Genomic DNA, 56,253 nt, shown 5'->3' with positions numbered 1-56,253 from the left:
AACAGGTCAGCAAATACCGGGCACACGGCATCATCGTCGATGTCACCGCGATCGACGTGATGGATTCGTTCGCCGCGAGATCGTTGCGTACCATCGCGCACATGACGCAGCTGCGCGGCGCCGAAACGGTGATCGTCGGTCTGCAACCGGAAGTCGCGTTCGCCATGGTGCAGCTCGGTCTCACCTTCGAGGACATGCACACCGCCCTCGATCTGGAAGAGGGACTCGCCTGGTTGGACCGCAAGATCCCAGCCCGTCGCCAGCGAGACGGTCGTGACAGTGGCCGCTGAGAACGTGGTGATCGCGGTCAGGGTGTCCGGAGACATCGTGACCGCACGTCAAGCCGGACGCGAACTGGCAGCGAAACTCGGATTCACCCTCACCGACCGCACGATGATCTCCACGGCGATCTCCGAGATCGCCCGCAACATCACCAGTTACGCGGGCAGCGGCGAGATCCGTCTGCTCGTCGACGACCGGGAGGGCCGTCAGGCCCTGGTGGTGCAGGCCGAGGACCAGGGGCCCGGCATCATCGACATCGCCAGAGCATTGGAGGACGGCTACTCCACCGGACGCGGGCTCGGGCTCGGTCTGCCCGGCGCCCGGCGGTTGATGGACCGGCTGACCGTGGATTCCGCGCCGGGTCGCGGCACGCTGGTGGAGATGTGGAAGTGGGTACCGAACGGTGCATGAGGACGGGTTCATCGGCCGGATCGAGTGGGCGGTGGCCGGACGCGCACTGCCGGGTCAACAGGTCTCCGGTGACCGCGGTGTCGTCCTCGACGCCGGTGGCGGCACCGTCCTCTTCGCGGTCCTCGACGGGCTCGGACACGGCGCCGCCGCGGCGGACGCGGCCGATCGCGCCGCGCGGGTGCTGTCGGAGAACCGCGCCGAACCGCTGGACGTGCTGATGGTGTTGTGCCATCGGGCGATGGCCGACACCCGGGGGGCGGCGATCTCGCTGGCCCTGTTCGACGAGGGCGACACGGTGCGCTGGCTCGGCGTCGGCAATGTCGAATCGCAGGTGCTCACCGCGGGTCCGGCGGGCAGCCTGAAGGTGCACGCCACCGTCCTGCTGACCGCGGGCATCGTCGGCTATCGCCTTCCGGCCAACCTCCAGCCGCAGTCGGTCGCGGTCCGTCCCGGTGACCTGCTGTTGATGTCCACCGACGGTATCGTCACCGAATCCGCCTCGGCCATCGACCTTTCCAAGTCCACCGCCGACATCACCGCCGACATGCTCGCCCGGCACGCCAAGGACACCGACGACGCGCTGGTGCTCGCGGCGCGGCACCGCGGTGCGGGGGGGACGGCCAAATGAGCGCCCTGCTGGCCGACTTCCTGGACGACTATGGCGATGCGCTACGGCGGCACATGGATTCGCCGACCCAGGCCGGTCTCGCCGAGGGCTACGAGCTGGGCAGGCGGGCCCTGGTCGAAGGCATCAGCCTGCTCGACCTCACGGAGAACCACTTCCGCGTGGTCCAGGAAGCGGAGGAACAGCGACAGAAGGACGCGGCCACCGAGGGCCGCGAACTCGCGGCACGCCTACCGGAAACCGCGCTGGAATTCCTGTTGCAGACCCTGGTTCCGCTGGACATCGCGACCCGCGGCTATCTGGACGGCACCCGCCGCTACGAGCAGCAGCGCACCCGCGCCGACGATCTGGCCGGACGCGACGCGTTCCGCACGGCGCTGGTGGAATCGCTGCAGGACGGCTTCTTCGTCGCCGACGCGCAGGGCACCATCATCGAGGTCAACACCGCCTTCGGCGCCTTGACCGGCTACGGCGCCGCGGGCATCCCCTATCCGCTGCCGCATCCGTGGTCGAGCCCGGACGGTCCGCGCTATCCCGACCTCGGTACCGAGGCACAGCGCTTCGTCATCCCGATCCGGCACCGCGACGGGCGCAATGTATGGCTCGCGGTGAGCACCAGCGCCCTGATCAAGCCGGAGGACAACGAGCGGATCTTCGTCGGCACGCTCCGCGACATCACCGCCGAACACGACGCGCAGGCGCGCGACCAGGCCGCGTCCCGGCTCGCCACGGCTGTCGGCGCGGCCACCAGTGTGGTCGAAGTGCTCGCCGTCGGGCTCGACGAGCTGCGCCGTACCGTGGGCGCGGAAACGGCGGTGGTGGCGGTGTGGCCCAGCCGCAACGCCGTGCCGGAGGTGTACGTCTCGGGCACGGGCGCCGACCGCACTTCGCACGACGGCGCCGCGTCCCTCGACGACGGGTCGCGCGCCCTGCTGGAGCGGGCCAGACGCAGGCCGCCACGCAGCCTGCTGGCCATTCCGGATGGAGCCGAGAGCTCCGAGGGCATCGTCGCTCCGCTCGGCGAGACCGGCGACGCGGCGGTGTGGTTGCGCTTCGCCGCACCCCGGGCGATCAGTGCCGCGGACTGGACGCTGTTCTCCCTGTTGATCGGTCATCTCAGTCTCGCCGTGCAGCGGGCGCGCAACTTCGACCAGGCCCGCGCCACCTCGCTGACCCTCCAGCGCGCCATGCTCGGCCCGATCGATCTGCCGCCGCGTTTCTCGGTGCACTACGAGCCGGCGCTGCCGCCGCTGGAGATCGGCGGCGACTGGTACGACGTGGTGCCGCTGCGCGACGGCACCATCGGCGTCGTGGTCGGCGACTGCGTCGGTCGTGGCTTGTCCGCCGCGGTCGTGATGGGACAGCTGCGAACCGCCGCCCGTGCGCTGCTGCTGCGCGGCGCGGGACCTGCGCAGCTGCTCGCCGAACTCGACACCGTCGCCGCTCGCATCCCCGGCGCCATGTGCACCACCGTCTGCGCCGCCGTGCTGGACCCGGTGCGCGGTCTGGTCCGCTACAGCAGCGCCGGTCACATGCCACCGATCCTCGCGGACGTCGCCAGGACCGGCAGGCTGCTGGAAGGCGGGCGCTCGGTGCCGCTGGCGACCTTCGATCCGCCGCGCAGGCCGGAGGCCACCACGGCGCTCACACCCGGTTCGACCCTGGTGCTGTTCACCGACGGTTTGGTCGAACAGCGCGGCGTCGACATCGACGAGGGGTTCGCCAAGATCGCCGCGGTCCTCGCCGACACCTCGGGACGGCTGCCGCGCGAAGTGGCCGACGCGGTGCTGTCGCGCCTGCGGCCGTCCGCGGGGTACGACGACGACGTCGCCATGGTGGTCTACCGCCAGCCGCCCGCGCCGCTGCGGCTGGACGTGCCCGCGCGCGCGGACGAGCTCGCGGCCCTGCGGCGCACGCTGAAGGGCTGGCTGGCCGCCGCGGCGGTGCCGCACGACCTGGCCGCCGACCTGGTCGCGGCGGCCAACGAGGCGTGTAGCAACAGCATCGAGCACGCCTACCGCAACGACGACACCGGCCGGGTGCGGATGTCGGCCACCTGCGACATCGACACCGTCGTCATCGTGGTCGCCGACGCGGGCGGCTGGAAGCCACGGGCATCCGATCCGGGGTATCGCGGCCGCGGTATCGACATGATGCGCGCCCTGACCGAGGAACTCGACATCGACCACTCGGAATCGGGGACGACCGTGCGGATGTCGGTGACGCTGCCCGCGATCACCTTCCCGGTGGCCAATCCGTTGCGCGGGACGAACCGGCGCGTTCCCGGCTGAGGACCCGCCTTGCGCTGAGCGCAGCGGCGGGCCGAACTCCGTAGATCCGGTATTGCATACCCCGATACGGGTTACCGGGTTCCGCCCATTCGCTGACGATCATGCAGAACGCGCCGTCGAACCTGCTGTCCGGGTGGACATAACAACCATAGAGGCGCGGCACGATATCGGGACCGCCCGGCGCCCAGAAAGATCCTTTCACCGGGCGGTAGGTCCAGGCTGTGCGCCAGTTGTCGGTGATCCTCCTGGCCACCTTGACGAAGGCACCGTAGGCCCCGGCGTCGAATCCCGACATCACCCAATTCCCTTGGATCCGCCGCAATCCGATCTCGCCCAGTTTCGTGTCGTCGGCCAGGATGCCGAAACGCGGATCGCCGCCCGGATCCCGGCCCCAGCCCCAATCCTGTCCGTTCCAGCCCCATCCTTGCCAGGCCGCCGGGTCGATGAGCGCGGCATGGCTCTCGCGTACTCGCCACAGCAGCATGTTCTTGTTCCTGGCCAGTCCGCCGGTGGAGATGACGTAGACGTAGCCGTCGCCACCGCGTTCCCACGAGATCATCGTGCGTTTACCGCCGTAGGCGCTGGTCGACCACCGCACGGCGGTATCGGTCCAGCTCTCGCCGTTGTCGTCGGAATACCGGATCTCGCACCACCGCTCGTTCGCCAATCCCTGGGTGACCATCACCCACAGATAGATCCGGCTGCCGATGGTGATGGCGTCGCAGGGCAGAACCGTGGAGTACTGGGGATTGTCGTGCGGGTAGTCCCAGAGTTGCCGGGCATCCCGCGCCGCCGATCGGAATTCTATCGGTGCGGACATGTCGTGGGTGCCGCTGCGCAACAGCATCGGGGAACGCCAATTCGGCCCTCCCACCGCGGGTTCGGCGCCGGAGAACGTGTCACCGAGCAGGTACCCGATCTCACCGCTCGGCATGCGGAAGGGGATGAACAGATCCGACCCTCCGATGTCGGCCATCGGCAGCGGGTTCAGGTTTGCGATCTTGGGCATCGCCGGATCCTGTCGATTCTCGGAGCGTCGCTGATGGATCGGCTCGTAGGGATCACCGCGAGTGTGCACGGGCTGTTCACCAGTATCGGCTGCCGATGGCTGCGACGTTGCTGATTCGGGCGGATGAGGGCACGCGAGAATGCGGAAACCGACTGTGCAGCTTGTATTCCGGCAGCTCGATGCGGTGACAGGCCGCGCTATAGCGGTGGCTTAGGCCGCTTTTCGGGTGCCGCTTCGGATGTGCACGGTGTTCGCCGACGGCTGGGAACGCGCGGGATCAGCTGGTGCCGATCGAACGACCCGACGGTGTCGATTCCATCGGGCCGCGGACCCCCGATGACGTGCGGGCGTGCCGTCGCCGCGGTGCGATTCCGCGCCGGTGCGACACCCTCGGCGCGTAGACCGGCCATCACCGCTCCGGACGCCGTGTTTGGGCGGCCGTACAGCGGGTAAATCGCGCACTGCCATACCGGGCCAGCACACCCACGGATCGGACGGAAGGTATGTCCGAAAGAGACACTCCCGACGAAGAACATCCCGCCCCCGATGCCGCGGACAGCGGACACAGCGGCGACATCGCACAACCCCACGGCACCGACGAATCCGGTCCGATCGTCGCCGCCGAGGCCGAAGCCGCCCGTGCGCGCAGTGCGGAGTTCCCCCTGGGCCGACCCGGGCGTCCCTTCGATCGGCGCTCGCCGTTCATGATCGGGATGACCGGAGCCGCCGGTGTCGCGGTGACCTACGCCGCCATTCGCACCGTGCTCGCGGCGGGCCAGACGCTGATCCTGATCGTGGTGGCGTTGTTCCTGGCCGTCGGGATGGAGCCGTTGGTGTCCCGGCTGGTACGGCCCCGGTTCCCGCGCTGGGCCGCGGTGACGACCGTCTACCTGGTCGGGCTCGGCCTGTTCGCCGGATTCCTCGCCGCGGCGATACCACCGCTGGTCACGCAGGGTGAGGCGCTCGCGCACAACGCGCCCGATTACGTCACTCATCTGGCCGACCGCTATCCCTACATCGGTAGCCTCGACCAGCGATTCCACCTGCAAGACCGGCTGCGGCGAACACTCGAATCGGACTCCTCCGGCTTGACCACCGGGGTGCTGGACGCCGGGCGCGCGGTGTTCTCGATTCTCAGCAGCACGGTCATCATCGCGGTGCTGACCGCCTACTTCATGGCGAACTTCACTCGCGTGCGCGCTTCGGTCTACCGGCTCTTCCCCCACTCGCGCCGCTCCCGCGCCATTCTGATCGGCGACGAGATCTTCGCCAAGGTCGGCGGCTACATCCTGGGCAACCTGGTCATCTCGCTGATCACCGCCGTCCTGACCGGCATCTGGCTGCTCATCTTCGACGTGCCGTACCCACTGCTGCTGGCGGTGCTGGTAGCTGTGCTCGACCTGATCCCGATCGTCGGTTCGACGCTCGCCGGGGTGATCGTCGCGCTGGTCGCGTTGACCGTCTCCCTGCCGGTCGCGGTGGCGACCGTCGCGTTCTTCATCGCGTTGCGCCTGTTCGAGGACTACGTTCTGGTGCCACGCATCATCGGCCGCGCGGTGCACGTACCCGCGCTCGTGACCGTGGTGGCGGTGCTGCTCGGTGGCGCGTTGCTCGGGATCATCGGGGCGTTGCTGGCCATCCCCGTCGCCGCGGCCGTCTTGTTGATCATGCGCGAGACCGTCCTGCCCTCACTCGACGAGCGATGAGCGAGACCGGGTGGCGGCCACATTCCCGGTACCTCGGTATCACCGTGTCCGGCGCAGCATGCGGATGACGGCGCTGTCGATGACCGCCCGCTCCGCGTCGGCGGATCCGGCCCGCTTCGCGCGCCGCAGCGCCGCGGCGACGGTCGTACCGTTCTCGAAGGCGGTCACCACCCGTGGATCGACATAGGACGCCTGGGCGACGGCCGGGGTATTGCCGAGTGCGGCTGCGACCTCGTCCATGACCTCCCGGACCGCACGCTTGCGCGCACGGAGGTTCGACGGCCGTTCCATCGAACCGAGCGCGGCCGCGGCCAGGACGGTCGCCTGCCAGGTGCGCAGGTCTTTGACGCTGCACTCGCAGGCGGCGAGTTCTTGGAAGCGCGCGTTGATGTCGTCGGCGCGCAGTTCGCCGTAGCGGTCGCCGTCCCGGTACACCAAGAGCCGATCGGATTCCGTCCTGCCGCGCTGCAGTGATCGAACGGCTTTGGCCAGCAATGGGTCTCGGACGCTCACTCGTCGCCGGATACCGCCCTTGGCGCGATAGTCGAAGAGCATCTGCTCCCCCGACACCCGGACCTGCTCGCGCAGCAATGTCGCGACTCCCCGGGTGCCGTGCTCCTCGGCGTACTCCTCGCCCCCGACCCGGAACACTCCGCGATCCACCAGATCGATGGCCACCGCTTCCACCCGCCGCCGGGCCGAGCCGCGCAGGGCCAGATCCTCCCGGACCTGCGCGCGGACCTCCGGCAGGCGGCCCGCCAAGGCCAGGACCCGGTCGAACTTCTCCTCGTCTCGCTCCTTGCGCCACTGCTCGTGGTACAGGTACTGGCGGCGGCCCGCGGCATCGACGCCGACGGCTTGGATGTGACCGTTCTCCTGCGCGCAGATCCACACCTTTCGCCAGGCCGGCGGAATCGCCAACCCGCGGACGCGCTCCAGTGTCGCGTCGTCCCGCACCGGTTCGCCGTGCACGGTGCGATAGCCGAACCCGCGTCCACGCCGGACGCGTCGGAGTCCGCCGTCGTACGGTCGGCTACGACGCAATCGCATGCTCACATCACATAGCTGCCCTGTCCTGGACGGGCGAAACAGTTCGAGGCGCCGGGACCCGGCAGGACGACCCGGCGCGGCACGTGTTCGGTGATCCAGCCGGAGAGTTACGGGGCCGACGGGACGAAGGGCTGGTTGACGGTGGTGAAGTACTGCACCAGAGCGGCGACGGCGATCGGCGCGGTGACGAAAAGCTGACCGGCGAGTGTGCCCAGAGCCCCCACGGCCAGGATTCCGCCCAGACAGCCGACGGCGGCGGCCGGGATGAACGGGCCGAACATGCCGACGATCGTCGCGGCCGCGACGGTCGCTCCCGCGATGCCGCCGAGCACGCAGCCGACCAGGCCGCCACCGAGGCCACCGGCGACGGTGCCGATCGCGGCGCCCGTCGCGATGGTGTCCTTCAGCCGGGTGAATGCCGCGACCTCCCGCTCATACGGCGTGCGCCAACGCGCCGAGTCCTCGAACGGCAGGGCGACCGGGCGGTACGCCGCGTGCTCGAGGTCGAACAACGGTGTGAGCGTGGCGGTCCGGCCGCCGATGTCGGCCGCGATCGGGAAAACGAAGTCGTCGACCCGGAATTGCAGCGGCGTGCCCGCGAGCACGGTGCCGTCGTTCGCCGCGATCGCGAACACTCCGTTCTCGGCCTGCAGCGAGCCGGAGTCGATCCGGACGACCACGCTCTCGGCGGAAGCGGTCGCGGTGTAGTTCACGGCTTGCCCACCGGCTTCCGGTGGTGCGGCGCCTACGTTTCCGGCCGGAACGCAGGCAATCGCGACAGCGAGCGTCGATATCGTGGCGATCTTGCGCACAACCATGTCCGTCAGTCCTGCCGCACCGTGCCCAGCACGGCCCCGCTGTTCGCGTCGACGGCGGCCGCGAGCAGCCCGCGCCGACCGGGAAGTACGCGGCGAATAGCGACTTTCATAGGAAAACCTACTGCGGGAATCGTCATCTCGAAGACGACGATCACCTTCGCAAGCGTTGGCTTAAGACAGCCTGAAGTCGCCTGAAAACCGTTTCAGGCAAGCGTTTCTCTGTCATTGTCGGGCCGACGGCGTTAAGGTCGGTGACGGGTCGGGGTTTCCGGGGGTTTTCGCATTCGTTTCCGTCGGTCAGTCCCGACGCTGCCCGCGTCGGCTGTGCCCGCTGCTCAGCTGTCGCCGAGGCGCGAGGGTGGGTGCGCTCGATCCCCTCCGAATGCACCCACCTTCCCCGAGCACATGCTCGCCGCTGCCAGTTGATCGAACCGGTGCACCAACGCCCGGTCACAAAGGTTCATTCGGCGACGAACTCCGCCTCGCGCTCCACCGCCTCGATGGTCCGGCGCGGCACCTGGATCGGACCGGGCGTGTAGGTGACAGCTCGCAGCGCGCCGGTGTAGCGGAAAGTGCCGCGGCGTTCGCGCAGTTCCCACGCCACCGGACCGCGAGCGTCGACGCCGACGGAAATCCCGGTCCACGGTGACATACCGACCAGCTGGACTCGATCCACCAGCCGCGCGACCTGGACGCCATCGAGCTCGATGACGAAATCCCACCGCAGCCGGGGCCGCACCGTGGCGCGCACGGTGATGTGCCGCGTTCCTTCCGCGAGGGTGCGCGTGGTGACGCTGTCGTAGCGGCCGTAGCTGTTGACACCGAACGTCACCCGGCCGTTCTCGAGGTAGAGCACATAGCCGCCCAGCGGGTCGCCGTGCGCGACGAGAACCCCTTCGTCGCCGGACGCGTACCCGGCGAGTTCCGCCTCGATGACGAAGTCCCGATAGGCGATCAGTCGCTGCGAGCGATACCGCTCCAGGGTCGGGGTGCCCGGCAGCAGCCGGACCGGCGCGGAGAATCGATCCTCCTCCGGCCGCCGCCGTGCCAGATCCTGGCGCGTGAGCAAGGGGAACACGGTATTCGCCCAGGCGGATTCGTCCCATGCGGCGGCCAGTTCCGCGACCTTCTCCGGGAACCGCTCGGAAAGATCGTGCAGCTCCGTCGGATCGGCGCGAACGTCGAACAGCTGCCATCTCGGCTCATCGATATCGGTCCCGGGCTCGTACAGCGACAGCAGTTTCCATCCGTCGCGATAGAAGCCGCGATTGCCGACCATCTCCGAGTACTGCTCGGTGTGCTCGGACACCGCATGGGGGTCACGCAGCGTCCGCACGGCCGAGACGCCGTCGAACTCCTTGGCGGGCAGCCCGTTGCGTACGCCCGGCCGCCGCAATCCGGCCAGTTCCAGCAAGGTCGGCGCGAGATCGGTGACGTAGGTGTACTCGTGCCGGATGCCGTTGTCGCCCGCGCCGCGCGGCAGCCCCTTGGGCCAGGAGATCACGAACGGCACGCGTACGCCGCCCGCGAAGGTCTGGCCCTTGTAGAAGCGGAACGGCGTATTGGACGCCTGGCCCCACCCGCGCGGATAGTGGACACCCAGCTTCGCGGTGCCGATCAGCTCCTCGTCGTGCGGGACGTCGCCGATCCAGTCCGGATCGGTGATGTGGGCGAACTCCGCGAAGTAGGTGCGGGTGCCTTCCGGCCCGCCCTCGGCGGTGCCGCCGTTGTCCGAGGTGAACACCACGATGGTGTTGTCGAGCTCGCCGAGTTGTTCGAGCGTGTCGACGAGGCGCCCCAGGCTCTGGTCGATGCTGTCGACCATGCCCGCGTACACCTCCATGTACCGCGCGAATCGCCGCTGCTGTGCGGGAGTCAGCGAATCCCACTCCGCCGCTTCGTAACCCGGCTCGGTGTTGCGGGGCTTCTGCTGCGTGCCCGCGGGAAAGAGGCCCTGGGCGAGTTGGGCGGCGAACCGGCTCCTGCGCAGATCGTCCCACCCCTTCGCGTAGCGGCCGCGGTATTTGGCCAGGTCCGCGGGCTTGGCCTGCAACGGACCGTGCATGGCGACGTGCGCGAAGTACAAGAAGAACGGCTTGGTGGCGTCGTGCGCGCGCAGATCCTTGATGTAGGCGATGGCCTTGTCGGTCAGATCGTCGGTGAGGTAGTACCCCTCCGGGTACTCCTCGATGTCGACGACCGAGGAGTCCGACACCAGCTGGTTCGGGTAGTAGAAGGAGTTGAGGCCCTCGAGCGAGCCGTAGTAGCGGTCGAAGCCGCGCTGGGTCGGCCAGGAATCCCGGTGCGCGGCCGGGTTCATCGTGGCGTCGCGCACCAGGTGCCATTTGCCGACGGCATAGGTGGCGTAACCGTTGCCGCGCAGGATCTCCGGCAGTGTCAGCACGTCGTCCGCCAGTTCCAGGCGCAGCCCCGGATATCCGGGATCGGCGTTGGCGACGAAGCCGAAGCCGGCGCGGTGGGCGTTGATGCCGGTCAGCAGCGACGCGCGCGACGGCGAGCACAGCGGAGTGGTGTGGTAGTTGGTCAGCCGGAGACCGTCGGCGGCCAGGCGGTCCAGCGTCGGCGTCTCGATCTCGGAGCCGAACGGGCCGATGTCGCTGTACCCCATGTCGTCGATCAGCACCACGACGATGTTCGGAGCTCCCTCGGGAGCGGTGGGCGGATAGCTCCACTCCGGTGTCGAATCTGCCGTGGTGCGGCCGACGGAGCCGCCGAAGTCGTCATAGCCGCGAGCATGGGGTGGAACAGGCATTCGTGCAGTCAAAGCCACCTTCGCCCGGGTCACCACTCTTTCGCGCATCGTGCGCCGAACGGATGACCCGGTGGTCCGCGGTTGCTAACTTCGCTGTCGGCCCTGGGCCGCGTCGAGCGACGGGCGCACCTCACCGCTCCGGTGCAATGCTTGCACCAAGTCTGCGACGTCCGCCGCATCCGGTGTGTAACCGGGGAAGTAGCAGCACACCTCTTCGATCCCGGCGCCGAAGCGGGCGCTGATCTGCGCCGCACACTCTTCCGGTGTGCCTGCCACCCCGATCGTGCGCACCATCTCGTCGGTGACCGCCGCCCGCATCTCGGCGAAATCGCCCGTCTTGGACAGCGCGTTGAGTTTGGGATGCAGCGCCGCCCATCCCTCGACTTCGAGGACCGGACGATACGCGGGCGTGGACCCGTAGAACGCGATCAGCGAGCCCACGCCGCCCATCGCGGCGGTCAGAGCTTCCTCGGTGCGCCCGAGCGCGACCATGACTTGAGCGATCACCGGGAATCCGTCCGCGGTCCGCCCGGCCCGGCGCAGGCCCTCGGCGACGGCGGGCAGTGTGCGCTCGGTGAAATGGCGACCGCTGTTGAACGGCATCACCAGCAGTCCGTCGGCGACCTCCGCGGCCTTGCGCGTCATCACCGGTCCGAGCGCGCCCATCAGCACCGGAGGCGGACCGAACGGGTTCGGCCCGGGATCGAAGGTGGGCGGCATCAGCGTGTGCGTGTAGTACTTGCCGCGAAAGTTCAACGGGCCCCGCCCTTCCCACGCGGCGAGGATCGCTTTCACCGCCGCCACGCTCTCCGCGGTGCGCTCCGCGGGCGCGCCCCAACTGCTGCCGTAGCGCTTCTCGATATGGGCGCGGATCTGCGAGCCCAACCCGAGCCGGAACCGTCCCTCGCTGTAGAGTCGCAGATCGTAGGCAGCGTGGGCCAGATGCATCGGGCTACGCGGCCCGGCGATCGCCACGTTCGTCATCAGTTCCAGGGATGTCACTCCGGCTGCGACGACGAGGGGAAAGAACACGTCGTGCGGGCCCTCGAAGGTGAACAGGCCGTCGGCCCCGGTCTCGGCCAGCGCTCGCGCGTCGGCCGCGACGTGCGGTGGCGCTCCGGTGACCTGCACATGAACCTTCACGCCGACCTCCGCCGGTCTCGGTGCGTCACGCTTTCCGCGACACGACGACCCCATCGTATGGACAGCGCTCTGTGCACGTGTCCAGTTCGAGCGAACCGCTCTCGGATCGGCTTCGCGCGATGTCACCGCCGGACCGCGGAACTCCCGAGGGGTGAGGTCACGTACCGAGCAGCGAGTTCTCGCTCACGGTGACGACGACCACGATGTCGCCGTAGGGCGCCGCGCCCATGGCCAGTCTGTGGCCCAGACGCGCCAGACCGAGCCATCGTCCGTATTTGGTCTGCATACCGGTCCGCACCTGGTGGAACAGTGGCCCGGTACGAAGCAATTCGGCCGTGCCCTGATGCTGCCGCGACCCGAGAGCCGGCGCACCTCGCCAGTCCGCGGCCTGCACGATGACCCGAGGTTCGCGGGCCAGATGCCGAGCCTCGCTGGAATGCGACGAGATACAGAAGGCCAGACGCCCGTGGTCGACCGGTAACACGAGGTGCGGCACGGTGTTCCAACGCCCCGTGGCCTCCGGCCGTGGGTACGTCACGCGCACTGTGCTCGCATCCCACCACAGCATCCCCGGATGCCATTCGCTGGGACGATTCGGGACGGCGAGAACGCGATGCGCCGCCGGGAGCCGGTTGTACCGCCGCGGGGTGTAGCCGCGGAGTCTGCTGCGGAGCGAGGAGCCGCCGTGCACTGGATAAGTCATCGCGTGGAACCTCCGGGACAGGGGCGAGTTCAGGGGGTACCGATCCGAATCTCCGTACTGCGATCGGCGCTGTGGCGCCGTGAAGAAGTACCACCGGGCGCATCCAGGTGCAACGACCTGTCCGTGTCGCCGCGCAATGGAGAGCGAATCGTCATGCGCCGCGCCCGGCCGAGAAAGCGTTATGGCCGTCCGGCTGGGACCGATGCGCGCGAACCGCGTTCACGGCGGCGAACAGCAATCCGATGCCGATCAGAATGCAACCCCGCAACCACACGACCCCGTCGATCCGGGTGAACAGGAACAGACAGGAGGCCAGTCCCAGCCAAGGCACGACGCGTGGCACGCGAAAATGCTCGGCCACGTCGGGCTCCCGCCGCAGGATCAGCACCGACGCATTGACCGCCGCGAAAACGACCAGCAGCAACAACACCAATGTCTCGGCGAGGGAGGCCACCTCGCCGGTCAGCGAGAGCGACAACGACGCCGCCGCGGTCACGGCGATCGCCACCCACGGCGTCCGGCGGCCCGGCAGAATCCGGCCCAGCGCGCGCGGAAGCAGCTCCTCGCGAGCCATGCCGTAGGCCAGCCGCGAGGACATGATGCCGGTCAGCAGCGCCCCGTTCGCGACGGCCACCAGGGCGACCACGGCGAACAACTCGTCCGGGACGCCACCGGCCAGGCGCACCACCTCCAGCAGCGGACCGCTCGAATTCGCCAGCCGATCGGTGGGCACCGCCGCGCCGGCCACGAAGCCGATCAGCAGGTACACGCCACCGGCGGTAAGCAGCGCCCCGAACAGCGCGCGCGGATAGGACCTGCGCGGCTCGGCGACTTCCTCCGCCAGATTCACCGAGGTCTCGAACCCGACGAAAGAGTAGAAGGCCAGCACCGCGCCCGCCAGGGTCGCGCCGACGACGCCGTGCTGTTCGGTCCCCACCTCGGCGAGCCGGGCCGGTTCGGCGTCTCCCCGAACGATCACCCACGCGCCGAGCCCGATGACCACGACGAGCCCGCCGAGTTCGACCACGGTCGCGGCCACGTTGGCGCCGAGCGACTCCTTGATGCCATAGATGTTGAGCAGCGCCAACGCGCCGATGAACACCACCACGACCAGCGCGGTCGGCAATGTGACCAAGGCGCGGAGGTAGTCCGCGGCGAACGCCCTGCTCAGCGCGGCCACCGACACCACACCGGCCGCGAGCATGCAGAAGCCGACGAGCGATCCCGCGGCCGACCCGAGCGCACGGCGAGCGTAGTGGGCCGAGCCGCCCGCCTTGGGATACTTCGTCGCCAACTCGGCATAGGAACCGGCAGTGAGGCAGGACATACCGAGGGCCACCAGAAGCGGTAACCAGATCGCACCACCGGACTCCCGCGCTATGTTGCCGACCAGCACGTAGACGCCCGCGCCCAGGATGTCACCGAGAATGAAGAAGTACAGCAGAGGCGTGCTCACCGCCCGTCGCAGAGTATCCACCACAGGGCGGCGGATACCCGCGTCATCGACGCCGAAGCTCGCGCCGTGTCACGCCGGCGTCGCCGCGATCATCCGGGTGGGGGCCGCCTGCACGGCGCCGTGATAGAAGTGCCTGCCCAGACCGACCGTGAACACGAGGATTCCGTACACCGAGTGCTCCACCGACGCGGTGAACAGCGACCGGGTCCGCGAGTACCGCGAGGCGAAGATCCAGCCACCGACGCCGCTGGCGGCGACCGAGAACCAGCTGCCGAAGACGATGTGCACGAAGCCGAACGCGGCCGCGCTCGCGATCACCAACCCCGCGCCTTCCCCGAAGACGGGCGCGTACCGGTGGAACAGGAACGATCGGAAGATCAATTCCTGCGGGTACACGCTCAGCACGGGATACAGCACCGTCACCGCGAGCCATATCCCGGGATTCCGCCGGGGCAGATCGAACAGATCCTCCCGCCGCACCACCGCGACCGCCGCGGTGAGCGCCACCGCGCTCGCTGCCGCGCCCGCCGCCATCGACCGCGCCTGGGCGCACAGTGCCTCGCTGCGCCAGAACGCGGCGCGATCGAAATCGGAGGAACGCCGCAGATAGACCGCCGCGCCCGCGGCCAGCGCGAGCAGTGCGGGAATCGGCGACTTGCCGCGCGACACCGCGTTGTAGACGGTCGCTCCGCCGAAGAACAGTGTCGCGTACTCGGCGCCCAGGTACACCCGACGCCGCAGTCTGATCCGCACGGCCCCAGCATAATTCCGCAGCGACAAGCGCGCCGATCACATTCGGACGATGGGTACCGACATCCTCAGCGGGACAACCACCCTGCGAACCACCGGGACAGCAGCGGCATGATCACCCACACCATCGCGGCCACCGCGACCGGCACGGTACAGGCCAGCCGGAGCGGCGACGGCAGATGGTCCACTTCCCGCTCCTTGCTTCGCCGCTCACGCCCCGCGTTCTCTCCGAGCAGACGGAGCAGACCACGCCACTGTGACATTCGCGAATGCCTCGCACAGTGTGCCTGCTGCCGGAGCCACGACGCGCATGGTCGGTCTTCCCGCACCAGGGCACGATGGTCGCGCAGGCGCTTCCACAGCTGTGACGCCCGGCCGCCCGCGGATGCGTCGCGGCGTCGTGAGGCGGTTCACGCCTGCGCGGTACACACGCATACCCATTACGCGGCGGGGAATGCCGGACCAGTGAACGACAATGCGCCATCGGGGGCCGTGCCCACGGTCCCCGTCTCCAAAAGAACGGGAAGTTTCCAATTCTGGTTCGCCGATCAACGCTGGGAATGGTCGGAGGAGGTCGCGGCCCTGCACGGGTACGCACCGGGTGAGGTGACACCGACGACGGAACTGGTCCTGGCGCACAAGCATCCGGACGACCGAGCGGAGGTCGCCGACACTTTGGCGACGGCGGTGCGGACCGGGCTGCCGTTCAGCGGCCGCCACCGCATCGTCGATACCGTGGGAGTGACGCACCACGTGCTGGTCGTCGGCGATCAGATGCGTGACGCCACCGGTGCGGTGGTCGGCACGGCGGGGTACTACATCGATGTCACCGACACCGTCGACGAGGAGCGCCAGGAGATCATCGACGCCACGCTGCCGGAGATGGTCGCCGCCCGCGAAGTGATCGAGCAGGCGAAGGGCGCCTTGATGCTGGTGTACGGGATTTCGGCCGATCAGGCATTCCGTGTGCTCACCTGGCGATCACAAGAGACGAATACGAAACTGCGTGTTCTGGCCGAGGAACTCGTGGCCGCGCTGATCGATTTCGGCGGTGCGGATGTGCAGACCCGCACGCGCTTCGACCACGTGCTGCTCACCGCGGACGAACGTCGTGTGCAGGGCTGCTCTTGACCCGATGTCGTCGGGGTCTCGGCTCCCCCGTCGTGTCAGTGGTTGTCCGGACGGCCGTGGTCGATCTCGGCCATGTGCGCTTCGGCCCACGCGCGTAGCGCCGCCAGCGGAACTTCCAGCGACAGACCGAGTTCGGTGAGCCGGTAGTACACGCGGCGGCACGGTGGGTTCCACGCGCCGTGCGACCAGGCCGTCCCCGGTCAGATTCCGGAGTGTCACGGAGAGCATCTTCTGCGAGACACCGGGCATGCGGCGCTGGAGTTCGGCGAAGCGAATCTCGCCGGGCGCGGCCTCGGCGAGCAGTTTCACCACCATGGAGACCCATTTCGTGCCGATGCGGTCGGGCAGCCGCCGGGTCGGACAGGCGGGATCGAACAGGTCACCGGCGGCTTCGACGTGCTTACGCAGGGGATCGGTAGTCACCTCGGGCTCACCACCTGATTCGAAGGTGCGGTCTTGGCAGCGCCGCTCAGCTTACCTACGGTCACCTGATAACCAATAGTGACCAGGAGTAGGTGATGACCACCTTGTCTTCCGAGATCTCGTTGCGCCGCATCGCGACCAATGGCATCGAGGTGAATGTCGCGATCGCCGGACGTGGGCCCGCGGTCCTGTTGTTGCACGGGTTCCCGCACACCTGGCAGCTGTGGTCCGAGGTGATCGGGCCGCTCGCGCGAGGGCACCGAGTGATCGCACCGGACCTGCGCGGCCTCGGGGCGAGCACGCGCGCGGCCGACGGCTACGACGCGGGGAATCTGGCCGTCGACGCCGCAGGACTGCTGGACGCGCTCGGCGAGCCGACCGCGGCGGTGGTCGGAATCGACGCGGGCACGCCACCCGCCTTTCTGCTGGCCATGCGGCACCAGCACCGGGTGCGGCGACTGGTGCTGATGGAATCGCTGCTGGGCACGCTGCCCGGCGCCGAGGATTTCCTGTCCGCCGGGCCGCCCTGGTGGTTCGGGTTCCATGCGGTGCCGGGCCTCGCGGAGAAGGTCGTCGCCGGAAACGAGGCGGCGTATATCGACTGGTTTCTGGACGCGGGCACTTTGGGCCACGGTGTCCCCGGGCCGATTCGGGACGCCTTCGTCGAGGCCTACGGCAACCCGGAGGCGCTGCGATGCGCGTTCTCCTACTACCGTGCGATGCCGGCCAGCGCCCGGCAGATACACGACGCGGCGGCCACCGTACGGCTCACGGTGCCGACCATGGCCGTCGGCGCACACCCGGTGGGTGACGCGCTGGCCCGGCAATTGGCTCCCATCACCGATGTGCTGATCCACCATGAGATTCCGGGTTGCGGGCACATCATCCCGCTGCACGCACCGACGGAACTGGTGTCGCTGCTCAGCGATTTTCTTGCCGCCGACCGCGGGGCCGCACTACGGCCGGATTGACGGGAAAGCGCGGACAAACCAACCGAGCCCCGAACCGGTATACATCGGTTCGGGGCTCGCTCGGGGGTATTCGCGCCTATCCACCGATCGCTCGGTAGTTTGACAAGACGAATGTACCGGGCTGTACGCGAAATCACCAAACCCGGGTTCCGCGGGGGCGGAATGGTTCAACGAGCAACTTGTTCGGACTCATATGAGGTTCTTCTGCTTGCGGATTCGCCGACGCAGATCGACCATCAGCGCGTGCGATCCGCCGTGCCGCACGAAGCGCGGAATGAAGCGGTTGACAAAGGAAACGAATACGAACAGGTTCTCGAACCTCCGCTGGTCGGCGTCGGTCCACTCGACCCGGAGCTGTTCCCGGAAAATCGGGGCCAGGAATCCGATGGTGAGGAACCGGAGCAGGTTCCGGAAAGGCAGCCGCAGGTACCAGTGGATCATGCGAAGATTCAGCAGGCTCTCGAGGTAGCCTCGGACGTAGTCGTCCAGCACGACTTGCTCGCACGCGGTGTTCCAATATTCGTCGAATTCCGCGCGGGTGGCGGGCCACATGTCCTCCGTGACCTGCAAGGTGGTGCCCAGAGTGGAGGACGAGGTGTAGAACGCTTCGGCCTGCTCGTCGTTCATTCTACCGTGTAACAGCTGGTAGGTATCCTCGAAACCGATGTAAAGGCAGGCGGCGACCCACAGTTGGAGGTTGCGGTCGAAGGCGTTGTACTTCACGGCGGCGCCCGGGGCCGAATGCACCTGCCGGTGCGCCACATTCACCGCTTCGCGATATGCCTTGCGCTCTTCGTCGGTACCGAGGATGGCGACCGCGAGATATTGCGTGGTCGTACGCGCCCGTTTCCACGGGTGCTTCATCAGCGAGCCGGACTCCACCTTGCTTTCGGCCACGCCGTAGCCGACGCCCGGCCGGGCCATCTGCATGACGACGTTGGCCGCGGCGCCGGCGAAGGACCAGAAGTCCAGAGCGTCGGTGAGTTTGATCGGCCGCTTGGTGTACGGCCGATGCGTGACGCTGATACCGATGCGGGTGCGGTCCTTCGTCAGCGACGCACTGTGTTCGCGATCGGGTTGATGAGCGACTGCGGTCATCGGGATGTCCTTCCATCTGCGTTCATACGTCGCGCGACCAGGCGAACCAGTCGCGCCGACGTCAGCCGGACACCGCCGAACACCAGCCCGGCGGCGGAGAGCACGACGAGGAACTCGAACACGGTCAACTCCGCTCCCAGCACCTGACTGACGGTCGACGGTCCGGACCCGACCGTGTCGCGCCACCCCGCGGACTCCGAAGCCGGGGTACGCCCGACTCCGGCGCGTTCCCACTTCGGTCGCTCCTCCACGAGAACATCGGCGGGCATCGGACTCTCCTGCGTTCGATGACCTGGACCGGTCACCCGTGCTTATGTTACTGATGATTCTACTCGACTCCCAGTTACTGACGCAATAAAACTAGGAACCAAGGCGATATTTACTGGGCGCATAGAATCATATGTGGTCCTATGTTCTGAGTCTCGCACCGATCGCCAGGCCGTCGGAATGGCCGCCGTGCCAGGTCGCTCATTTCCGCACGCCGGGCGGTCGTGTCGCCGTATCGAACAAGATGACCCGCATCAAGCGCGCCACGGCATCCTGCGGACAGCCGTGCCCGCCGTCGCCGAGGGCCCTGCCGAGGTCGACGACCAGACCGAACGCGGCGTGCACGAGAATTCGCGCTTGCGCTGCGGAGAGATCGGAGCGCACGGCGACCAGCAGCTTGCCCCACTCGGCCACCGACAGACGCTGAATGTTGCGCAACACGACTCGGTCTTCGGCCGGGACGTGCGAGAACTCCGTGTAGTAGACGAATGTCAGTTCCCGCTCGGCGAAGGAGCCCGCGACGTAGAGTTCGATCAATTCTGTCAGCGCCGCGGAGGGAGTGGCCGAAGACGCGATGACGGGACCGATGGCGTCCGCCACCTGGTCGGCGGCGCGACGGAAAGCGGCGGTCAACAGGTCGCTTTTGCTGCGGTAGTAGCGGTAGACCGCGGACGCGGCGGCCAGGTCCGCCGCGGCGGCGATGTCCTCGACGCTGACATTCGGATATCCGCGCTCATGGAACAGTTCCACGGCTTTCGCCAGCAACAACTGATGTTTGAAAGGGGTCGGCGGGTCCGTCGACGGCTGCGCGACGGGGGATTCGGCGAAAGTCGGCAACACCGCGTGCACCGCCGTCCAACAGGCGGAGGCCAGCAGGGCCGCGAGGGATTTCGTCGGCAGGGCGGCGTGGTGATCACCGATGCTGCTGACGATGCTGAGTATCGCCACCGCACGGACGAATTCGTCTCGCTTGCTCAACCCTGGGCGCACCGCAGCGATCAGCCGGCGAAGCGCGGTGATCGAGGTCGCGAATTGATCGGTGAGGGTCTTGCCGTCTTCGTCATCCAGATAGCGGCCTTCCCAGCGCGCCAGAGTCACGGTCGGGCGATTGGTGACGGCCTGGGCGATCAAGGCATCGATGACGTATCGCAATCGAGCCTCGGCGCTCCAGCTCTCGGCCTCGGCGGGAAGTGTCACCGCGTCGACGGTGATCTGGCCCAAGCGGAGCAACTCTTCGCGGAACAGCGAATACTTGCTGGGGTAGTGGCGATACAGCGCCGCGGAGCTGATCCCGACCTTGGCCGCGATCTCCTCCATGCTGACGCCGTGATAGCCGAGGGCCCCGAACGCGGCGGCGGACGTGGCCGCGATCTGCACCCGCCGGTTGCGCGGGCGCCTGCGCACCACCCGTTCCGAGCCGGGCTCGGCGGATTCTGTTCTCGCGCTTTTCACGGCACCGGCGTCACGGTTGCGCGGGTAATGTCAACGGCGAGTTGACCTTGTTCACCAGCCACCTGTCCCCGACCTTCTCCAAGCGCATCACCATCGACAATTGCCCCGGCGCGGGCTTGCCCTTGGTGCCGAGACTGGTGATGGTCTGGCCGATGACCACGATCGCTTCGGCGGAGTGTTCGTCACCGGCGCGAATCGCGCACTGCACGTCGCGCGTGGCCGAAGTGACCTGGCCTTCGCCGAGCACCGCACGCAGCTCCGTGCTGGTGGACTCGAATTGTTTCTTCCAGTCGCCGGTGGCGCCGTCGCTGACGGCGGCGAAGTAGGCGTCGAGATTCTTCGAGTCGTAGTTCGCCAGGACGGGCGCGTACCTGCAGGCCGCGGCGCGTGCGTCTTCCTGTGCCGCCAGCAGATTCTTGCTGTTGTGATCCTGGACGTACCAGTAACCGGCCGACGCCACCGACACACCCACGAGGATCGCGGCCGCCGAACGCAGGGCGATCGGACCGGGACGGCGGATCGGCAGACCGCGCAGCCAGCGCCACCGATCACCGGATTTCGCTGTGCCGGTTCCGGCGGGATTCGCGTCCGGCGCAGTCGTGCCCGCGGAGCCGGTGCGCACGGACTCGGCGTCCTTCTCATCCGCTTGCGTTGCGCGCGAGCCGGTTTCGGCGGGCGGATCGACGTCTTCATTCTTCATCGGAAATCTCCTAGTTGCCGGGGACCGGGCGGGACAGTTCGTCGCCATGGACACCGGGCGGCCGGGCGGCCCCGTTGTCCGGAATGCCGGGACGCGGCGCGTTCGCCGAACCACGCACCTGCAGGGCGGGATCGTTGGTGACGCAGTAGTTGTAGAGCCGGACTCGGGTGTCGGTCATCTTGTCCGTGGGCACCACCGGGATGGTGTCGTATTCGCATGTGGGGCGCGGCCAGATGTCGACCAGGGTGTAGAAGGCGTTGTCGTGGGCGGGTATGCCCAGCGCCTCCGAGCCGACCCGCAACGCGGGGAACAGTGCCGCGATCGCCGGGGCGCGCAGCTTGGCCGCCTTGGTGATCGCGACGAAGTTCGTCACCAGGTTCGTGATGGGATCCTGGGTGCGGGACACGAAGCCGCCGAGCGTGCCGAGCTGGGCGGGCCCTTCGTCCAGGAGGTGACGTACTTCCAGATCCGCCGCGGTCAGCTGCTCGAACAGCACGCCGCCCGTGCGCGTGAGTGTCGCGAGGTCCGGTTGCGCATGCGAGGTCGTCTCCGCGATCACTTCGAGGTTTTCGATCAGCTGACGTGTCTGCGGCAGCAGGTCGGTCAGCCCGGCCATGGCGCGACTGATGCCCGACACCATGTTGCGCAACTGGTCGGGGCCTCCGGCCAGCGCCTTGTCGAGTTCGTCGACGATCACGTTCAACCGGTCCGGGTTCAATCCCCCGATGAAGCCGCTGAGATCGGTCAGCACCGACTGCACGCTCACCGGCACGGTCGTCTGGGAGCGTTCCACCAGCGCGCCGTCGGTGAGGTAGGGGCCGGTGTCGGAATCCGGGCGGAAGTCCAGGTACTGCTCGCCCGCCGCCGACAACCGGCCGACGGCGACCGTGCCGCCCACGGGAATCTCGGCAGCGGAGTCGATCTCGGCCACGGCCGCGACGCCGCTGCCCGCGACTTTCACCTCGCGGACCTTGCCGACCCTGGTGCCGCGGAAGGTGACGTCGTTGCCCGCCGACAAGCCACCGGACGACTGCAACTCCACAGTCACCGTGTAGTCGTCGCGTAGCGGATCGAACCGCAGGACTTCGGCGCCGAGATAGGCCGCGCCGAGGATCAGCACCACGATCAATCCGAAGTTCGCCACCGCGACACGGCGGCGGACCAGCCATCGCCACAAGGGGGGATTCATCGCTCTCCTCCTTGCTGGGGCTGCTGAGGTTGCTGTGGCGGGCTGGTGACCCGGCCGATCACCTTCTCGATCACCTGCGCCAAGCTGCCGATGAACGCGGGCACGTCGCCGATCTCGGGCAGCCTGCTGCCGCTGGGATCGGTCAAGGCCCCGACGCTGAGGTAGGACACCGTCGCGGCGACGGCCAGGGCGGGCCCGTCGAGGCTCGCCATCAGCGAGGGATAGATGGTGTGCAGGCCGTTCAACGTTCCGTCCAGGTCGTCGCCCATCTGGGTGAAACCCGCCATCAACCGCTGGATGCTGTCGAACAAGCTGACCGCCTGCGGGCCGGTCGTCTCGGTGAAATCGCCGAGCGCGGTCATCGTGGTCGAGACTTTGTCGAGCAGGTCCACGATGGACTGGTTGTTCTCCGCGAGCAGAGCCAGCAGCCCGGGGAAGGTATCCGCGGCGTCGCCCAACTCGGCCTTCCGCCTGGCCAATTCACCGGTGAGCACGTTGAGGCCGGTCAGGACGCTGTCGATGTCGCCGGTGCGCTGATTCAGCGCGGCGATGACACCGGTCAGTTCGCTGAGCAGGTGCGCGAGTTGTGGCGCGCGGCCCGCGAACATCGAATCCATCTCGGAGGTGATCTTCGCGGCCTGGTTGATGCCGCCGCCGTTGATCAACATCGAGACCGACATCATCAGCTGCTCGACGGACGCGGCCGCCGACGTGTGCTCGGTTCCGATGACGTCACCGGCGCGCAGATTCTCGCCGCCGGATGTGGCCGCGGGCAACGTCATCGCGACGAAGATGTCGCCGAGCGGCGTCGCCTGACGCAACTCCGCGGTGGTACCGCGTGGCAGCTGGATGTCCTCCCTGATCAGCATTTCCACCTCCGCGATGAAGTTGGTCGTGCTGATCGCGGTGACGACGCCGATATCGGTGCCACCGATCTTCACGTGCGCGTGATCGGGCAGATTGAGCGCGTCACGGAAGGCCGCGCGAATGGTGTAGCCGGGGGCTCCGATACCCGGTTTGGGCATCGGCAGATTCGCCACCGTCACGCCGCAGCCGGTCGCGGTGCCCATGACCGCGACCAACGCCGCCGCCACCGCGGTGCGTCGAAGCGGGTTCGTTCCGGTCATTTCGAAATCCCCAGTAGTGCCGCGGTGAGGCCGAAGTCGGGCCCGAAGTCCTGGATTTTCCCGGTGCGGCAGCCATCCAGGCGCATCTGGACGCGTTCGCAGAACTGGGACACGACCTCGTTGTCGAGCAGGACCTTGTCGGTCAGCGCGTGCAGGCGCAGCGCTTGGTGCTCCCGGCTGACCGCGTTGGACAAGTTCTCGAACAGCAACGGCCCGACGTCGACGATCTCGGTGAGACCGCGGGCGTTGGCCCGCATCTGTTCGGTGATGGTCGTGAATCGCTCCAGCGCACCGGCGAGCTGATCGGAGTTCTCGCCGACCAGCGTGGCGGTGTTGGCGACGAACTGGTCCAACTGCCGCAGCACCGCCTGCAGACCGGGCGCCTGGTCGCCCATCAGCTGCACCAGTTCGGTGAGGCGGCCGCTGAAATCACGTACCGTCTGGTCGTTCTGGGCGATGATCTGCGTGATCTCGTTGAGTTTGATGATCGTGTTCGAGATCTGGTCCTTGTTGGCGAAGGTCACCTCGAACGCCGAGGACAGCGCGTCCAGGGTCGCGCGCAGTCTGTCGCCGTTGCCGTCCAAGAGCGGGAACAGGACACGGCTGGCCATCGGACCGTTCCGGTCGTCGCCTTTGAGCGCGGCGCCGAGCTGGTCGAAATTCTGCAGGATGCGGTCGAGTTCGACCGGTGTGCGCGTCCTGGCCAGCGGGATGTGCGTCCCGTCGGTGAGCAGCGGCCCGTCCCCGCTGTACGCGGGGGCGAGTTCGACATGCCGATTGGTGATCAGCTGCGGCGACACCAAGGCGGCGATGGCATCGGCCGGGACCTTGGTTCCCTGTTCCAGGCTCATGGTGACCTGGACGTAGCTGCCCTTGGCCTCCACGGTGTCGACCCGGCCGACCGGAACGCCCAGCACCGCGACCTCGTTGCCCGCGTACAGCCCGGCGACGTTCTCGAAATCGGCGCTGATGCGGATGCGCTCGCCGAGGTACTGCCGCGGCAGCGCGGTCAGGCTGTCCGGTACGAGCGCGCAGCTCGCGGTGACCAGCGCGGCCACGATCAGCACGCCGAGCTGCGCGAATCGTCGTGTTCTCATCAATTGCACCCCTGTACGGCTCGAGCGAAGCACAGCCAGTTGTCCGGGAAGAACCACGGCGCCCAGACGTCGCCGTACGGACCGTTGCCGACGGCGTTGTTGAACTGCCGCAGAGCGATCGGCATGTTCTCGTAGAGCCGGTCCAGATTGTCGCGGTTCTTGACCAATCCCTCGGACATGGTGTTCAGGTCGTGGATCAGCGGCCCGAGCTGGCCGTTGTTCTCCAGACCCATCTCCTGGAGCAATCTCGACAGGGCCGCGACGTTGTCGAGCAACTGTTTCAACAGCTCCTGTCGCTGCTGGACGGCGTTGCCGATCGCCTCGCCGCGGGTCAGCAGCAACAGCACGCTGTTCTGGTTGTCCGAGACCAGCTGGGACACCTGGTCCATGCTCTTCAGCAGCGAGTCCACTTCGTCGCGGCGATCGGTCACGACCTTGGCGAGCGCGCCGATGCTGTCGAGCGCCTGGACCGCCAGCTGCGGGGAATCCCCCATCTGCTGGTCGACCAGGTCGAGCGCCTGGCGTAGCTTCTGCGGATCGAGGCGTTCGATGCGTTCGAAGGAGTTCTTGTACTTCGGGTCCTGGATGACCTTGCTCAGGTTGTACGGCACCGACGTGTTCTCGATGCGGATGCGATTGCCCGGCAGGCCCTTTCCGTCTCCTGGCACCAGGTCCACGTGCAGGCGGCCGAGAATCGTCGACATCTTGATCGCCGCACGCGCGTCGGGGCCGAGACGGAGATCGCGACGCACTTTGAGATCGACCACGACCTTGGTGCCTTCGAGCCGGACCGCGCGCACCGCACCCACTTCGATTCCCGACACATCCACCGTCGCGCCGGGACGCAAACCTGCGGCCTGGGCGAATTCGGCGTGAATCGTCTTGTCGCCCAACCGGGCCTGGGTCAGGACACTGGAGCCGATCAACAGAGCGGCCACCGTCGCGGCGGCGACCAGGCCGAGTCGCAGATACCGGTTCCGCAGGAATCCCGGCCACGGAATGCGCTTGCTCATCGGCACACCTCCGAATGCGAGTTGCCGCCCACCTGGGAGAACAGTCCAGGAGGCAACAGCACGCCCCACAACGACACGTCGAGGCTGCACAAATACGCGTTGCCGTAGGCGCCGTTGCTGGTGAAGCGCGCGACACCGTTGAGTACGGCGGGCAGTTCGACCGCAGCCCGGTCCAAGGAAGCGCCGTTGAGCAGCAGCAACGCCACACCTGTGGTGGCATCGTTCTGCGCCTTCGACAAACCTGGCTTGACCTGCATGATCAGCTGGGTCAGCGAGTCGGTCGTGTGCGCGACGCGGTCCACCGACTGCTTCAGACTCTCGCCTTGCGAGTAGAGCGCCTCGACCAGCGCCCTGGCCTGGGTGAGCAGCGTCTCCAGCTCGCCGCTGCGATTGGCCAGGCCGCCGATCACGGAGCTCAGGTTGCTCAGGACCTCCCCCAGGATCTTGTCCCGCTGCCCGAAAGTGCCCGCCAGATCCGCGGCTTGGGTGATCAGGCTGCTGAGCGACACCTGGTTGCCTTGCAGGGCCTGGATCAACGTCTCGGACAGGGAATTGACCTGATCGGGTTGCAGCACGCTGAACAACGGCTCGAAGCCGGACAACAACGCGGACACGTCGAACGACGGTTCGGTTCGCTCCAGCGGAATCCGCGCGCCCGCCGCGACGACGGCGCCGGCTTCCTTGCCCGGCGCCAGGGCGATATAGCGCTGACCGATCAGATTCTGGTAGCGCACCAGCGCCTTCGTCGTGGTGGTGAGATGCTGGCGCGCATCGATCCGGAACTCCACCTCGGCGCGGTAGCCGTCGGTGAAGTCGATCTTGTCCACGCGACCGACCCGCACGCCTGCCATGCGTACGTCGTCCCCGACGCGCAGGCCGAGCACGTCGGAGAAGACCGCCGAGTAGCGCTGGGTATCCCCGGTGACCGACCGCTGCAACGTGGACCAGATGGTGACGGTGAGCGCGATCGCCAGCACCGCGAACAAGCTGAATCCCGCCAGCGCCTTGCCTGATCTCATCGGCGCGCCCCTCCCTCGTCGGCGGCGGTCACGGTGACCGATCCGCCCGCCAGCACCGGAGTCAGCAGCAGGTACTGGGCCACGGTCGGCCGCCCTCCCACGATCGCCGCCACGGCGTCGGAACCGCGCAGCGCGATGGGCCGCGCCTCGGGGCCCGGACTCTGCGGGCCGGGCTCGCCGGGTGCCACGGCGCTCGGCGAAAGGCCGGGGACGGACGGCAGACCCGGGATGAACGGGAGACCGGGAATCGCGGGCAGGCCCGGCAGCACCAGCCCCATCGCGCCCAGCGGCGCGGGCGCGACCGGTACGGGTGCGGGCCCCGCCGCGTCGAGCCACTTCGGCATCAGCTGCGGCGGGTAGTTCTGCTCCGGCGCCACCTCGGGCACCGTGGCGCCTCCGCAGCGGGGACCGTACTGGTCGCCGTAGTGCGGGCAGTCCTTCGCCGTGTACTGCTGGAACGGCGTGAACGAGACATCCATCTGCCACACCATCTGTTTGGACGGACCGAAGTGGAACGTGGTCGCCAGCCGTCGCAGGGCCACGTTCAGATTCGCGGCCGTGTACGGAATGGCCTCGGGATCCTTGGCCAACCCGCCGAACAGGTCGTCCAGACCGGACACGAGGAACTTGCCCGCGTCGGGGTTGCGGGCGAACAGTGCGTTGACCGAGTCGACCGTCGCGTTACCGGTGGCCAGCAAGTCGATGAGCTTCGACCGTCGTTCGGCCAGCGTGCGGGCGGTGGTCACCGACTCCGACAGCACCCCGACCAGTTCGGGAGCCGACTGGCTCAACGCGATCGATGCCCGCCCGAGGTCACCGAGCAGCGCGTCGATGCCGGGCGTCGCCCGAATTTCGGTCAGCCAGTTGTCCAGGCGCTCCACCGTCGAGCCGGGCGCACGCGCCGCGGGATCCAGCGCGGCCGCGAGAGTGGCCAGCACCCGGCCCAATTTCTCCGGTTGGATGTTCTCGAGCACGTTCCGCAGCACATTCAACGTCGTCTGCAACGCCACCGTCTCGCTGCTGGTGTCCTCCGCGATGGTGGCGCCTGCGCGCAGCGTTTCCGGTTCAGGGCCGTTGTCGACGAATTCGATCGCCGTGACGCCGAACAGGTTGTTCGGGATCACCCTGGCCGTCACGTTCACCGGAATGGTCGAGGCGACACCCGGTTTCAGATCCACGCGCGCCTGCTGCCGGGCGCCGCGGGCCACCACGTCCACCGCGGCCACCCGGCCGACGACCATGCCGCGGAATTTGACGTCCGCCCGCCCGGGCAAGCCGTCGCCGGTGCTGGTGAGCTCCACGGTCACCGGGACCTTGTCCTCGAAGTAGCCGGTGTAGCGCAGCGCGAGCAGGTACAGCAGGACCGCGACCGTCGTCAGCACCGCCAACCCGGCGAGGGTGAGCTGTCTCGCGGTCGGTCCGCGACCACTGGGGTCAAGAATCATCGTCGGCCTTACCCCGAGATCCGGAATCCGGGATCGATGCCCCAGATCGTCAGCGTGAGAAAGAGATTCGCGAACACCATCACGACGATCACCATCTTGATGGCGCGCCCGGCCGCGACCCCGACGCCTTCCGGGCCACCGGTGGCGACGTAGCCGTGGTAACACTGGATGAACGTCGAAAGCAGCACGAACACCACTACTTTGAGCAGCGAGAAGAAGACGTCCGGGCCGATCAGGAACTGGAAGAAGTAGTGATCGTAGGTGCCCGCCGCCGTGCCGCCCAAGAACAGCACCGTGATCTTGGTGGCCAGGTAGGCGGTGGCGAGCCCGATGCTGTAGAGCGGGATGATGGTCAGGGTCGCGGCGATCATGCGGGTGCTGATCAGATACGGCAGCGGGCGGATGGCGATGGATTCCAGCGCGTCGATCTCCTCGGAGATGCGCATCGAGCCCAGTTGAGCGGTGAACCGGCATCCCGCCTGGATGGCGAAAGCCAAGGTCGCGAGGATCGGCGCGAGTTCGCGAGTGGTCGCGAATCCGGAGATCGCTCCGGTGAGCGGAGACATCGTCAGCAGATTAAGAGCCGTGAACGACTCCATGCCGACGATGATGCCGCCGAACGCGCACAGGATGACGACCACACCGATCGTGCCGCCGCCCACGATGAGCGAGCCGTTGCCCCAGCCGACATCGGCCGTCAGCCGAGCCACCTCACGGCGATAGTGCTTCAGGACGAACGGGATGGCGATCAGCGCCTGGAAGAACGTGATGGCCTGATGCCCCACACGCCGATTGGCGTGCACAGGCGCCAGCGCGACTTTCCCGGCGGCATGCAGGGGCCGCAGCGCCGGAGGTGTGTAGCTGCTCGCCATGCTCACACCACCTTCGCCGGAAAGAGCGTGTTGTACAGCTGAGTGAGAATGATGTTGGTGGCGAACAACATCAGCGCCGAGCTGACCACCGCCGAGTTCACCGCGTTCGCGACACCGCCAGGGCCGCCGTGCGCGTGCAAGCCGATATCACAGGCGATGACCGCGGTCAGCACACCGAAGATCGCGGCCTTGACCAAGGCGATGATCAGATCGTTCGCCACCGCGAAGGACGCGAACGAGCTGATGAACGAGCCCGGCGTACCGGATTGGGCGTACACGTTGAACATGTACGCGGTGGCGAATCCGACGAACACGACGAATCCGCAGAGCAGGACGCTCACCAGCACCGCCGCCGCGAGCCGGGGCGCGACCAGGCGGCGTACCGGATCGACGCCCATCACCATCATCGCGTCGATCTCTTCCCGGATGGTTCGCGATCCCAGATCGGCACAGATCGCCGAACCGACCGCACCGGCGACCATCAACGCCGACACCAGCGGAGCGCCCTGGCGGATGATGCCCAATCCGGCGACCGCGCCGATGAATGTCGTTGCGCCGACTTGATTCACGAGCGCGCCGACCTGGATGGATACCACGACGGCGATCGGGATGGCCACGAATACCGTCGGCGCCGCCGACACGTTGGCCATGAAGGCGCACTGCTTGATGAATTCCCGGTACGGGAATCGTGCCCGCACCAGTGAGACGAACAGCTGGACGAAGGCTTCGCGGCCCAGAGTGACCTGCCTGCCCAGTGTTTCCAGCGACCGCTGGGGGTGGCGCCGCCACAAGCCCGAAGCGCTGTCGATCATCTTCCCGAGCTCGCCCGGTTCCAGTGGCGGTTGCTTGTCGGCTGGCGTTCGCAACGAGGCAGTCACCGGTAGCCGTTCCTTTCCGATTTCTCGTCCACCGCGCCGGCGGCCGCCCCTTCGATGGCGCGGAGCGGGTGAAGTGTTGCACACCTCACAGACGTCAGACAAGTTACAAGTGATTCATTATTCCAGTCATCAGCATCCGCCGAAGCACACGGTCCATATCAAGGACCTCGGCAGATACCGCCTTTATCCTGCGCATACGTGCGACCACTGCACATAGATGACCACTTCGGAAAGCGACTCCCGATGGTAAGTAATCCTCTATTCTGCACTCGGACGACCAGAGCCGAGTCAGCGAAGCCGCTAGGCGATGGCCTCCAGCCAACGTTGCAGCAGCACCGCGAGTGCGGCGAGCACCGCGCAGCCGGCCAGGAAAAGACCGAGTACGGCCACCCACAGCCCGAAGCGGAGCACGGGATTGACCTTCATCCGCCCACCGAGGACCTTGACCACGATCACGAGAACGTCGATGAGCCACACCAAAGCCATCATCAGGTCATGCACACATTCGAGAAGGTCAGCACGGGCCAGCACACGATCGATCCCAGGAACGACATCAGCAGATCGATGCCGTGCATATCGCGCAGATGACCGGTGTGCGTGAGCGTCCAGATCACCCCGGCCAGGCCGTAGGGAACGCCAATGATGATGAGAGTGCCGAGGAACTCGGAGACCTTCATCTCGTAACCGAGTATTCGGTCCAGCTTCTTGAGCATGCGTCGATGCATCCTTTCGATTCGATCCACGCCTCCGCACACGCATCGGACACCACCGGAAGCGGCGTCCGGCCGCACGCGCCAGTCAACGAGATCCGCGCCGTATGTTAGTCGATATTCTTCCATATACGGAAGGGGTATCGAGAGATGCGGACCGGCAACTTGGATATCAGCAGGAAATAGCTCCATATGAGCAGCCTGTCGCCCGGATCATGTTGATGGACATTCTTCTGGATGTGCAACACTGCGCCCGCACCAGATGCGCCACGACACGCACGTCTACGTTGGCGGCGTTCGGTTTCGACACGGCGCACATGTCGTCGATTACGTCGACCACCGGCGCGAGCGCCTCGCCATCTGCGCCCCGCACCCCGCCACGCCGCCACGTAAGGCCGAGGCGGGAATGGACTCCGTCGCACGGGCTTGACCTTGCCCCTGGGGCAAGGTTGGACGGTGGTCGGCATGAACAACAACGCACTGCACACCGCCGAAGCCCGGATTCGCGAGCAGATCGCCGCCTACTGCCTGTCCAACGAAGTCCCCGGATTCGTCGCGGGCGTCTACCGTGCGGGCGAGCAGATCGTCGTCGCCCACGGCACCGCGAACGTCGCCACCGGGGCGCCGATGCGCGCGGACACCGGGTTCCTCTTCGGCTCGGTGACCAAGGTGCTGACCACCACGCTGGTCCTCCAACAGGTCGAGCGCGGGCTGCTCGATCTGGACGCGCCGGTGGTGCGGTACCTGCCCGAGTTCGCCCTGACCGCGCCGGGCGCCGCGGAGAAGATCCTGGTTCGCCACCTCATTTCGCATACCAACGGCATCGATGCGGACTTGTTCTTCCCCGATGCGAAAGGGCGCGACTCCCTGAAAACTTATGTCGAGGGTCTCGCGCGCAATTGCGGTGTCCTGTTCGAGCCCGGCGAGCAGCTCAGCTACTCCAACGGCGGCATGATCGTCGCGGGCCGCCTGCTGGAGGTGGTGACCGGTCTGTCCTTCCCCGACCTGCTCGAGCGCGATGTCTACGCACCTGTCGGCATGACCGACTCCAGCACGTCGGCCGAACGGGCGATCCTGCGCAGCACCGCCATCGGGCACTTCCCGGACCCCGAGACCATGGCGGCCGAGCCCACCGGAATGTTCACACTGCCCGACACCTGGGGACCGGCCGGCGGCACGCCGATCGGCACCGTCGCCGACCTGCTCGCCTTCGGACGCATCCATCTCGCGGGCGGTGTGTCCCCTTCCGGAACGCGCGTCCTCTCGGCCGGGTCGACCGCACTGATGCAACAGGTCTCGCACGACATGGCCACCCCGAACGTCCCCCCGATGGGCCTGGGTTGGGTGCGGTATCCGTTCGGCGACACGATCGTCCTCGCGATGTCGGGCGCGTCACCCGGCGGCGTGTCCATTCTGTGCGTCGTGCCCGAGCACGACCTCGTGTTCACCGCCTTCGGCAACACCCCGGGGGCGATCATGCTGCACGACCAGATCCTGCGCTGGCTGCTGAGCGAACACCTCGGCGTTCGGATCCCCACCCTGATCACCGAATCGGCGCAGGACATCGATCTCACACCCTACGTGGGCACCTACCGTTCCGATCAGCTGCGCGTCGAGGTCGGCGTCGTCGACGGCCAACTCGAGGAGCGCGTGACCTACGAACCGGCGGACGCATCGCAGGAGCGGATCTTCACCGAGTTCGCCGGGGGCACGACCACCGCCCCTCCGCAACGGTACGTGCCGATCCGGCCCGGCCTTTTCGCGCCCGCCGGATACCCGTTCGAGACGTTCGACGGATACCTGCGACTGCTGCTCGTCTCCTTCCACGACATCCGTGACGGCCGAGCGCGTTTCCGCAACGGCGGCGGCCGACTTACCCGGCGGGCCTGACCGCTGTCGGAGCCATCCGCCACGGCGAGCGAGATCTCCGCCGTCCGAGGTGATGCGTGCGTGAACCGACGCGTTCGCCATTAGGCTGACGCCGTCGAAGGTGACCGAACGGCCGATCCCGGTGTGGCGAGGCCGTCCTCAACGGTCGGGCGCGGAAAAGCGAGGTATGCGCTATGCGGGACAGTCGGTGGCGGCGGGTGGTCGCATCCGTCGTGTGCGGAGTCGGAGTGCTGGCGGGATCGTCGGTCGGCGCGGTGGCGGACCCGGCCGGTGACACCGGTGTCGTGTGGTTGTGCAGGCCGGATCGAGCGGACGACCCCTGCCGAGGCAGCTCGGCGACCACGGTGCGGCAGGCGGGGCAACCCGATGTGCGGGAAGACCCTACGCCTGCTGAGGATTCCGGGGTGGACTGCTTCTATGTGTATCCGACGGTGTCGTTGGAGCCCACACCCAACTCCGACACTGCGGTGACCCGAGAGGTGCGGGCGGTGGCCGAACAGCAGGCCGCCCGATTCTCCCAGGTCTGTCAGGTCTTCGCGCCGGTGTACCGGCAGCGGACCCTCACCGCGCTGGCGCGGGAACGGGCGTACTCCCCCGACGAGCGCGCCGAGATGGCGCGTATCGCGTACGAGGACGTCCTGCGCGCGTGGCGGCAGTTCCTCGCGGAGCGCGAAAGCGGAAGGCCGATCGTCCTTCTCGGGCATTCGCAGGGTGCGCGCATGCTGCGCCAACTGATCCGGGAGGAGATCGACCCGCAAAAGGCGGTGCGCGAGCGGATCCTGTCGGCGATCCTGCTGGGTGGCAATGTGGTGGTGCCGAAGAACGGTGACGTCGGCGGCGACTTCCAGCACCTTCCGCTGTGCCGCGGCGAACAGCAGACACGGTGCGTCCTGGCCTGGCAGACCTTCGGCGCGACCCCGCCCCCGGACAGCCGATTCGGCCGCAACCCGACGACCCCTGAGCCGCTGCCGCGTCCGTACGGCCCGGACTACGAGGTCGCCTGCACCAATCCGACTTCGTTGAGCGGCAACGAGTCCCGCACCGCGGCCACCGTGCTCCGCACCGGTCCCGTGCCCAGCCCACTCGCCGCCGAACTGGCGCTGCGCCACGGGCCGTCCGCCGTCGCCGCGCCGACTCCGTGGCTGGTCCCCGCCGAGAAGTACCGGCTCCAATGCGTCCGCGACGGCGACGCGACGGCGCTACTGGCGACGCCGGAACCCGGCAGCGCCGAGCTGTACGCCGTCCCGGACGCGACCTGGGGCCTGCACCTCGCGGACGTGGAGATCGCACTGGGCGATCTGGTCCGCATCGTCGCCTCCCAGATCAGCGCCGACCGCGCGGCGCACCGCTGAACGCCGGAGTCCGCGAAGCGGCCCATCTCTCCGAACCGGCCCGACCCGGTTCGGCACCCGAGACCGCGCGGCGATGCCCGACCGCACGGCGAATCGGCCACAGGCGCGGCTATTCGGGGATGGTCGCTATCGCATCGATCTCCACCAGCGCGCCGGGGCGAGCGTGTCCCGCGGTGGAGACGACCGTGATGGCGGTGCGGTGGTCGCCCCACACTTTTCGCGCCGCCGCGTATCCCGCCTGTGCGTCGGCCCCGGCGACAAGGTAGATCGTGAGTTTGACGACGTGTTCGGGACCGGTATTCGCAGACGCCAGCACGGTCAGTACGTTGCGCATGGCCTGGATGGTCTGCGCTTCCAAGCCGTCCAGCAGTTCTCCCGTGCTGTCGGTGCCGAGCTGACCGCCGACATAGACCGTCTGGGCAGCGGGCGCGATCACGCCCTGTGTGAAGGCCGGGTTGTGATGCAGTTCTTCGGGGTCGAGGTGGGTCGTCTTCGTGATCATGGGTTTCCTGACAGCCTCGGAGTGCGTATAGAGGTCGCGGATCAGGCAGACCTCGGACAGGTGGTGGATCAGCTCACGGTGGATGTGCAGCACCAGATCGGCCATGGGCGCCTCGGGGAAGGGCTCGTTCGGGCCGATCGGGACCCGGAGTCCGGCGTCGCCGAGACCACGCACTCCGGTCAGCCAGACGTCGAGCTGGGCTTCGAGCTGGTCGAGCGCCGTGGCCGCGTCGCCCGCGTATTCCCATGTTTCGTACGCGGCCGCCGGCGCGCCGAAATGGGTCGCGTTGCGCGCGGCGAGCACGCCGACGATGACGTGACCGAGCCGCCAGGCGATCGTGGTGAACGGCGCGGGGACCGGATTCGGGAAGGCGTAGTCGATCGTGAAGTCCCCGGCCCCCGCCTGCACGGGCGCCGTCGAACTGCCGCGCGGTCGCACGCTCCAGGCGTCCGGTACCGGAGACCAGAAGTACTCGTCGTCGGTGAGACCGTGGAGCCGGTCGCGTAGCTGATCGTTCCAGTGGGCTTCCCACTGCTCGCGCAGTGTCCTGTTCCAGTCGAGTGCGTCTGCGTTCATGCCGCCCACCCTGGCACCCCTAGCGGACAGAATCGGTCCGCTATTTCTGGCAGGCTGAGCGACATGGAAGCGGCGAGCGGTACCGAGCGGGGCACGACCGAGCGGGTGCTGACCCTGCTCGGACTGCTGCAGCAACGCCAGGTCTGGACCGCGCGCGAGCTCGCGGAGCGGCTGGGCGTCACGCCGCGCACGGTACGGCGCGATGTCGAGCGCCTGCGTACGCTCGGCTATCCGGTGCACGCCTGTCACGGCGTCGGCGGCGGCTATCAGCTCGGCCGGGGACAGGAGCTGCCGCCGCTGCTGCTCGACGACGAGGAAGCGATCGTCACCGCGGTCTCGCTCCTCGGCGGCGCGGGCGCCGCGGTCGCGGGCGCCGGGGATGTCGCGCTCCGGGCGCTGGCCAAACTCGACCGGGTGCTGCCCACCCGTTTGCGGCACGAAGTGCAGGCACTCTCCGGCTCGGTGGAGTCCTTCGGCGGAGGTCACCCGCCGGTCGACCCCGACGTGCTGATGACGCTGGCCAGAGCCTGCCGCGACGAGGTCGAGGCCGGTTTCGACTATCCCGCCGGAGACCGGGTGCGCCGGCGGCGGGTCGAGCCCTACCGCTTGGTCGCCTCCGACCGGCGCTGGTACCTGCTGGCCTTCGACCTCGATCGTGCGGACTGGCGCAGCTTCCGTGTCGACCGGATGACCGAGGTGGCCGCGCGGACGTGGCGCTTCCGACCACGCGCGGCGCCCGAGGCGGCGGCCTACGTGCAGGAAGGCGTGGCGAACCGGGTCTACCCACTGCGGGCCCGATTCCTCGTGCACGCCTCCGCCGACACGGTGCGCGCGCAGATTCCGGCGTCGGCGGCCGTCGTACGGCCGTGCGGCAGCGGGCGTTGCGAGGTCCGCAGCGGAGCCGACCACAGCCTGGACTTCGTGCTCATGCATGTGCTGTTGCTGGGGCACGACTTCGAGATACTCGACCCGCCCGAGCTCGCGCACCGCGCCCGCACGCTGGCCGAGAAACTGCTGTCGGCTGGAGTGACGGCCGCACCGACGCACCGCATGGCGGATTCGTGAGCCCGTCGCGGCCCACGAGCGTCGCGAGCCTCGGATGTAGCGGTTCGCGCCCTCGCGTCCACGGCATGGACACCCGCGCATCGGATGCGACCGTCGCCCACGCTCGAACGCTGCTCGGCGCGGCACCCGCTCATGTGCGTCCTACTGCCGAGCGACTACAACCGGCTCGGTACCGGAGCCGGTCGGTGTCCCGGCCTGCGCGGTTCCACCGCCCGATTCGCCGCACGTGGGCGACGCCGACCGCGGTCTGTAGGTCAGACAGGCTGCCGATGCTCCGTCCACTGCCAGGAAGACCACTATGCGCGCGGTGTCGAGCAGGCCCGTTTCCCGCGCATGGAGGTAGGCGTGTACCGGCCCCGCGGTGTAGGGATCTCCGATCGAGGCGTCGAAACCGACGACCGACCGCGACGGAATGGCGAGCGCGCCGGCCAAGCGGACGCGGAAGTCGGCGGCCTGGTCGGGCGCCAGCAGCAGCGCGTGTCCTTCGGCGAAGTGGCGGCCGTCGAGCCCTTCGGAGTCCAGACAGGCACGCACCACCTCGGCCGCCGAATCCACCCGGTCCTCCGCACCGGTACGAACGCGGATCGCGCTGCGACCGTCGGCGCCGACATCGTTCAGCGGCACCCAGGCGATGGGGCCGACCGGGCCGGTGGTGTCGCGCGTGTGCAGCCGCCCGAATCCTCCTGTGGCAGGCGAGGTTCCGAGCAACAGGGCGGCGCCGCTGGCGCTGTAGGGGAAATCGGCGACGTGGCGCTCGGTCGAGGGGTGGGTGTCGCCCGCGACGAGCAACGCGTACCGAACCGTGCCGGTGGCGAGGAAGGTGTCGGCGGTCGCGATGGCGTGCAGCAGGCCGCAGGCCCCGTGCATCAGGTCGAAGGACAGAACCGGGACGCGCCCGGCCGCATACGTGAGCCCGAGGCCGATCCGCTTCTGGATGAGGGCCGACACCGCCGGCTCGGAGATATTGCTGTCCCGGAAGACGCCCCCGTTGATCAGCATCCCGATCTCGTGCAGGCCGACCTCCGAGCGCTCGACGCAGGCCAGTGCCGCGCGAGTGGCCAGTTCGAGGTAGCTGCCGGTGTCGAGGTCGCGGTTCGTCGCGGCCGAGACGATCGTCGTCGCCATGCTCATGCCGCCAAACGCGAGATGGTCGCGGCGAGATACCCGGAGACGATGCCCGATGCCGCGGGGATCATCAGAATCTTGGATCCCTTCGGAACCTTCTGTTGTGCGAGATGCTCGTGCAGGACCAGGAAGTGAGAGGTCGAAGCGGTATTGCCGTAGTCGTGCAGCACGTTGAGGGCCTGCGGCATCGGCGTGCCGAAATGCCGTTCGGTCAGGTCCGAGATGTACTCGATGGCCGGCGCGCTGAATTGATGATGGATCCAGTAGTCGTATTTCTCGCTCTCCCAGGTGCGTCCGGTCTCGGCGAGGAAGTCGGCCATACGGTCGATGCCCTGCCGATACCGGGCTTCGTTCTGCATGGCGCGGTTGTCGGTGTACATCGCGATGCCGCCGGTGCGGTCGCTGGGCATTCCGATGCAGTGCTCGGCGCCGTCGGCCGCGGTCATCAGCTCGACATAGTGCAGTTCGTCCTCGTCGTCGCCCCGGTCGTCGAGCACAACCGCGACCGCGGCGTCACCGACCGTCAACGCCGCGAATTGCGGGTCGTAGGGGCGGCTGATCTCGCGCAGCGCCGTCTCGGCGATCGGCGTGATCTGCTCGCCGCTGACCACCAGGCCGTTGCGCACCGCACCGGCCTTGATCATGCGATCGAGCACCATCACTCCGGTGATCATCCCGGCGCAGGCATTGGAGACATCGAAGTGCCGAGCCGCGTTCGCGCCGATCGCATTGCCGAGCATGAGCGCGAAAGACGGTGCGTAGCAGAAGATTCCCGCGCCGCGAGTACGCGTGATGGAGGCCGAGATGACGACGTCCAATTCGTCGGCGCGATACCCGGAATGCCACAGACAGTCCTCGATCGCGTGCAACGCCAGCTCGAAGGACGATTCGTACCGGTCCGGATCCGAGTCGTAGACACGACGATTCTTGATCCCGGTGATGCGCTCCAGGTCCAGCGACCGCGGCACGGCCAGCTCGGCGATCAGATCCTCGGTGGAGCGGACAGTCGTCGGCGTGTACGCGCCGATCGACTCGAAACGAGTACGGATCATGCTCCCCTGCCTTCCGCTTCAGTCGGCGTCGATTGTCGTGTTGCTCAGCGATAACGGTGTCGCTGGTCGTGTGCGCCTACCCGGTGAGTCCGACCAGAGCGGCGCTGACTTCACACAACTGCTGCCCGAGTGCGTCGTCCTGCGCGAGGCGGGACGGCGCCTTGACGCGGTTGTTCTGGAAGTAGCAGCCGCTGACCGCGGCGACTTCCGGGTCGGCGGCCAGGTAGGTCAGCGCTCGTCCTCCTTCCGCGGCGGAGATCATGAACAATCGCTTGGCGAGCGCCACGAAGGGTTGCCCGAACCACGGCATCGAATCCCAGATCCCGGTTGCCACCGCACCGGGGTGAAAGGCGTTGACCGTTACGCCGGTTCCCTCCAGACGCCGCGCCAGCGCCCGGGCGTACAGGACGTTCGCCAGCTTGGACCGGCTGTATGCCCTTTCTCCCGAATAACTCTCCCGGAACTCCAGATCGGCGAAATCCATGGTGGCGCCGAATTGCATGACCGACGAGGTGAACACGATGCGCGACGGGGCGCTGCGCACCATCAGATCCGTCAGCAGTTCGGTGAGCAGGAAACCACCGAGATGGTTGACGGCGAACGTGGCCTCGATGCCGTCCACGGTCTCGCTCCTGGCCTTGTGGTAGCCACCTGCGTTGTTGGCCAGCACATCCAGCCGGTCGTAGGCGGACGAAACCTCCTTCGCCAGCTGACGGACCGACGACTGCGACGCGAAATCGCACTCCAGCGTGTCGACTCCCGCCGCCCCCGCGCCTCGGACCAGCTTCGCCGCGGCGGAGAGCTTCTCCGGATTCCGCCCCACCAACACGAGCCGATTCCCTTGCGCCGCCAGCTGCTGAGCCGACTCCAGCCCGATACCCGATGTCGCCCCCGTGATCAGGATTGTCTGCACAGCCGACCACCCTGCCACAGAAGTTTCCTCGGAGATTGCTGACACGAGCCATCCGAACCGAGATTTCCGTCGTCGCCGACCTCGGCTTCGCCGAGCATGTCCGACTCACGCCGAAGTCTCGGCTCAGGCTGCGGCTGTGGCGAAGCGGCTCCTGCGGAGAACCAAATGCCCCGCGGTGGCGAGGTGAACGAGCGCGAGCGCGCTTCCGCCTGCCATCATGCCCGGAATTCCCTGCGCGGCGCCGATGGCGACGTCACCGAGCTGTACCGCGCCCGACACGGTGAGCAGCGGTAGGAGTGCCCTCTTGCGGCGGCCGGCCAGGCTGAACAGCAGTGCGGCACCCAGCGGGATCGCCCGGGCCGCGTACGCCTGGGCATACAGATCGATCCCGGGCGAGTCCGCGCCGATCGAGATCGCGGCGGTCGGATCGACCAGTGCCGCGACGCTGAATGCCACGGCGGTGGCCGCGCCGATCGCATTGACAACGACCGCGGTTCGATTGAGCTTCTCGTCCTGCATCTTTCACTCCAAAAATCATTCAGACCGTGACTGATTTAGGTTCAGTATTATGCTCGCCATGAAGAACGTCAAGGCGGAAAAGCTGCCGGAGACCCTCAGCTTCCGGCTCGGACTGCTGGGCGCGTTCCTGACCGACCGCTTCAGCGCCGATGTGTCGGGTCTCGAGCTCAAGCCGAAGCATGCCGGGATGTTGAATGTGTTGGCGGCCAACGGACCGACATCGCAGATGGAGATGGCACAGCTACTGCGCGTCGCGCCGAGTCTGGTCGTCGCGCTGGCCGACCACCTCGAGTCCCTCGGGGCCATCGAACGGTTGCGAGACCCGAAGGATCGCCGCCGTCAGAATCTGAACCTGACCCCGCACGGCCGCGCACTACTGCGCAAATGCCTCGACGCCGCGCGGGCGATCGACGCCGAGACCACCACGGATCTCACCGCCGCCGAGCGTGCCGACCTGCATCGCATCCTCGGCACGATCGCCGATCGGCTGGGGCTGCCCAGCTGATGGCGTGCGAGCGAGCGCTGCGACCGTAGCCGTCGCCTCGGCAGGCCGATCGGCGGAACGGGGTATGGTTAGCTCTATGAACACCCAAAGGTTGCGAATCCGCCGCGATTTGTGTGTTGTGAAGTTGTGACCAACACTTCCGGAGACGCGTACCCCCTCGCGGACACGATGACCACCACGGTCGCGGCCCACGACGGCGCCACGGTGCTGACGGTGGCCGGCGAGGTCGATCTCGCGACGGCGCCCGCACTGGAGAATGCGATCGATGCCATTCTCAGCGGCAAGCCCGCGGCCCTGATCATCGACCTCACCGCGGTCAGCTTCCTCGCCTCGGCGGGCATGGCGACGCTCGTCGCGGCCCACCAGCGCGCCGGCTCGACCACCGCGATCGCCGTCGTCGCCGAGGGCCCGGCGACCAGTCGGCAACTGAAGATGACCAGCCTGGATCAGGTCTTCGCGCTGCATTCGACGTTGGACGCCGCGCTGGCGGCGCTCCGGCAGAGATGACGCGTGCCGCTGCCGCCGTCGCACCCGTCGACGGCGGCAGCGCCTTGCTCAGACCAGTTCGCGCAGCTGTTCGATCAGCTTGACGCGCTCGGCGGCGGTGGCCGCCATCGGAACGACGTTCAGGACCGTCACGCCGGCTTCCTTGAAGGCCGCGACCCGCTCCTTGACGTATCCGGCCGAGCCGACCAGGGAGATGTCCCGGACCAGCTGGTCCGGGACCGCCTTCGTCGCGGCCTCCTTCTCCCCCGCCAGGTACAGCTCCTGGATGCGGTCGGCCTCGGCGCCGTAGCCGTACTTGGTGGCCAGGGTGTGGTAGAAGTTCTTGCCCTTGGCGCCCATGCCGCCGATGTAGAGCGCCAGATGCGGCTTCACGAACTGCAGCAGCGGTTCGACGTTGTCCCCGATGGCCAGGGCCGGACCCGCGTACACGTCCAGGTCGCCCAAGGCGGGGTCGCGCTTGGCCAGACCCGCGGTGAGCGAGTCCGCCCACACATCCTTCGCCTTCTCCGGCAGGAAGAAGATCGGCTGCCAGCCCTCGGCGATCTCGGCGGCCAGTTCCACGTTCTTCGGCCCGAGCGCGGCCAGCAGCACCGGAATGCGCTCACGCACCGGGTGGTTGATCAGCTTGAGCGGCTTGCCGAGACCGGTGCCCCGTTCGGCGGGCAGCGGGATCTGGTAGTACTTGCCCTGGTATTCCAGCCGCTCGCGCCGCCAGACCTTCCGGCAGATCTCGACCAGTTCCCTGGTCCGGCCGATCGGCGCGTCATAGGGCACGCCGTGGAAGCCCTCGATCACCTGCGGACCCGACGCGCCCAGCCCGAGCACGTACCGTCCGTCGGAGACGAAGTCCAGGCCCGCCGCGGTCATGGCGGTCAGGCTCGGGGTACGCGTGTAGAGCTGCAGGATGCCGGAGGCCAACTGCAGGCGCGTGGTCTTCGCGGCCAGATAACCGAGCGCGCTCACCGCGTCGAACGAGTACGCCTCGGGCACGAACACGATGTCCAGGCCCGCCCGCTCGAGGTCGGCGACTTCGGCCGCCGCCTCTTTGAAGCCCCCCGAGTAGTTGATGCTCAATCCGATGCGCATGGCACTCAACATAACGGCGGGTACGCTCGGGCCGCGCACCGGCCACAGGGGAAGGCCCGGCAAGGCGTGGTCACGACCGTACGACCGGCGGCACGGGGTAGCGTCTACTCGTAGACCATCCTCGCCGTAAACGAAAGGCAACACCCTCGTGTCGCAGACCAGCTCGTCGTCCACGGAAACTGCGCCGTCCTTCGGCGGGGCCGCCCTGGCGCAGTACCTGAGCGATCTGGCCGCCAAGATTCCCGCACCGGGCGGCGGCGCGGTGGCCGCGCTGCACGCCGCGCAGGCCGCCGCGCTCGTCGCGATGGTCGCGCGCTACACCACCCGCGCCAAGGACGCCGAGAACCGGCCGGTGGTCGATCGGATCATCGAGGCCGCCGACGCGGCCCGCGAGCGCGCTCTCGCGCTGGCCGACGCCGACGCCGCCGCGTTCACGGCTGTCGGCGCCGCCTACAAGCTGCCCAAGGACACCCCGGAGGATCTCGCCGCCCGCACCGCGGCGATCAACGACGCGCTGATCGAGGCCGCCCGCGTGCCCGCCGCCGTCGTCGACGAGGCGGACGAGGTGCTGTCGCTGGCGGCGGAGCTGTTCCCGATCGGGAATCCGAACGTCGTCACCGACATCGGCGCGGCCGCCGACGCCTGCCGCGCCGCCGCGACCTCCTCGCAGCTCAACATCGAGATCAACGTGGCGTCGCTGCCCGCCGCCGAGGGCGACCGGTTCGCCGCGGTCCTGGTGCGGATCGACGAGCTCACCGCGCGGGCGGACGCCCTGCACGCCGACGTCGTGCACGCCGTTCGCCGCTGACTCGCTCGCGCGGGCCGCGGCCCGGCCCCGTCAGGCGGGCGGGTTCCAAGCGACCAGCACGATCTTGCCGCGCACCCGTCCGGACTCGCTGAGTTCGTGCGCCTTCGCGGCATCCGCGAGCGGTAGCACTTGGTCGATGGTCGCGCGCAGATGACCGCGCTCGACCATCGTGGTGATCTCGCGCAGCGATACCCCGGACGGTTCGACATAGAACCGCTCGTAACGCGGATCGGCTTCCGCATCCGAACCCTGCGTGTCGATCAATCTGCCGTCGGGCCGGAGCACCGGGACCGAGCGAGAACCGTACGCTCCACCGACCAGGTCGAGCACGACGTCGACGTCGCGCACCGCGGCGCCGAAATCGACCGCAGTGTAGTCGATCACCTCGTCGGCGCCGAGTCCGCGCAGGTATTCGTGGTTGACCGCGCGTGCGGTGCCGATCACGTAGGCGCCCCGGTGCCGGGCTATCTGCACCGCCAGATGCCCGACGCCTCCCGCGGCGGCGTGCACCAGCAGGCGTTGTCCCGCTCCGAGCGCGGCCAGCGCCTGCCACGCGGTCAGCGCCGCCGTCGGCAGTGCCGCGGCGTGCACCAGGTCGAGGTTCCTCGGCTTCGGCGCCAGGGCGTGCGCTTGCGCCACAACGTATTCCGCGTTCGCGCCGCCGAAGACCATGCCGTACACCGGATCACCGACCGCGAACCGGTCCACACCGGGTCCGAGTTCGGCCACGACACCCGACACGTCGAGCCCCAGCGTCAGCGGTGGATCGCCGAGCCTCCCGACCAGTCCGGCGCGCACCTTCCAGTCGGCGGCGTTGACGCTGGTCGCGGCGACCCGCACCAGCACCTCCCCCGGACCTGGCCGCGGCCGATCCACCTCGACCACTTGGAGCACTTCCGGGCCACCGAACGCGTATTGCGTGATTGCGAGCATGCACCGATTCTGGCCACCCGTGGTACCTTTCGGAAAGAAGGCACCTTCTTGATACCGAGGTACCCAATGGATACTGTCCGTGACCGGCCCGCGGCAGGCAGCCTGGTCGACAACTACTTGCACCACTGCCCCGCACGAGAAGTGCTGACCGTGCTCGCCGACAAATGGGTGATGCTCGTGCTCGGCGTGCTGCGGGGCCACGGCGGGCCGATCCGCTTCAACGAGCTGCGCCGCCGCCTGGACGGCATCACCCAGAAGATGCTCACCCGCACGCTGCGCGCCCTGGAGCGCGAGGGGCTGGTGCACCGCGCGGTCTACCCCACGGTGCCGCCCCGCGTGGAGTACTCGCTCACCGAACTCGGCGCGAGCATCGGCGCGATCACGCATGCCATGGGCATCTGGGCCGTCGAGCACCAGGACCGAATACTCACCGCCCGAGCGGATTTCGACGCGCGAGCGGCGGCCGCGCCGGAACCGCTGCCCGTCGGCGGCGCGCGCTGACCCTAGCCGGAGCCCTGGTACCGGTACGTGTGCCCGTTTCGACGCGACCCCGCGGGGTAAGCGCTCAGTGGTGGGCGTGTCCCCGGATCACAACTGGACCACGGACCAAGTTCTATCCGTGGCCGAGTTGATCATGGGGGCTTAGACTGTCTCTTGCCTACCACACCAGCTCGAAGGGGTGGACGCCATGAGGAGCGCCATTCGGTACCTGTTCCTCGCGACCGTGATCGTGGCACTGGCCGCGTTCGGGTCGGGCGCGGCGACAGCGACGATGATCGGAAAGCCGTCGACGCCCGCGGTGGCGGCGATCGGACCCTCGAACGGCCAGGTGGTGGGCGTGGCCCAGCCCGTGACCGTTCGTTTCGCCGCACCTGTCGCGAATCGCGCGCAGACGGAACAATCCATCGACATCAGAACGACCCGGCCACTGCCGGGCACATTCGCGTGGACCGACGATCGCGAAGTGACGTGGACGCCCACCGGGTTCCTGCCCGCCGGTTCGAACATCCTCGTCTCGGTCGGCGGCGTGCGCACGGAATTCACCACCAACGCAGGCGTTTTCGGCGAAGCGAATATGTCGGCGCACACGTTCACGCTCACCGTCGGCGGCACCGTCGTCCGGACGATGCCCGCCTCGATGGGCAAGCCCGGATACGAAACGCCCACCGGCACATGGCCGGTTCTGGAGAAATTCCGGTCCGTCGTGTTCGACTCCCGCACCATCGGCATTCCGCTGAGTTCGCCGGAGGGCTACATCATCAACGGCGAGTTCGCCGAACGGCTCACGTGGGGCGGTGTTTTCATCCACTCGGCTCCGTGGTCGGTGGACCAGCAAGGTTACTCGAACGTCAGCCACGGCTGCATCAACCTCGCTCCCGACGACGCCGAATGGGTCTATCACACGATCGGCGTCGGCGACCCGGTCGTCACGCATTGGTGAACGGCGCCCTCCTCCGAGTAGCGTTCGGAAGACGTACCCGAGGGAGGGCCACCGTTGCGCGAGTTTCCGATCCCGCCGCCTCGTGACACGAAAGAAGCCGATTTCCAAGATCTTTGGGGCCCGTGGGCATTCGTCACGCCGGGCGATGTCGGCGAGATACTCGGCGACATCGACGCTCCCTGGTGGATCGCGGGAGGCTGGGCGATCGACGCCTGTACCGGCACCCGGCGGCGGCACAGCGACGTGGACGTGGCGATGTTCCGTGCCGATCTGCCCGCCCTGCGCACCGCCGCGCGCGGCCGCCTGCACATCTGGTCGGCGGGCCCGGACGGCATCCGCCCCGTCGACGAGCGCTGCCCTGACGTAGCCGAGAGCGCCGATCAGGTGTGGCTGCGCGCGAACGCTCGATCCCCGTGGCTGATCGACCTTCTGCTGAATCCGGGACAGGACGGGGCATGGGTCAACCGGCGCGATCGCTCCATGGTCGCACCGCTCGACGAGGTGACCTGGATCGCCGACGACGGCATCCGATACCTCAACCCGGAGCTGGTGCTGATCTTCAAGGCCAAGCAGCGCAGGCCGAAAGACCGCGTGGATCTCCAGCGGACCTGGCCGGAGCTGAGCGCCGCACAGCGCGCGGTGGTGCGGACCTACGTGACCGACCACTATCCCGAGCACGAATGGCTGGATCTACTGCGGTAGTACCGCTTCCCGAAATGTCTCTCGGGCAACGGCGCTCGCACTCTCGGCGCCGCGAAACGGCGTCGTGCGACTCGGTGGCGGTCGGCGCGAATCAGCGAGCCGGGCGGGGACGGCGCGGCACACGTGCGCCGGATCGACGTACCGGGCGGTACCCTCCGAGGGGCGGGACGGCTCAATTGTGAACGCGGCAGGGCGTTCCCGGCTCGGGACGATGCGGTTAATCTGACGGGGACCTGATGAAGGGTGGGGCGATGGATCGACCGGAGATGAGCGCACGACCCGGATACGACCGGGGGCATCCCTACAGCGCCGAGCGGCCGGTACAGGCGCCGTCCGGCGAGGACTACCGCGGCGAGTGGGCCGCGTGGGTGGATCGGCCGCCCGTGCCGCCGTCCGAACCCGCGCAGCCGCCGGAACCCGAACCGGAGCTGTACGAGGACCAATTCGCCGGGCTGATCGACCGCTCGCCCGCGCCGCGTTCACGGCGATGGGTGGTGCCACTGCTCGGCATACTCGGTATCGCCGCGCTGGCCCTCGTGGCCTATGTGCTGGTCGGGACCGGCGGCCCCGATCGGCAGGCCGCCGCACCGGTTCCGTCCGCGCAGGCCACCACGCCCGCCGCACCGACCGCGCAGTGCCCCGCCGAGCGGGTGGGCAACCGGATCCAGGGCAACGGCGTCGGCGGATTCGACTCCGGTCCCGCGGTGATCTTCGCTTTTCAGCACGCCTATTACGTGGACCGGTCCGGCGAGCAGGTCCGCGCCACCACCACCGCGGACGCCGCCGTACAAGCAGCCGACGCCATCCAGCGCGGCATCGACAGCATTCCGACGGGCACCACCCACTGTGTCGCGATCAGTCCCGGCGCCTTCGCGGGCCAGTACATCGTGGTGATCACCGAGCACCGCCCAGGACAGCAACCGGTGACCTACAATCCGCAGATCGTCACCACCACCAAGGACGGCGAGCGCACTCTCATCAGCGCCATCGCCCGCGGTTAGGCGTACCTCCGCCTTCGCTCCGGCCATGCGCGAGCTGAGGACGGACTACGTCCGACCGCACCCATTAGGCAGCTCTCCGCAGGCGCGAGAGCGCCCGGTCAGTCGGATTCGGCGGCGGTGACCACGTGGCGCATGAGGAGGGCTGTGGTGACCGGGCCCACGCCACCGGGGACGGGACTGAGCCCGGCGGCCTTGCCGCGTACCGAGTCCGCGTCGACATCGCCGACGATCTTGCCGTCGGGGGACTCGTTGGTGCCGACGTCGATGACCACCGCGCCCTCCCGGACGTGCTTGCCGGAGATCAGGCCGATGCGGCCCGCCGCGGCGACGACGATGTCGGCGGCGGCGGTGACGGCGGCGAGGTCGGCGGTGCGGGAATGGCACACCGTGACGGTCGCGTCCTTCGCCAGCAGCAGCTGAGCGAGCGGCTTCCCGACGACGTTCGACCGGCCGACGACCGCGACGTGGCGGCCTGCCAGCGGGATCTGGTGGTGCTCGAGCAGTTCGACCACGGCCTCGGAGGTGGCGGGGACGAAGCCGTCCAGCCCGGCCGCCAGCAGGCCCAGCGACAACGGGCTGACGCCGTCGACGTCCTTGGACGCGACGATCGCGGAACTCACGTCGTCGAGGGTGACGCCCTTCGGGAGGGGGGTCTGCAGCATGATCGCGTCGGTCGCCGGATCCGCACCGCGCGCGGCGAGCTCGGCACGGATCTCCGCCGCACCGGCCGCTGCACCCAGATCGACCGTGTCGCAAGCGATTCCGAGTCGCTCGGCCGCTTTGCGAAGTGAGTTCACATACCAGGCGCTCGCGGGGTCGTCGTTCGCAACGACCAGAGCAAGACGCGGAGCGGCGCCGCCTTCGGTGCGCGCGGCGGCGCGGGCCTTGGTGTCGGCGTTGATGGCGGCGGCGAGTTCCTTGCCGGACAGCGAAACGGTATCCACGTTGACACAGCCTAACGGGCGCGGCCTGACGAATCCCTCCCGCGCCCACGTCGAGTTGAGCTAATGGAAGGCAATCGAACGCCGAACCGCGGGCGGACGCTCGGCGAACCGAACGAAGACCGTTCGACACGCCGGAAGGCACTCGTCCACCATCGGCCGCCAGGGTCGAGCGGAGCGACACGGACGAGCATTGCCATGGCAGCCCGCCTTGCGCCGAACTGAACGTCTTCTTGGTACCGAGCGAAGATCGAAACGTGCCGACTCGGCATCGAAAATCGCCGACAGCGGATTTCGCGACCTGTCGTTCCGCCGAGCACACATAGCCGTGACGACGGCGCATGACCCGTTCGCCAATTGCCGGATCGCCGGGAACTTCGGCCGTATGGTAATTCCTGCTTGCCCCAGCTAACTGCTAGCACGTGCCAACCCGTTCCGCAGCGGAAAGGTGACGACTGTAGTGATGATCTCGAGGCATTGGAAATCTCTCGTCGCGGCGTCGTTCGCCGCGTTCTCGCTCACCGGGCTCGCCGGTGTCCCCGCGCACGCCGCGCCGGAAACGGACGCCCTCTACAACTCCGCCCAGCGGCACTTCGCCAACGGCGACGACAACGCGGGCCGCGCCGACCTGCGCAATCTGATCGGCGCCGACCCCGCCGACGCCGAAGCACTGGCCCTGCAGGCGATCTGGTCGGACTACGCCGGTGACCTGCCCGCGCTGGTGGACGCCATGGCCCGGCTGCACGCGGTCGATCCGGGCTTGGCACAGGGCACCGACAACGTGCTCGGCGCCATCCGCGCCGCCGTGGGCACCCTGCCGAACCCGCTGCCCGCGCTGGCGGGGCCGCAGACCGGCATCGTCGTGCTCGGCTACGGCCTGCTCCCGGACGGGGCGCTGCGTCCCGAACTGGTGAACCGGCTCACCGCGGCCTGGTTGCAGTCGATCGCCGCGCCGTTGTCGCCGATCGTCCTCACCGGCGGCAATCCGCAGAACGGCATCACCGAGGCCGAGGCCATGCGCGACTGGCTGGTCACCCACGGCGTGCCGCCCACGCGCGTCCACGTGGAGAGCCGCGCGGGCTCGACCGTGCAGAACGCCCTGTTCAGCACGAGGCTGCTGCGGGACGTGGGCGCGACGAGCGCGATCGTGGTCACCTCGCCCAATCACATCCGCCGCGCCGTGGCGGATTTCATCGTCGCGGGCACCAGGGTCGTCGGCGCGACGACCTCGCTCGAACAGCTGGTCTCGCAGCTGCCGCCGCCGGGCCGAGCGGGCCAGCGCGGCATCTACCTCGACGCCACCCGCACCTTCCAGCTCGACACGGCACGCTGACTCCGGGCAGATCGGGACCCGCGTCCGAAACGCCGGTCCCGATCGCCCGGGGAAATCCGTTGGCGGCGTCACGCGTGCGCGCGGCAGGATGGCCCGGTGACGTCAGCGGGAAGTACCGACGTGGTGGCTCGGCTCCGGGCGGCGGGCTGCGTGTTCGCCGAGGACGAGGCGCGGTTGCTCACGGCCGCCGCCGCAGAGACCGGTGTGCCCCTCGAATCGCTGGTCGCCCGGCGCGTCACCGGCAGTCCGCTCGAGCACCTGCTCGGCTGGGCGGAGTTCCACGGACTGCGGGTCGCGGTGTCGCCCGGCGTCTTCGTGCCACGGCAGCGCACCGCGTTCCTCGTCGATCTCGCGGTCGAGTTGATCCGCGACCGCACCGGCCATCCGGTGGTGGTCGATCTGTGCTGTGGCTCAGGCGCCCTCGGCCTCGCTGCGGCGCGGGCCGCCGCCGACGCGGGCCGCGCGATCACGCTGGCCGCCGCCGACATCGATCCGGTCGCGGTCGCGTGCGCCCGCCGCAACCTCACCCCGCTCGGCGCCCCGGTCTACGAAGGGGACCTCTTCGAGCCCTTGCCGGAGGAATTGCGCGGCTGCGTCGACGTCCTGCTCTGCAACACCCCCTACGTCCCCTCGGAGATGATCGCGCGGATGCCGCCGGAGGCACGCGATCACGAGCCGCGCACCGCCCTCGACGGCGGCCCGGACGGATTGGATGTCTTCCGCCGGGTCGCGGCCGATGCTGCCGAGTGGCTGGCCCCGGGCGGACACCTGCTCGTGGAGTCCAGCGAGGACCAAGCGCCGATCGCGCTCGACGTGCTGGCCGAGCACGGCCTCGCCGGGCGCGTCGCGGAGTCGGACGAGCACTACGCGACCGTGGTCATCGGCACCCGCCCCCGGTGACGAGGGCGCACCGCCCGGCTCCGACCCGGACGCCGCGCTACTTGTTGCGGCCGGTGAACTGGTCCATCGAGTGGTAGACGCCGACCGTGTCGAGGAACAGGTCGCGCAGCTTGATCGGCAGCAGGCCGGAGAGCGCCTTGTTCAAGCGTGAGGTCCATGGCAGTACGAGCAGCGGGGTGCCGTTCTTCATCTCCCGCCACGAGGTATCGACCACCTTCTGCTGGTCCAGGATCGGCGTGAACAGGAATCCCTTGGCGCCCTCGAACATTCCGGTGTTGATGTAGGTCGGGCAGACCGTGGTGATCTTCACGTGGTCGTGGCCGGCCTGTTCCAGCTCGATCCGCACGGAGTCCGACCAGCCCAGCGCCGCCCACTTGGACGCGGCGTAGACGCTCATGCGCGGGTTGGACACCAGGCCCGCCGAGGAAGCGATGGTCAGCACTCGCGCCTCGGTGGATCCGGCGACCATCGCGGGCAGGAATTCGAGCGTGACGTGCATCGGTCCGAGCGAGTTGATCGCCATCGTCTTGTCGATGTCGGCGCGGTTGTCGGTTTCCCAGAAGTAGCTGTTGCCGCGCACGATGCCCGCGTTGTTGACCAGGATGTCGATGCCGCCGACCTGCTCGCGCACGCTTGCCGCCGCCTCGGTGATCGACTCGGCCGAGGCCACGTCGACCACGTGATGATGCACGGCGCTGCCGCGGCCGGTCAGCTCGGCGGCGGTCTCCTTCAGCGCGGCCTCGTTGATGTCCCACAGCACCACCGCCGCGGCGCCTTCGCGCACCGCACGCTCGGCGAACAGCTTGCCGAGGCCCATCGCGGCCCCCGTGACCAGGACCCTCTTGCCCGCCACCGTGTCCAGTTTCATCCGTACCGCTTCCTGATCCGTGAGTCCTGCGAGTTACTTCTGCCGAAGCGATTTCATGACGCCGAAGTACAGCGTCATGGTCTTGGCCCAGAGCGCTTCGGACATGCCGGGCAGCGGCGCGATGGGCAGCACCCGCTGCACCGCGATGGTCTGGGTGTCGATGTACTTGAGCAGGCCTTCGGGACCGTGCCTGCGCCCCGTGCCGGAGATGCCGAGCCCACCCGATGGCGCGTCGGCGCTGCCCCACGCGGCGATGAAGCCCTCGTTGACGTTCACCGAGCCCGCGTTGATCCGCGCCGCCACCGCACGACCGCGGGCGGTGTCCTTGGTCCACACGCTGGCGTTGAGGCCGTAGGCGGTGTCATTGGCCTGCGCAACGGCATCGTCGTCGCTGCTCACACGGTAGATCGAGACCACGGGGCCGAAGGTCTCCTCGCGATGCACCGTCATGCCCGGCCGCACGCCCGCCAGCACCGTGGGCTCGTAGAAGTACGGGCCGAGGTCCGGGCGCGCGCGACCGCCCGCCAGCACCGTGGCGCCCTTGGCCACCGCGTCGTTCACGTGCGCCAGCACCGTGTCCAGCTGACGCTGGAAGGTCAGCGAACCCATGTCGCTGTCGTAGTTCAGCCCGCCGCCGAGTTCGATGGCCTCGACGTGCCCGACGAATTCGGCGACGAAGCGGTCATAGACGCTGTCGTGTACGTAGATCCGTTCCATCGACTCGCACAGCTGCCCGGCCGAGGCGAAGCAGGCGCGGATGGCGATCTTGGCGGCACGGGAGACGTCCGCGTCGGCGAGCACCAGCAGCGGGTTCTTGCCACCCAGTTCGAGGGAGTAGCCGATCAGCCGCTCGCCCGCCTGCTGGGCGATGGTGCGCCCGGTGGCGCTGGAGCCGGTGTAGTCGACGTAGTCGGCGCGGGCGATCACGTCGCCGCCGATCACCGAACCGCGGCCGAGCACCGCCTGCCAGAGCCCACGCGGCAGTCCGGCGCGCACGGCGGCATCGATGGCCCACAACGCGGTCAGCGCGGTCTGGTTGTCCGGGCGCGCCACCACCGCGTTGCCCGCGACGAGGGCGGGCAGCGCGTCGGAGACCGCCAGGGCCAGCGGGTAGTTCCACGGCGAGATCACCGCCACCACGCCCTTGGGCCGGTGCAGCACGTCGACCTGGGTGAGCACGGGAAGCACTCCGCGCGGCTTGCGGGTGGCCAGCAGCCGGCCGGCCACCGAGGCGTAGTACCTGGCGTTCACGGCCACGTCGCCGACCTCGTCGAACGCGTGCGCCCGTGCCTTGCCGGTCTCGGTCTGCACGATGTCCAGGATGGTGTCCTGCTCGGCCAGCACGATGTCGTGGAACCGGCGCAGCACCGCGACCCTTTCCCGCACCGGACGCCGCGCCCACTGGCGCTGCGCTTCGCGGGCGGTGGCGAACGCGGTCTCGATATCGGCGGTGGAGGACTGCGGCAGGTCGATGATCTTCGCGCCGGTCGCGGGCGCGAATACTTCGACCGCGGGGGCGCCGCCCGCGACGGCGTGCGCGAGCAACGGCCGCACCAGCGCGGAGGGCAGCGCGTCGGCGGTGACCGGGTGGGAGGCGGTGGTCATGTTCGGCCCTCTCGAGGACGGTGGGCCGCGTGCGCGCCCTATTAAATGAACAGTGGTGTTAGATTAATGTCTATGTCACTGCTCGTGTCAAGCTGTTCGTCGTGGCGCACAGGTATCCCGGAGGCCGCTTTGTGAGGTGGCACCATGCCCGCTGAGTCGACGGCCGCGCGGCGCGGCAGACCGCCGCAGACTCCGGAACAGGCCGAAGAGGTGCGTGCGCGGATCGTGCTGGCCACAGCGGAAGTGTTCACCCGCGGCGGTTCCCGCGGGCTGAGCGTCGCGCAGATCATCGAGCAGGCCGGGTTGGCACGGCCGACCTTCTACCGCTACTTCGCCAACGCGAACGAACCCCTGCTCGCGGTGCTCGACAGTTCCAACGACGGGTTGGTCGGCGGCATCCGCACGGCGCTGACGGGCACCGACGAGCCGGTCGAGCTGGGCATCCGATTGATCGACGCCTACCTGGACTGGGCGCGCGGGCACGGCCCCATGCTGCGGCCGCTGTTCGCCGAGCTGCACGATCCGGGCTCGCCGGTGTCGGTATACCGGGAGCGCGCGCTCGACGACATCCGCGCACTGGTACGCGAGACGTTCGCCGGGCTGGGCCGTCCGGTGCCGAGCCCGCTGGACCTGGACGCCGCGCTGCACCTGTGCGAGTACGTCGTCTACCGGATCTCCGCCGGTACCGCACCCGGCGCCGAGCCGGACGCGGACACCGTCGCGGCGGCACGCCTGACCATGATCCGGGTGCTGCTCACGACGCTCGGCACGCGAGCCGATGTGGAATACGCGCTGACGCTGCCCACGATCTTCCCCGCCGAGCCATAGCCCGGCCCGCGCGTCAGCGCGGAACCGGGGTGACGGGGCGGCTGTCGAGGACGCGCTGCTCGACCCGGTGGATCAGGTCGTGCACGCGCGGGTCCCGGGCCAGCCTGCTGTCCAGCACCACGTTGATCGCACCGCGGAACAACGCGTAGGGCTCCCACTGTGGCGGCGCGATGGTGCGCGCGGCGCGACGGGCGATGCCGTCGGCGATGGATTCCGCCGCGTCGCGCACGGTGATGCGCAGGTTGAGCGGCCACGGCAGCAACGCGCCCAGATCGGCGCCCAGATCGTCTTCATCGAGGGTGCCGTGGGTCATCGCGGTGTCGACGATGCCGAAGTACGCCACGCCCGCGGTCGCGCCGACCGCGGCCAGCTCCACCCGCAGCGCCCGCCCGAACTGCTCGACGGCGGCCTTGCTGACCATGTAGGGCGAACCGGCCATGCCCGGCGCGAACGCCGCGGCGGAGGAGACCACCACCACGTGCCCTTTCGCGGCGACGATGTCGTCCAGCGCCGGATGCACAGTGTTGAACACGCCGGTCACGTTGATGCCGATGACCCGATCGAAGTCGCCGGGATTCATCGTCCGGATGGTCGCGGGCTCGGGCACCACGCCCGCGTTGGCCACCACGACATCGATCCGTCCGAACCGCTCGCGCACCCGGGAGATGGCTTCGCGCATCCCGATTCGATCGGAGACGTCCGCGCGCACGACCAGCGCCCGCTCCCCCATCGAGCGCCCGACGGCCGCGGCGGTGGCCTCGTCGATGTCGATCAGCGCCACCGAAGCGCCAGAGGCGTAGAGCTTTTCGGCCAGTGCCCGGCCGATGCCGGTGCCCGCGCCGGTGATCACCACCACCCGGTCGCGGACATCCAGGTGCTCGGCAGGCGGGGAGAGAAGCTGACGCAGCAGGTCGACGACCACGGCGCTCACCCCACCCGCAGCCGGTAGGACTCGTGATCGAAACGACTTGTGCGCCTGCGATACTCGAAGCTCCAGTTCGGGTACAGCCCCGCGTTGCCGCCGTCGGCGGTCTGGTAGTAGCTGCGGCAACCGCCGGTCAGCCAAGCGGTGTCGCGACTGCGCTCGGTCACCTCGTCGAGGAAGGCACGCTGCACCTCCTCGCGCACATCGATCCGCTGGATGTTCTGCGCACGCATGGTGGTCACGGCATCGACGATATAGCGCACCTGCGCCTCGATCATATAGATGGCGGACTGATTGCCCGCCGCCCCGAACGGACCCAGCGTGCAGAAGAAGTTCGGGAACCCGGCCATGGTCGTGCCGAGGTAACTGCTCGGCCGCTCCCGGTACCGCTCACCGATGGAGCGCCCGCCGATTCCGTGCACCCGATCGAAAACGGCGGGGGGAACACCGAATCCGGTACCCCAGATGATCGTGTCCACAGGGTGCTCCGCGCCGTCGGCGGTGACGATCGACCCGGCGCGGATCTCTCGGATGCCCTCGGTCACCACCTCGACGTTCGGTTGGGTCAGCGCCGGATAGTAGGCGTCGGAGAAGATCGCACGTTTGCATCCGATCACATAGTCAGGGGTGAGTTTGCGGCGCAGCTCGGGATCGCGCACCTGACGCAGCAGCTGGAGTCTGCCGAGCGCCTCGTACGGATGGCGGAATCGCTTGTCCACGAAGCCGACCAGACCGAACCCTTCGATGCCGGTGTAGTACAGGCCGCGCAGCGCGCGGCCGAGCGCGGGCACCCGGCGCAGCAGCGCGCGTTCGGCGGGCAGCGTGCGGCGATCCAACCGCGACACGATCCACGGCGCCGAACGCTGGAACACGGTCAACTCGCCCACCAGCGGTTGGATCTCGGGGATGAATTGGACGGCCGACGCGCCCGTGCCGATCACCGCGACGCGCTCGCCGGTGAGATCGTGCTCGTGGTCCCAGTGCAGTGAATGGAATTGCGCCCCTTCGAAGGTCTCCGCGCCCGGCAGCCGCGGGATCCGCGCCTCGCTGAACGGCCCGACGGCGGAGACCAGTACGTCCGCGGTCAGATCGCCGCGATCGGTGCGCAGCCGCCACCGCGTGCCTGCTTCGTCCCAGCGCGCCTCGAGCAGTTCGACGCCGAACCGCATGTGGCGCACCACGTCGTGGCGCGTCGCGACCGAGCGGAGGTAGGCGAGGATCTCCGGCTGCGTCCCGTAGGTGCGCGACCAATTCGGATTGGGCGCGAAGGAGTACGAATACAGATGCGAAGGCACGTCGCAGGCACAGCCCGGATAGGTGTTCGCGCGCCAGGTGCCACCGAGATCGTCGGCGCGCTCGAGCAGCACGAAATCCTCGATACCCGCCTCGCGCAGCGCGACCGCCAGACCGATTCCGGCTATCCCGGCTCCGATCACCGCGATCGGGACGTGCTCCGGATGCGCAGCCACTGTCATGTCCTCCTCCCACCCGCGGGCGACGTTGCCCGCCGAGCTCACAGATCCAGTTCGAGTTCGCCGCCGTGCGCGCGAGAGACGCAGGTCAGCATCGCCTCGGCGCGCTCGGACTCGAGCAGCGACCGGTCCCGGTGTTCCACCGCGCCCGCGAGCACCCGGGTCTTGCAGGTGCCACAGAAACCCTGCCCGCAGGAGTAGGCCACGCCGGGCAGCACGCGGCGGATCGCGCTGAGCGCGGACTCGTCGGCGGCGACCTCCACGTCGAACCCGCTGCGACGCAACCTGATCCGGAACGGCTCCCCGTCCCGCACAGGCAGCGGCGAGAACCGCTCGGTGTGCAGCGAGGCCGAGGGATCGTGCAGCGCGAGCACCCCGCGCGCGGCCTCGGCCAGCGGCGGCGGCCCGCAGACGTAGACCGCGGCGCCGGGCGGCGTCTGCTCGAAGATCATCCGCGCGTCGGGTACGCCGAACTCGTCGTCCGGCCGCACCACCACGTCACCGCCGGTGTAGCGGGCCAGGTCGTACAGGAACGGCATGCGCGTCCTGGAGCGGCCCAGGTACATCAACCGCCACGGCACCCCGGCATGCTCGGCCGCGGCGACCATGGGCAGGATCGGCGTGATCCCGATGCCGCCCGCGACGAACAGATAACACGGCGCGGCGACGAAGGGGAACGCGTTGCGCGGCCCGCGCACGCCCAGGCGGTCACCCACCCGCAGATCCCGATGGATCTCCGCGGAGCCGCCCTCGCCGTCGGCGATGAAACGGACCGCGATGCGGTAGAACCCGCGGTCGGCGGGGTCGTTGGTGAGCGAATACTGCCGCTGGCGACCGGAGGGCAGGAAGACATCCAGATGCGCGCCGGGCGTCCACGCGGGCAGCGGGCCGCCCTCGGGGTGGCGCAGCCACAAGCTCACCACACCGTCGGCCTCCTGGCCGATCCGGTCGACGACCACCTCGAATTCGTAGCCGGTGCGGCGGACCGGATCCGG

General features: G+C 68.3%; 56 protein-coding genes and 2 pseudogenes (1 of these 58 only partly in view). 20 read left to right on the top strand and 38 right to left on the bottom strand.

Annotated features, from left to right (window positions below):
- The 4 genes in view from ABZW96_RS22750 to ABZW96_RS22735 are tightly spaced (each overlapping or abutting the next) and all read left to right on the top strand, a layout consistent with a single transcriptional unit that may run on beyond the window.
- A protein-coding gene (locus tag ABZW96_RS22750) for an STAS domain-containing protein (protein WP_039798459.1) crosses the window boundary here: on the top strand, positions 1-290 show its 3' portion. The gene continues 100 nt to the left of window position 1, outside the view; the window shows 290 of its 390 coding nt (coding positions 101-390); its start codon lies off the left edge, out of view; its stop codon occupies positions 288-290.
- Positions 280-693, top strand: coding sequence for an ATP-binding protein (locus ABZW96_RS22745; protein ID WP_051020806.1), 414 nt, complete (start codon positions 280-282; stop codon positions 691-693). Before ABZW96_RS22750 ends, ABZW96_RS22745 begins: the two co-directional genes overlap by 11 nt.
- Positions 686-1,321 (top strand): SpoIIE family protein phosphatase, encoded by a 636-nt coding sequence (locus ABZW96_RS22740; RefSeq protein ID WP_355077479.1) that lies wholly within the window; start codon positions 686-688, stop codon positions 1,319-1,321. Before ABZW96_RS22745 ends, ABZW96_RS22740 begins: the two co-directional genes overlap by 8 nt.
- Complete coding sequence (locus ABZW96_RS22735) at positions 1,318-3,609, top strand: SpoIIE family protein phosphatase (RefSeq protein ID WP_355077478.1); 2,292 nt, start codon at positions 1,318-1,320, stop codon at positions 3,607-3,609. The genes ABZW96_RS22740 and ABZW96_RS22735 overlap by 4 nt, the downstream gene beginning before the upstream one ends.
- Here the strand turns inward: ABZW96_RS22735 and ABZW96_RS22730 are convergent.
- On the bottom strand, positions 3,554-4,618 hold the full coding sequence (locus tag ABZW96_RS22730) for a DUF4185 domain-containing protein (protein WP_355077476.1): 1,065 nt from the start codon (positions 4,616-4,618) through the stop codon (positions 3,554-3,556). The two genes, ABZW96_RS22735 and ABZW96_RS22730, sit on opposite strands and share 56 nt — an antisense overlap.
- A 503-nt stretch (positions 4,619-5,121) precedes the next feature.
- Here ABZW96_RS22730 and ABZW96_RS22725 point away from each other — a divergent pair.
- Positions 5,122-6,324, top strand: a complete 1,203-nt coding sequence (locus tag ABZW96_RS22725; protein ID WP_355077474.1) for an AI-2E family transporter — start codon at positions 5,122-5,124, stop codon at positions 6,322-6,324.
- Between the two features lie 39 nt (positions 6,325-6,363).
- Here ABZW96_RS22725 and ABZW96_RS22720 read toward each other — a convergent pair whose 3' ends face one another.
- The 8 genes from ABZW96_RS22720 to ABZW96_RS22685 form a co-directional block, all read right to left on the bottom strand.
- Positions 6,364-7,374, bottom strand: coding sequence for a DNA topoisomerase IB (locus tag ABZW96_RS22720; RefSeq protein ID WP_355077472.1), 1,011 nt, complete (start codon positions 7,372-7,374; stop codon positions 6,364-6,366).
- Between the two features lie 107 nt (positions 7,375-7,481).
- Positions 7,482-8,192 (bottom strand): hypothetical protein, encoded by a 711-nt coding sequence (locus ABZW96_RS22715; protein WP_355077470.1) that lies wholly within the window; start codon positions 8,190-8,192, stop codon positions 7,482-7,484.
- Between the two features lie 460 nt (positions 8,193-8,652).
- Positions 8,653-10,965, bottom strand: a complete 2,313-nt coding sequence (locus ABZW96_RS22710) for an arylsulfatase (protein ID WP_355077468.1) — start codon at positions 10,963-10,965, stop codon at positions 8,653-8,655.
- An 84-nt stretch (positions 10,966-11,049) separates the two neighbouring features.
- Positions 11,050-12,108, bottom strand: coding sequence for a TIGR03617 family F420-dependent LLM class oxidoreductase (locus ABZW96_RS22705; protein ID WP_355077466.1), 1,059 nt, complete (start codon positions 12,106-12,108; stop codon positions 11,050-11,052).
- 157 nt (positions 12,109-12,265) lie between these two features.
- Positions 12,266-12,811, bottom strand: coding sequence for a hypothetical protein (locus ABZW96_RS22700; RefSeq protein WP_355077465.1), 546 nt, complete (start codon positions 12,809-12,811; stop codon positions 12,266-12,268).
- 151 nt (positions 12,812-12,962) lie between these two features.
- A complete protein-coding gene (locus ABZW96_RS22695) occupies positions 12,963-14,267 on the bottom strand; it encodes an APC family permease (RefSeq protein ID WP_355077463.1) in 1,305 nt (434 codons plus the stop codon).
- 69 nt (positions 14,268-14,336) lie between these two features.
- Complete coding sequence (locus tag ABZW96_RS22690) at positions 14,337-15,020, bottom strand: CPBP family intramembrane glutamic endopeptidase (RefSeq protein ID WP_355077461.1); 684 nt, start codon at positions 15,018-15,020, stop codon at positions 14,337-14,339.
- A gap of 65 nt (positions 15,021-15,085) precedes the next feature.
- Entirely contained in the window at positions 15,086-15,280 is a 195-nt protein-coding gene (locus ABZW96_RS22685) for a hypothetical protein (RefSeq protein WP_355077459.1), read from the bottom strand.
- 229 nt (positions 15,281-15,509) lie between these two features.
- Between ABZW96_RS22685 and ABZW96_RS22680 the strand changes: the two genes are divergently transcribed.
- Positions 15,510-16,148, top strand: coding sequence for a PAS and ANTAR domain-containing protein (locus ABZW96_RS22680; RefSeq protein WP_355077682.1), 639 nt, complete (start codon positions 15,510-15,512; stop codon positions 16,146-16,148).
- A gap of 207 nt (positions 16,149-16,355) precedes the next feature.
- Here the strand turns inward: ABZW96_RS22680 and ABZW96_RS22675 are convergent.
- A pseudogene (locus tag ABZW96_RS22675) lies at positions 16,356-16,463 on the bottom strand (winged helix-turn-helix transcriptional regulator); the annotation flags it as partial.
- A 203-nt stretch (positions 16,464-16,666) separates the two neighbouring features.
- Between ABZW96_RS22675 and ABZW96_RS22670 the strand changes: the two are divergent.
- Positions 16,667-17,542, top strand: coding sequence for an alpha/beta hydrolase (locus tag ABZW96_RS22670; RefSeq protein WP_355077457.1), 876 nt, complete (start codon positions 16,667-16,669; stop codon positions 17,540-17,542).
- A gap of 189 nt (positions 17,543-17,731) precedes the next feature.
- On the opposite strand, the gene ABZW96_RS22665 is transcribed toward ABZW96_RS22670, so the two are convergent.
- From ABZW96_RS22665 to ABZW96_RS22600, 14 genes are all read right to left on the bottom strand, one after another.
- The gene (locus ABZW96_RS22665; RefSeq protein WP_355077455.1) at positions 17,732-18,640 is read right to left on the bottom strand and encodes an oxygenase MpaB family protein; all 909 of its coding nucleotides are present in this window, start codon (positions 18,638-18,640) and stop codon (positions 17,732-17,734) included.
- Positions 18,637-18,909 (bottom strand): hypothetical protein, encoded by a 273-nt coding sequence (locus tag ABZW96_RS22660; RefSeq protein ID WP_355077453.1) that lies wholly within the window; start codon positions 18,907-18,909, stop codon positions 18,637-18,639. The genes ABZW96_RS22665 and ABZW96_RS22660 overlap by 4 nt, the downstream gene beginning before the upstream one ends.
- Before the next feature lie 199 nt (positions 18,910-19,108).
- Positions 19,109-20,359 carry a TetR/AcrR family transcriptional regulator gene (locus ABZW96_RS22655; RefSeq protein WP_355077451.1) on the bottom strand — a complete coding sequence of 417 codons (1,251 nt, stop codon included), beginning with the start codon at positions 20,357-20,359 and terminating at the stop codon, positions 19,109-19,111.
- A gap of 10 nt (positions 20,360-20,369) precedes the next feature.
- The gene (locus ABZW96_RS22650) at positions 20,370-21,059 is read right to left on the bottom strand and encodes a hypothetical protein (protein WP_355077449.1); all 690 of its coding nucleotides are present in this window, start codon (positions 21,057-21,059) and stop codon (positions 20,370-20,372) included.
- 10 nt (positions 21,060-21,069) lie between these two features.
- Positions 21,070-22,248 (bottom strand): MlaD family protein, encoded by a 1,179-nt coding sequence (locus tag ABZW96_RS22645; RefSeq protein ID WP_355077447.1) that lies wholly within the window; start codon positions 22,246-22,248, stop codon positions 21,070-21,072.
- Positions 22,245-23,375 carry an MCE family protein gene (locus tag ABZW96_RS22640; RefSeq protein ID WP_355077445.1) on the bottom strand — a complete coding sequence of 377 codons (1,131 nt, stop codon included), beginning with the start codon at positions 23,373-23,375 and terminating at the stop codon, positions 22,245-22,247. The genes ABZW96_RS22645 and ABZW96_RS22640 overlap by 4 nt, the downstream gene beginning before the upstream one ends.
- Positions 23,372-24,472, bottom strand: coding sequence for an MCE family protein (locus ABZW96_RS22635; RefSeq protein WP_355077443.1), 1,101 nt, complete (start codon positions 24,470-24,472; stop codon positions 23,372-23,374). Before ABZW96_RS22635 ends, ABZW96_RS22640 begins: the two co-directional genes overlap by 4 nt.
- Complete coding sequence (locus tag ABZW96_RS22630; RefSeq protein WP_355077441.1) at positions 24,472-25,485, bottom strand: MCE family protein; 1,014 nt, start codon at positions 25,483-25,485, stop codon at positions 24,472-24,474. The genes ABZW96_RS22635 and ABZW96_RS22630 overlap by 1 nt, the downstream gene beginning before the upstream one ends.
- A complete protein-coding gene (locus tag ABZW96_RS22625; protein WP_355077439.1) occupies positions 25,482-26,504 on the bottom strand; it encodes an MlaD family protein in 1,023 nt (340 codons plus the stop codon). Before ABZW96_RS22625 ends, ABZW96_RS22630 begins: the two co-directional genes overlap by 4 nt.
- The gene (locus ABZW96_RS22620; protein WP_355077437.1) at positions 26,501-27,949 is read right to left on the bottom strand and encodes an MCE family protein; all 1,449 of its coding nucleotides are present in this window, start codon (positions 27,947-27,949) and stop codon (positions 26,501-26,503) included. The genes ABZW96_RS22625 and ABZW96_RS22620 overlap by 4 nt, the downstream gene beginning before the upstream one ends.
- 8 nt (positions 27,950-27,957) lie before the next feature.
- Positions 27,958-28,821, bottom strand: a complete 864-nt coding sequence (locus tag ABZW96_RS22615; RefSeq protein ID WP_355077435.1) for an ABC transporter permease — start codon at positions 28,819-28,821, stop codon at positions 27,958-27,960.
- Between the two features lie 2 nt (positions 28,822-28,823).
- Positions 28,824-29,633: an ABC transporter permease gene (locus ABZW96_RS22610; protein WP_355077680.1), complete on the bottom strand. Its 810-nt coding sequence runs from the start codon at positions 29,631-29,633 to the stop codon at positions 28,824-28,826.
- 366 nt (positions 29,634-29,999) lie between these two features.
- On the bottom strand, positions 30,000-30,188 hold the full coding sequence (locus ABZW96_RS22605; protein ID WP_355077433.1) for a hypothetical protein: 189 nt from the start codon (positions 30,186-30,188) through the stop codon (positions 30,000-30,002).
- A complete protein-coding gene (locus tag ABZW96_RS22600; protein ID WP_195080102.1) occupies positions 30,188-30,412 on the bottom strand; it encodes a hypothetical protein in 225 nt (74 codons plus the stop codon). The genes ABZW96_RS22605 and ABZW96_RS22600 overlap by 1 nt, the downstream gene beginning before the upstream one ends.
- 462 nt (positions 30,413-30,874) lie before the next feature.
- Between ABZW96_RS22600 and ABZW96_RS22595 the strand changes: the two genes are divergently transcribed.
- Together ABZW96_RS22595 and ABZW96_RS22590 are read left to right on the top strand one after the other, a co-directional pair.
- Complete coding sequence (locus tag ABZW96_RS22595) at positions 30,875-32,299, top strand: serine hydrolase domain-containing protein (RefSeq protein WP_355077431.1); 1,425 nt, start codon at positions 30,875-30,877, stop codon at positions 32,297-32,299.
- Between the two features lie 173 nt (positions 32,300-32,472).
- On the top strand, positions 32,473-33,651 hold the full coding sequence (locus ABZW96_RS22590) for a DUF3089 domain-containing protein (RefSeq protein WP_355077430.1): 1,179 nt from the start codon (positions 32,473-32,475) through the stop codon (positions 33,649-33,651).
- Positions 33,652-33,760: 109 nt separating this feature from the next.
- On the opposite strand, the gene ABZW96_RS22585 is transcribed toward ABZW96_RS22590, so the two are convergent.
- Positions 33,761-34,153, bottom strand: a complete 393-nt coding sequence (locus ABZW96_RS22585) for a RidA family protein (RefSeq protein ID WP_355077678.1) — start codon at positions 34,151-34,153, stop codon at positions 33,761-33,763.
- A pseudogene (locus ABZW96_RS22580) lies at positions 34,151-34,729 on the bottom strand (DinB family protein); the annotation flags it as partial. The pseudogene ABZW96_RS22580 and the gene ABZW96_RS22585, both read right to left, overlap by 3 nt.
- A 63-nt stretch (positions 34,730-34,792) precedes the next feature.
- Between ABZW96_RS22580 and ABZW96_RS22575 the strand changes: the two are divergent.
- Positions 34,793-35,794, top strand: a complete 1,002-nt coding sequence (locus ABZW96_RS22575) for a YafY family protein (RefSeq protein ID WP_355077428.1) — start codon at positions 34,793-34,795, stop codon at positions 35,792-35,794.
- A 141-nt stretch (positions 35,795-35,935) separates the two neighbouring features.
- On the opposite strand, the gene ABZW96_RS22570 is transcribed toward ABZW96_RS22575, so the two are convergent.
- The 4 genes from ABZW96_RS22570 to ABZW96_RS22555 form a co-directional block, all read right to left on the bottom strand.
- On the bottom strand, positions 35,936-36,925 hold the full coding sequence (locus ABZW96_RS22570) for a hypothetical protein (RefSeq protein WP_355077426.1): 990 nt from the start codon (positions 36,923-36,925) through the stop codon (positions 35,936-35,938).
- Positions 36,922-37,971, bottom strand: coding sequence for a 3-oxoacyl-[acyl-carrier-protein] synthase III C-terminal domain-containing protein (locus ABZW96_RS22565; protein ID WP_355077425.1), 1,050 nt, complete (start codon positions 37,969-37,971; stop codon positions 36,922-36,924). Before ABZW96_RS22565 ends, ABZW96_RS22570 begins: the two co-directional genes overlap by 4 nt.
- Positions 37,972-38,047: 76 nt before the next feature.
- On the bottom strand, positions 38,048-38,884 hold the full coding sequence (locus ABZW96_RS22560) for an SDR family oxidoreductase (RefSeq protein ID WP_355077423.1): 837 nt from the start codon (positions 38,882-38,884) through the stop codon (positions 38,048-38,050).
- A 123-nt stretch (positions 38,885-39,007) separates the two neighbouring features.
- On the bottom strand, positions 39,008-39,403 hold the full coding sequence (locus tag ABZW96_RS22555) for a hypothetical protein (protein ID WP_355077422.1): 396 nt from the start codon (positions 39,401-39,403) through the stop codon (positions 39,008-39,010).
- 58 nt (positions 39,404-39,461) lie between these two features.
- Here ABZW96_RS22555 and ABZW96_RS22550 point away from each other — a divergent pair, with 58 nt between their 5' ends.
- Together ABZW96_RS22550 and ABZW96_RS22545 are read left to right on the top strand one after the other, a co-directional pair.
- Positions 39,462-39,908 carry a MarR family transcriptional regulator gene (locus ABZW96_RS22550; RefSeq protein WP_355077420.1) on the top strand — a complete coding sequence of 149 codons (447 nt, stop codon included), beginning with the start codon at positions 39,462-39,464 and terminating at the stop codon, positions 39,906-39,908.
- A 168-nt stretch (positions 39,909-40,076) separates the two neighbouring features.
- The gene (locus ABZW96_RS22545) at positions 40,077-40,415 is read left to right on the top strand and encodes an STAS domain-containing protein (protein WP_355077676.1); all 339 of its coding nucleotides are present in this window, start codon (positions 40,077-40,079) and stop codon (positions 40,413-40,415) included.
- Positions 40,416-40,463: 48 nt separating this feature from the next.
- On the opposite strand, the gene ABZW96_RS22540 is transcribed toward ABZW96_RS22545, so the two are convergent.
- Positions 40,464-41,501: an LLM class F420-dependent oxidoreductase gene (locus tag ABZW96_RS22540; RefSeq protein WP_355077418.1), complete on the bottom strand. Its 1,038-nt coding sequence runs from the start codon at positions 41,499-41,501 to the stop codon at positions 40,464-40,466.
- A 148-nt stretch (positions 41,502-41,649) separates the two neighbouring features.
- Here ABZW96_RS22540 and ABZW96_RS22535 point away from each other — a divergent pair, with 148 nt between their 5' ends.
- Positions 41,650-42,309, top strand: coding sequence for a cyclodeaminase/cyclohydrolase family protein (locus ABZW96_RS22535; RefSeq protein ID WP_355077416.1), 660 nt, complete (start codon positions 41,650-41,652; stop codon positions 42,307-42,309).
- A gap of 30 nt (positions 42,310-42,339) precedes the next feature.
- Here the strand turns inward: ABZW96_RS22535 and ABZW96_RS22530 are convergent, their stop codons facing one another.
- Entirely contained in the window at positions 42,340-43,242 is a 903-nt protein-coding gene (locus ABZW96_RS22530; RefSeq protein WP_355077414.1) for an NADP-dependent oxidoreductase, read from the bottom strand.
- A gap of 66 nt (positions 43,243-43,308) precedes the next feature.
- Between ABZW96_RS22530 and ABZW96_RS22525 the strand changes: the two genes are divergently transcribed.
- From ABZW96_RS22525 to ABZW96_RS22510, 4 genes are all read left to right on the top strand, one after another.
- Positions 43,309-43,743 carry a helix-turn-helix domain-containing protein gene (locus tag ABZW96_RS22525; RefSeq protein WP_355077413.1) on the top strand — a complete coding sequence of 145 codons (435 nt, stop codon included), beginning with the start codon at positions 43,309-43,311 and terminating at the stop codon, positions 43,741-43,743.
- A gap of 187 nt (positions 43,744-43,930) precedes the next feature.
- Complete coding sequence (locus ABZW96_RS22520; protein WP_355077411.1) at positions 43,931-44,683, top strand: L,D-transpeptidase; 753 nt, start codon at positions 43,931-43,933, stop codon at positions 44,681-44,683.
- Between the two features lie 54 nt (positions 44,684-44,737).
- Positions 44,738-45,385: a hypothetical protein gene (locus ABZW96_RS22515; RefSeq protein ID WP_355077410.1), complete on the top strand. Its 648-nt coding sequence runs from the start codon at positions 44,738-44,740 to the stop codon at positions 45,383-45,385.
- A gap of 266 nt (positions 45,386-45,651) precedes the next feature.
- Positions 45,652-46,386, top strand: coding sequence for a hypothetical protein (locus ABZW96_RS22510; RefSeq protein WP_355077408.1), 735 nt, complete (start codon positions 45,652-45,654; stop codon positions 46,384-46,386).
- 98 nt (positions 46,387-46,484) lie between these two features.
- On the opposite strand, the gene ABZW96_RS22505 is transcribed toward ABZW96_RS22510, so the two are convergent.
- Positions 46,485-47,330: a bifunctional 5,10-methylenetetrahydrofolate dehydrogenase/5,10-methenyltetrahydrofolate cyclohydrolase gene (locus ABZW96_RS22505; protein WP_355077406.1), complete on the bottom strand. Its 846-nt coding sequence runs from the start codon at positions 47,328-47,330 to the stop codon at positions 46,485-46,487.
- Between the two features lie 460 nt (positions 47,331-47,790).
- Between ABZW96_RS22505 and ABZW96_RS22500 the strand changes: the two genes are divergently transcribed.
- Positions 47,791-48,660, top strand: a complete 870-nt coding sequence (locus tag ABZW96_RS22500) for a YdcF family protein (RefSeq protein ID WP_355077405.1) — start codon at positions 47,791-47,793, stop codon at positions 48,658-48,660.
- A 96-nt stretch (positions 48,661-48,756) separates the two neighbouring features.
- Entirely contained in the window at positions 48,757-49,560 is an 804-nt protein-coding gene (locus tag ABZW96_RS22495; RefSeq protein ID WP_355077403.1) for a putative protein N(5)-glutamine methyltransferase, read from the top strand.
- Positions 49,561-49,597: 37 nt separating this feature from the next.
- Here the strand turns inward: ABZW96_RS22495 and ABZW96_RS22490 are convergent, their stop codons facing one another.
- Complete coding sequence (locus ABZW96_RS22490) at positions 49,598-50,428, bottom strand: SDR family NAD(P)-dependent oxidoreductase (protein WP_355077401.1); 831 nt, start codon at positions 50,426-50,428, stop codon at positions 49,598-49,600.
- 33 nt (positions 50,429-50,461) lie between these two features.
- Entirely contained in the window at positions 50,462-52,033 is a 1,572-nt protein-coding gene (locus ABZW96_RS22485; protein WP_355077399.1) for a succinic semialdehyde dehydrogenase, read from the bottom strand.
- A 144-nt stretch (positions 52,034-52,177) separates the two neighbouring features.
- On the opposite strand from ABZW96_RS22485, the gene ABZW96_RS22480 reads away from it, so the two are divergent.
- Entirely contained in the window at positions 52,178-52,861 is a 684-nt protein-coding gene (locus tag ABZW96_RS22480; RefSeq protein WP_355077398.1) for a TetR/AcrR family transcriptional regulator, read from the top strand.
- A gap of 13 nt (positions 52,862-52,874) precedes the next feature.
- Here ABZW96_RS22480 and ABZW96_RS22475 read toward each other — a convergent pair whose 3' ends face one another.
- The 3 genes from ABZW96_RS22475 to ABZW96_RS22465 form a co-directional block, all read right to left on the bottom strand.
- The gene (locus ABZW96_RS22475) at positions 52,875-53,792 is read right to left on the bottom strand and encodes a short-chain dehydrogenase/reductase (RefSeq protein ID WP_355077396.1); all 918 of its coding nucleotides are present in this window, start codon (positions 53,790-53,792) and stop codon (positions 52,875-52,877) included.
- Positions 53,789-55,261 (bottom strand): NAD(P)/FAD-dependent oxidoreductase, encoded by a 1,473-nt coding sequence (locus ABZW96_RS22470; protein ID WP_355077394.1) that lies wholly within the window; start codon positions 55,259-55,261, stop codon positions 53,789-53,791. The genes ABZW96_RS22475 and ABZW96_RS22470 overlap by 4 nt, the downstream gene beginning before the upstream one ends.
- Positions 55,262-55,299: 38 nt before the next feature.
- The coding region (locus ABZW96_RS22465; protein WP_355077392.1) for a PDR/VanB family oxidoreductase at positions 55,300-56,253 on the bottom strand (954 nt) is incomplete at its 5' end.

This window comes from Nocardia sp. NPDC004168 (assembly GCF_040610355.1).
GTDB lineage: Bacteria > Actinomycetota > Actinomycetes > Mycobacteriales > Mycobacteriaceae > Nocardia > Nocardia sichangensis.
Note: the sequence above shows the minus strand (reverse complement) of the source record. Positions and strands in the feature narration are given on the sequence as shown.

Bases quoted from the DNA above. Each gene is read 5' to 3' on its own strand.
- ABZW96_RS22735 (WP_355077478.1), top strand. From the start codon at position 1,318: ATGAGCGCCCTGCTGGCCGACTTCCTGGACGACTATGGCGATGCGCTA.
- ABZW96_RS22730 (WP_355077476.1), bottom strand. From the start codon at position 4,618: ATGCCCAAGATCGCAAACCTGAACCCGCTGCCGATGGCCGACATCGGA.
- ABZW96_RS22725 (WP_355077474.1), top strand. From the start codon at position 5,122: ATGTCCGAAAGAGACACTCCCGACGAAGAACATCCCGCCCCCGATGCC.
- ABZW96_RS22720 (WP_355077472.1), bottom strand. From the start codon at position 7,374: ATGCGATTGCGTCGTAGCCGACCGTACGACGGCGGACTCCGACGCGTC.
- ABZW96_RS22715 (WP_355077470.1), bottom strand. From the start codon at position 8,192: ATGGTTGTGCGCAAGATCGCCACGATATCGACGCTCGCTGTCGCGATT.
- ABZW96_RS22710 (WP_355077468.1), bottom strand. From the start codon at position 10,965: ATGCCTGTTCCACCCCATGCTCGCGGCTATGACGACTTCGGCGGCTCC.
- ABZW96_RS22700 (WP_355077465.1), bottom strand. From the start codon at position 12,811: ATGACTTATCCAGTGCACGGCGGCTCCTCGCTCCGCAGCAGACTCCGC.
- ABZW96_RS22685 (WP_355077459.1), bottom strand. From the start codon at position 15,280: ATGTCACAGTGGCGTGGTCTGCTCCGTCTGCTCGGAGAGAACGCGGGG.
- ABZW96_RS22670 (WP_355077457.1), top strand. From the start codon at position 16,667: ATGACCACCTTGTCTTCCGAGATCTCGTTGCGCCGCATCGCGACCAAT.
- ABZW96_RS22665 (WP_355077455.1), bottom strand. From the start codon at position 18,640: ATGACCGCAGTCGCTCATCAACCCGATCGCGAACACAGTGCGTCGCTG.
- ABZW96_RS22660 (WP_355077453.1), bottom strand. From the start codon at position 18,909: ATGCCCGCCGATGTTCTCGTGGAGGAGCGACCGAAGTGGGAACGCGCC.
- ABZW96_RS22650 (WP_355077449.1), bottom strand. From the start codon at position 21,059: ATGAAGAATGAAGACGTCGATCCGCCCGCCGAAACCGGCTCGCGCGCA.
- ABZW96_RS22645 (WP_355077447.1), bottom strand. From the start codon at position 22,248: ATGAATCCCCCCTTGTGGCGATGGCTGGTCCGCCGCCGTGTCGCGGTG.
- ABZW96_RS22640 (WP_355077445.1), bottom strand. From the start codon at position 23,375: ATGACCGGAACGAACCCGCTTCGACGCACCGCGGTGGCGGCGGCGTTG.
- ABZW96_RS22635 (WP_355077443.1), bottom strand. From the start codon at position 24,472: ATGAGAACACGACGATTCGCGCAGCTCGGCGTGCTGATCGTGGCCGCG.
- ABZW96_RS22630 (WP_355077441.1), bottom strand. From the start codon at position 25,485: ATGAGCAAGCGCATTCCGTGGCCGGGATTCCTGCGGAACCGGTATCTG.
- ABZW96_RS22625 (WP_355077439.1), bottom strand. From the start codon at position 26,504: ATGAGATCAGGCAAGGCGCTGGCGGGATTCAGCTTGTTCGCGGTGCTG.
- ABZW96_RS22620 (WP_355077437.1), bottom strand. From the start codon at position 27,949: ATGATTCTTGACCCCAGTGGTCGCGGACCGACCGCGAGACAGCTCACC.
- ABZW96_RS22615 (WP_355077435.1), bottom strand. From the start codon at position 28,821: ATGGCGAGCAGCTACACACCTCCGGCGCTGCGGCCCCTGCATGCCGCC.
- ABZW96_RS22610 (WP_355077680.1), bottom strand. From the start codon at position 29,633: ATGATCGACAGCGCTTCGGGCTTGTGGCGGCGCCACCCCCAGCGGTCG.
- ABZW96_RS22605 (WP_355077433.1), bottom strand. From the start codon at position 30,188: ATGATGGCTTTGGTGTGGCTCATCGACGTTCTCGTGATCGTGGTCAAG.
- ABZW96_RS22600 (WP_195080102.1), bottom strand. From the start codon at position 30,412: ATGCTCAAGAAGCTGGACCGAATACTCGGTTACGAGATGAAGGTCTCC.
- ABZW96_RS22595 (WP_355077431.1), top strand. From the start codon at position 30,875: ATGAACAACAACGCACTGCACACCGCCGAAGCCCGGATTCGCGAGCAG.
- ABZW96_RS22590 (WP_355077430.1), top strand. From the start codon at position 32,473: ATGCGGGACAGTCGGTGGCGGCGGGTGGTCGCATCCGTCGTGTGCGGA.
- ABZW96_RS22585 (WP_355077678.1), bottom strand. From the start codon at position 34,153: ATGATCACGAAGACGACCCACCTCGACCCCGAAGAACTGCATCACAAC.
- ABZW96_RS22575 (WP_355077428.1), top strand. From the start codon at position 34,793: ATGGAAGCGGCGAGCGGTACCGAGCGGGGCACGACCGAGCGGGTGCTG.
- ABZW96_RS22570 (WP_355077426.1), bottom strand. From the start codon at position 36,925: ATGAGCATGGCGACGACGATCGTCTCGGCCGCGACGAACCGCGACCTC.
- ABZW96_RS22565 (WP_355077425.1), bottom strand. From the start codon at position 37,971: ATGATCCGTACTCGTTTCGAGTCGATCGGCGCGTACACGCCGACGACT.
- ABZW96_RS22555 (WP_355077422.1), bottom strand. From the start codon at position 39,403: ATGCAGGACGAGAAGCTCAATCGAACCGCGGTCGTTGTCAATGCGATC.
- ABZW96_RS22550 (WP_355077420.1), top strand. From the start codon at position 39,462: ATGAAGAACGTCAAGGCGGAAAAGCTGCCGGAGACCCTCAGCTTCCGG.
- ABZW96_RS22545 (WP_355077676.1), top strand. From the start codon at position 40,077: ATGACCACCACGGTCGCGGCCCACGACGGCGCCACGGTGCTGACGGTG.
- ABZW96_RS22540 (WP_355077418.1), bottom strand. From the start codon at position 41,501: ATGCGCATCGGATTGAGCATCAACTACTCGGGGGGCTTCAAAGAGGCG.
- ABZW96_RS22530 (WP_355077414.1), bottom strand. From the start codon at position 43,242: ATGCTCGCAATCACGCAATACGCGTTCGGTGGCCCGGAAGTGCTCCAA.
- ABZW96_RS22525 (WP_355077413.1), top strand. From the start codon at position 43,309: ATGGATACTGTCCGTGACCGGCCCGCGGCAGGCAGCCTGGTCGACAAC.
- ABZW96_RS22520 (WP_355077411.1), top strand. From the start codon at position 43,931: ATGAGGAGCGCCATTCGGTACCTGTTCCTCGCGACCGTGATCGTGGCA.
- ABZW96_RS22510 (WP_355077408.1), top strand. From the start codon at position 45,652: ATGAGCGCACGACCCGGATACGACCGGGGGCATCCCTACAGCGCCGAG.
- ABZW96_RS22500 (WP_355077405.1), top strand. From the start codon at position 47,791: ATGATCTCGAGGCATTGGAAATCTCTCGTCGCGGCGTCGTTCGCCGCG.
- ABZW96_RS22490 (WP_355077401.1), bottom strand. From the start codon at position 50,428: ATGAAACTGGACACGGTGGCGGGCAAGAGGGTCCTGGTCACGGGGGCC.
- ABZW96_RS22485 (WP_355077399.1), bottom strand. From the start codon at position 52,033: ATGACCACCGCCTCCCACCCGGTCACCGCCGACGCGCTGCCCTCCGCG.
- ABZW96_RS22480 (WP_355077398.1), top strand. From the start codon at position 52,178: ATGCCCGCTGAGTCGACGGCCGCGCGGCGCGGCAGACCGCCGCAGACT.
- ABZW96_RS22470 (WP_355077394.1), bottom strand. From the start codon at position 55,261: ATGACAGTGGCTGCGCATCCGGAGCACGTCCCGATCGCGGTGATCGGA.